The sequence below is a fragment of the Streptomyces sp. NBC_01176 genome (genome assembly GCF_045039825.1).
Lineage (GTDB): Bacteria > Actinomycetota > Actinomycetes > Streptomycetales > Streptomycetaceae > Streptomyces.
In genome coordinates this window covers 9,250,576-9,308,246 of the sequence record NZ_CP108600.1, presented here as the reverse complement: position 1 = coordinate 9,308,246, position 57,671 = coordinate 9,250,576, and the positions used below count along the sequence as shown (strand labels likewise).

The window sequence follows — 57,671 nt, the reverse complement described above, 5'->3', positions numbered from 1 at the left end:
ACGCCGTCGATCAACGCCCCCATCGTCGAGGTCTGGTAGATCTCCCGTGCGCGCCGCGCGTCGTGGTGACCGTCGTGCATGCCGCGCACGTGAGCCACCGTGGCTCTCGCCCATCGGCGGAACGCAGCGTGCGGGTCTTCCGGTGCGCGCATGGCGAAAAGCCTTCCCGGGGACGACGGTCGGCCACGGATACGCGCGGCGCCGCCGGCCGTGAGGATCGCGGGGATCGCGGGCCGACCGCACGGCCGAATTCCCCGCGCGCCGGACCCGAATATTGTGTCCGCATCACGAGCCGGACGCATCTTGGCCCGTGCCCCCGCTCCCAGTCGCCGTGGCTTCCACCGCGCTCCTGCCGCGCACGGCGCGACTCCTCGGCCGGGCCACCGCACCTGTTCTCGTGACCGGTTCTCCGGCCCTGCCCGCCGGACATCCGCAGACCTGGTCGGGCATGCGTGTATGCGGACATTGTGCCTAAATTTACGGAACGGGTACTTTCGTGCTGCCGATCCGTCGTGCGTCACGGCTGCCCCCGACAGGTCGCCCGGCTCCCCCCGACAAGTCGCCGCGGCGGGGGGATCCGCGGCGGTCCCCTCCCCACTCGAATCAGCAAGGGGTGCAGTTGTGACGCATCAGTGGACACGGCGCGAGGACGAAAGGCTGCTCACGGGAAAGGGCCGCTACGTCGCCGACATCGAGGTCCCGGACTGTCTCGATGCCGTGTTCGTCAGGAGCAGGTCCGTCGCTCACGGTCTGCTGCGCTCGGTCGACTGCCGTGCGGCTCGTGAGGTGCCCGGTGTGGTGGGTGCCTGGTCCGCCGCCGACCTGACGGACATGCCCTCGTGCGCGCACGCGGCGGCCGAGCTCCAGGATCTGCCTCCGGTACCGCACACCGTGCTGGCCGAGCTGTCGTCGGACGAGGTGGTCGCAGGCCGTGAGTGGCCGGCCCTGGTCAAGGAGCGTGTGCGCTACGCGGGCGAGGCCGTCGCCGTCGTCCTGGGCGAGGACCGCTACCGGGCCGAGGACGGGGCGGCCGAGGTCACCTTCCACGTCGACCCGTTGCCCGCGATGGTCACACCGTCCGCCGCGGCCTCGGACGAGACCCTGCTCTTCGAGGGCCTGAGCAACATCGCCCTGCGGGGAGAGACCGGCACGCCCGTCGAGGACGAGGTGTGGCAGGAGGCGGCCGCCGTGGTGGAGGGCCGCTACCGGCAGAACCTGCTGATGCCCACACCGATGGAGTGCAGGACGATCCTCGCCGTGCCCGAGGAGGACCGGCTGACGATCTGGTCGGGGCACCAGATGCCGCACCGCCTGCGCCGTGAGATGGCCGCGCTGCTGGGCTGGTCGCAGGATCAGATCCGCGTGGTGGTGCCGGACACCGGTGGGGCGTTCGGTGGCAAGAGCGCCTCGTTCCCGGAGTTCGTCGTGGTCGCCTTCCTCGCGGTCAAGCTCCGGCGACCGGTCCGGTGGATCGAGGACCGTCTGGAGTCGATGCTGGTCGCCACGCGCGGCCGAGGACAGGACCAGCGGGCACGGCTGGCCGCCGACGCCGACGGACGGCTTCTCGCCTACGAGTTGCACATCGACGCGGACGTCGGCGCCTACCCGCACCTCGGAGTCGGGCTGCCGATGCAGACCGCCTGGATGGCGACCGGCGCCTACCGGACTCCCCAGGTGCATTCGACGGTGCGCTCGGTCCTCACCAACACCATGATCACGTACCCCTATCGGGGGGCCGGCCGGCCCGAGGCGGTCATCGCGCTCGAACGCTGTATGGACATGATGGCAAGGAAGTTGGGGATCGACCCGGCGGAACTGCGCCGCCGCAACTTCATCCCGCCCGAGGCCTTCCCGTACCCGACCCCCACCGGCCGGACCTACGACAGCGGCGAATACGCCCGCGCGCTGGACCTGGCGCTGGAGACCGTCGAGTACGGCGCATGGCGCGCCGAGCAGGCCCGGCGCCGGAACGATCCGACCGCCAAGCCACTGGGAATCGGCCTCTCCTGCTATGTCGAGCGATCCGGCGGAGAACCGGGTGGGCTGCACGAGTTCGGCAGCATCGAGGTCGGCACGGACGGCATCATCACCGCGCGGTGCGGGGCCGCTTCCAGTGGCCAGAGCCACGAGACCGTGTTCCCCGCACTGGTCGCCAAGACCCTGGGGGTGGACGAGCAGCGTGTCCGGCTGATCGAGGGCGACACCGACCAACAGCCCGAGGGCCTGGGCTCCTTCGCCAGCCGGACCGCACAGGTCGCCGGCGCGATGCTGCAGCACGCCTCCCGACTGGTCATCGCGGAGGCCCGGCAGAGGGCCGCGACCCTGTGGGATCTGCCCCTGGCGGAGGTGGAGTGGGCCGACGGCACCGTCCACGCCGCCCACGACGGCTCGGCCGCCATGGACGTCAGCGAACTGGTCAAGGCCACCGGGCCGCTGCGCGTGGAGGACCGCTTCGAGACGGGGATGGCGTTCCCCTTCGGCTCCCATGTGGCGGTGGCCGAGGTGGACCCGGAACTCGGCACCGTGGAGCTGCTGAAGGTGGTGACGGTCGACGACTGCGGGGTGGTCCTCGACCCGGCCGTCGTCCGCGCTCAGGCCTTCGGGTCCGCGATACAGGGCATCGGCCAGGCGCTCTACGAGGCCATCCCCTACGCCGACGACGGCACACCCCTGCTGGCGAACGGCCTGCTCGACTACCTGCTGCCGACCTACACCGAGGTACCGCCCATCGAGGTCAAGGACACCTGCACGCCGAGCCCCAGCTCGCCCCTCGGTGCCAAGGGCGCCGGCGAGTCGGGCTGCATCGGCCTGCCGGCCGCGATCGTCAACGCCGTGGTCGACGCGCTCCGTCCGGCCGACGCCGACCTGTTGCAGATGCCGCTCACCCCGGACGTGGTCTGGCGCGCGGCCCGAGCCCCGAAGCTGGAGGAGGACCGGTGAAACCCGCCGCCTTCGACTACGTCGCACCCCGTACGGTGCCCGAGGCCGTCGATGCCCTGGGCAGCACAGGCCGCGACGCCCAGGTCCTGGCCGGAGGCCAGAGCCTGCTCCTGGAGATGCACCTGGAGCGCGTCCGTCCCGACCTGGTCGTCGACATCAACCGCATCCCGGAACTCGACACCCTGCGGGTCGTCGACGGCTCGCTGCGGGTCGGCGCCCTGGTCAGGCATCACGTCTTCGAATCGGCGCAGGCCGTACCGGGTCCCCTCGGCTCGTTGTTCTCACTCGCCGTGGTCAACATCGCGCACCCGCCGATCCGATCCCGGGGGACGATGGTGGGCAGCTTCGGCTGGGGTCACCCCGCATCCGAGTGGTGCGCCATCGCCATGGCCCTCGACGCCGACATCCACCTGCGAGGACCCCAGGGCGCCCGTACCGTCCCGGCCCGCGACTACTTCCACGGTCCCCTCAGGACGGACCGCCGCCCCGGCGAACTGATCACCTCCGTGCGGTACCCGCTGCTGGCCGAGCACACCGGCGTCGGCTTCGTCGAGCACCGGCGCACGCACTTCTGCTTCGCCCAGGTCGCCGTCGCGGCCGTCCTCACCGTGGACGACGGGGTGATCAGAGAAGCACGCATCGGACTGGTCAACTGCGCCGACCGTCCGCTGCGGGCGCACGCCGCGGAGCAGGCCCTGACCGGCGTCGAGATCGGACCCCAGAAGGACGGATACCTGCTGCCCGAGGACCATCCGTTCGCCCGCGCGGGCCGCATCGCGGCGGAGCGCGACGCCGCACCCCTCGCGGAGCCGTACGCCGACCTCGAATACCGCCGGCACGCCATCGCCGTCGTGGCCGCCAGGACCCTGTGCCAGGCAGCCGCCGACCACCGGTCCCGCATCGGCGGGACCAAGGGAGACAACCGATGAAGATCACACTCACCGTGAACGGCGAGGAGTTCCCGCTCGATGTGGAGCCCCGGCGGATCCTGGCGGACGTACTGCGGGAGGACTGCCGGCTGACCGGCACCCACCTGGGCTGCGAGCACGGCGTGTGCGGCGCCTGCACCGTGCTCGTGGACGGTGAGGCGGTGCGCTCCTGTCTGATGCTCGCCGTGCAGTGCGACGGCGGGTCGGTCCGGACCGTGGAGGGGCTGGCCGGTCCGGACGGTGAGCCCAGCGCGCTGCAGCGCGCCTTCTCCGCGGAACACGCGTTGCAGTGCGGCTTCTGCACCCCCGGATTCCTGATGGTGGCCGCCGGGGCACTGGAAGCCGATCCCGCCCTCGCCGATCACCCCGAGCGCGTGGATCACATCGTCGGGTCCAACGTCTGCCGGTGCACCGGCTACGAACCCATCCGTCGCGCGATCACGCGGGCGGCGCGGGAACGGCAGGAGCCCGTGACCTGACCCCGTCCCGCGCTCGTCCCGGCGGTGTTGAGGAGTGGAGATGGCTGCGAGGGGAGAGTCGAGATGGCCGTAAGGGGAGATGTCCGCGCCGGAGTCGTCGACGTCCACGCGCACTGGCTGCCCAGGGAACTGCTCTCCCTGCCGCCGGGCTTCCCCCTGGGCGGCATGAGCGACCGCGACGGGGAGCTGTACCTGGGGGACAGTCCGCTGTTCTTCGCCAGCACGGCGATGACCGACATCGACGTGGTGATCGCCGACACCGTGAAGGCGGGTCTCGGGGCACGCGCCGTCTCGGCGCCGCCCTTCGCCTTCCCCGTCTTCTCGCCTTCGGAGGCGGACGACTACGTCTCGGCCTTCAACGACCGGCTCGAGCGGGCCGTCTCCTCCTCCGACGGCACACTGGTCGGACTCGGGCTGGTCCGGGTGGACGACGTGGCGGCCGCCCGGCGCGAGATGACACGCCTGACGGACATGCGGGGCATCGCGGGTGTCGCCGTCCCGCCTCTGGTGCAGGGCCGGTCCTACGGCGACGGTGCGATGCGGGAGGTGCTGGCCGCCGCCGTCGACGCGGACCTGGCCGTCCTCGTCCACCCGATGCAGTTGCCACGGCCGGAGTGGAAGGACCACTACCTGGCGAACCTGATCGGCAACCCGGTGGAGACCACGACCGCAGTGGCATCGGTGCTCCTGAGCGGCGTCATGGAGGAACTGCCGGACCTGCGCATCTGCTTCGTCCACGGCGGGGGGTGCGCGCCGGCCCTGCTCGGGCGGTGGGGACACGGGTGGCGGTCGCGCGAGGACGTACGACACGGCGGAAGCCGCCCGCCGGCCGAACCGTTCACCCGGCTGTACTTCGACACGGTCACCCACGATCCCGAAGTGCTGAGTCTGCTGTCGGCCCACGCCGCACCGGAGCGGATCGTGTGCGGGAGCGACTACCCCTTCGACATGGCGCAGCCGGAACCCGTCCGGTTCCTGTTGGACCACGGCCTCGACGCCAGGACCCTCGAGGCGAACGGCCGGGCGTTCCTCGGCATCCACGGCCCCGACTGACTCCCGCCCGGACCCGCCGGGCACTCGGTTGCTCCGGCGGGTGCCGCGTCCGAGGCGCCCGCGTCCGAGGCGCCCCCGCATCCGCGACTGCAGAGGTGTGCGATGTCCGAGACGAACGACTTCACGGCACTGGTCATCGGTGGATCGGTGGGCGGTCTGGCCGCCGCGCACGAACTGCGGGCCGTGGGCGCCGGGGTCGCCGTCTACGAACGGTCGGTGGGGCAGACGTCGGCGCGCGGCGCCGGCATCGTCATGCAGCCGGAGGTCGACGCGCTGCTGAACCGCCTCGGCAGACCGGCGTCCTCGGTCTGCGTCGAACTGCACGAACGCCAGCAACTGGACGCGCACGGCAGGAGGGCGCGTCACGGGGCTCCGCAGCTCATGACCGCGTGGGACACCCTCTACCGCGCGCTGCGAGAACCGCTCTCCGGAGTCTGCTACCGCCTGGACAGCACTCTCAGGCGGGTCCAGGTGAGCGGCCACGACGTCACGGCCGAGTTCTCGGACGGGTACACCGCGAGCGGCAACTTCCTGGTGGGCGCCGACGGAATCGGGTCGGCCACCCGCATGCTGCTCGACTCCGTCTCCCGCCCCGAGTACGCCGGGTACGTGGCCTGGCGCGGCCTGGAACCCGAGTCCGCGCTGCCGAGTGAGCTGCTGGACCTTCTCGCGGGCCGCTTCACGTTCTTCACGTCGAGCGGCATGCAGATGCTGTGCTACCTGGTTCCGGGGGCCGACGGCGAACGGGAGGAGGGTTCGCGGCGCGTCAACTGGGTCTGGTACGTGAACGTCGCCGAGCCGGATCTGCCGAGGCTGCTCACCGGCCGCTCCGGGAAACGCTTCGCACACTTCGTACCGCCGGGCGAGTTGCCGCCCGAGATCCTCGAACAGGTCGCCCGGCAGGCCGACGTCTCGCTTCCGCCGCCCTTCGCCGAACTGGTGCACCTGTCGGACGTCTTCATGCAACCGGTGTTCGATCTCGCGCCCGGGCGCATGGTGGCCGACCACGCGGCTCTCATCGGCGACGCGGCCGGCACGGTCAGGCCCCACACCGCCTCGGGAACCTCCAAGGCGTTCGGTGACGCCGCGGGCCTGGCGGCCGCCCTGCGCGGGTGGACCCCGACGCGGCCGCTGCCCGCCTCCGAGCTCGAGCACTGGGAGATACGGCGGCTCGACCGCTTCCTCACGTTGTCCGAGGCCGGGTTCGACCTGGCGGTGCGATCCACGTTGGGTGCCGAGAGAGGGAGCCGGTTCTTCGGTTCGGAGTGACCGTGGTGACGTTCGCCCCGCCGGGCGGCGGGGCCTCGCGAAGGGCCGGGCTTGACGCGACTGATTGAAACTTTTACGGTTACACCCAGAGTCGTAACAGACATTGTTACGACGAATCAGTGGAGGATGTCATGGCTCAGCTCACCGGCAAGGTCGCGATCGTCACGGGAGGCACCACGGGCATCGGCCTCGCCACCGCCAAGCGTTTCGCCGCCGAGGGCGCACAGGTGTACGTCACCGGCCGTCGCAAGGCGGAGCTGGACGCGGCCGTCCAGGACATCGGCTCGGGCGCCGTGGGAATCCAGGGGGACATCGCCGACCTCGCCGACCTGGACCGGCTCTACGCGGCCGTCGAGCAGGACGGCCGCCGGATCGACGTCCTGTTCGCCAACGCGGGCGGCGGCGAGTTCGCCCGGCTGGAGGAGGTCACGGAGGAGCACTTCGACCAGACCTTCGGCATCAACGTCCGTGGTCTCCTGTTCACCGTCCAGAAGGCCCTGCCGCTGCTCAACGAAGGCGCCTCGGTGATCGTCCCGGGTTCCACGGCCGCGGCGTCCGGCGCGGAGGCGTTCGGCGTGTACGCAGCCACCAAGGCCGCCATCCGCTCCCTCGCCCGTACCTGGGCCAACGAGCTCAAGGGCCGGGGAATCCGGGTCAACGTCATCGTGCCCGGCCCGATCGACACCCCCGGAATCACCGGCCTCGCCCCCGACGCGGAGCAGGCCGGACAGCTCAAGGGCCACCTGGCGGGCCAGGTGCCGCTGGGCCGCTTGGGCCGCACCGAGGAGGTCGCCAGCGCCGTGCTGTTCCTCGCCTCCGACCAGAGCAGCTTCACCACGGGTTCCGAGCTGTACGTCGACGGCGGCCAGAACCAGGTCTGAGTTCCACGACGACGGTGGACACCGGCACGGAGTCCGCACCACGACACAGACGACCGGCACCGGAGACGGCGCGTGGACCGGCCGCCCCGGCGCCGGCCCGCGCGCCCCGCTTCCCGCGTCACCCCATACGCGTGACAGCGCGACTCGTGTGCACGGGTCAGCGCGGATCGTGACAACCCGAGAAGGAGGTTCGGCGATGCCCGCCGATCCAACGGTCCGTTCCCTGCTCGGCGGCGTCGGGGTCTGGAGCATGGAACTCCGCCCGGCCGCCCGTCCCGAAGTCCGGGAGGCGGCGGCCGAGCTCGACGCACTCGGCTTCCCGGCGCTGTGGATCCCCGGGCTCGACGGTGGCGGCGCACTCGACGACGCCGGACACCTGCTGGCCGCCGCGCCACGCGCCGCCGTCGCGGTGGGGGTGCTCGCCCTCTGGGGTCAGGACCCGGCGGCCGTCGGAGCGCACGTCCACGACCTGGACCGGGCACACGGGCGGCGGCTCGTGATGGGCTTCGGCGTGAGCAGCCCGCACTCGGCACAGGCCGCGGGACAGACGTACGGGAAGCCCCTCCAGGCCGTCGCGGACTACCTGGACCGGCTCGACGGCGTGCCGCATCCCGTTCCCGCCGAACGCCGCATGCTCGGCGCGCTCGGTCCGAAGATGGTCGACCTCGCCGCCCGTCGCACCGCCGGCCTGCACCCCTTCCTGGTGACGCCGGAGTTCAGCGCGATCCACCGGCGCCGTATCGGCCCGGCCCCGGTGATCGCCCCGCACCAGGCCGTGGTCCTCGACACCGACCCGGCCAGGGCACGTGCCGCCGCCCGTCGGGGCATCGGCATGTTCATCGGATTCCCGGCCTACCAGAACAACCTGCGGCGGCTCGGCTTCACCGACGAGGATCTGATCCCCGGCGGCAGCGACCGTCTCATCGACGCCGTCGTCGCGCACGGCTCGCTCGACGTGGTGGCACGCCGCGTCCACGAACACCTCGACGCGGGCGCCGATCACGTCGCCCTCCACGTCCTGGGCGGCGACCCCGGCCTTCCCCTCACGCAGTGGCGAGAGCTGGCCGGCCTCCTGCCCGTACCCATGCCCGTACGGGACGTCGTACCGGACGAAGCACCGGCGTCCGGAACCGCCGGCGGCGATCCGGCGGGCCAATACATCTAGGGCGCAACACGCCCCAGTGTCCTCGGACCGCCGAGACGTCGGAGCCCGGCCCGGTGAGGGGCCGGGCTCCGGCGTCCGGCGCGCCGCCGTGGCCCGCACCGGGGGGTGCCGGGGCACGTGCCGAAGGGGTGAGGAGCGCTACGCCCGCTCCTGGGCCAGTACGTCCCGCAGTACGTCGGCGATGGTGGTGGCGGCCAGTTGCTTCCGCATGGTCTCCTCCACGTCGTCGTAGACGTGCCGCAGGGTGGGCCGGATCCCGAAACCGACCGGGCAGGACTGGTTCGGCTCGCTGTTGTGCATCCCGAAGACACCGCCCTCGTCCAGGGCCTCGTACACATCCAACAGGGTGACCGTCTCCGGCTCCCGCGTGACGACCCAGCCGGCACCGGTGCCCCGCCGCGCCTCCACCAGCCCCGCCTTCCGCAGATCGCCCAGGCAGCGCCGGATCACGACGGGATTGGTGTTGACGCTGCTCGCGATGCGCTCGGACGTGGCTACCTCGTTCCCGCCCCGGCGGTCGAGCACCATCCACGTCAGTACGTGCACCGCGACCGTCAGTCTGCTGTTCGCACTCACCCTCGGATCACTCCTCCATCCATGTAACCCACAATGTTACATCGCCTCGGGGGCTGAACCCCCGACCGGGTCGGCACTCCCCCGGCCACACCGCGCCCTCCTCGCCCGACGTGACCGGCATCACGTGACGGACGTGCATAGTGAGGCGCTCGCCGACGTCTTTCACCAGGTGTACGAAGCTGGCAAGGGCGGGGACGGTGCGGATGCAACAGGCTGGAGCCGAGGGTTTCGACGGGTTCGTCGCGGCCCGTTGGTCGGCGTTGTTCCACCTCGCACGCCTGCTCTGCGGCGGCGACCGGCATCGCGCCGAGGACCTGCTTCAGGAGGCCCTGGTCAAGCTCTGGTTCGTCTGGCCGCGGATCGCTGACGAGGCGCCCGAGGCGTACGTGCGCAAGATCCTGGCCCGCGCCGCCGCCCGCTCCGCCCGCAGGCGGTGGTGGGGCGAGCGCCCCGTGGACCAGCTGCCCGACCTGGCGCAGATCGGGGACGTGTCCGCCGTCGTGGCGGAACGGTCGCGGCTGGAGGCGGCCCTCGCCCAACTGCCGCCCCGGCAACGGGCCGCCGTGGTGCTGCGCTACTACCAGGACCTGCCGGAGAAACAGGTCGCGGAGGTCCTGGGATGCCCGCTGGGCACCGCCCGGTCCCACGCGTCACGCGGTGTGGCGCGCCTGCGTCAGATCCTGTCCGTCGTCATCGAACCGGTGGAGTGAGAGGAAGCATGGATCACTTCGAGCGGGAGTTGGCGCGGATGATGCGCGACACCGAGGAGCAGACCCCCTTCGAGCCGGCGCAGCAGGACCGCCTCAGGACCGGAGTCCGCGTCCGCCGCCGGGTCCGCTCGGCACAGAAGGCCGTGGGCTCCGTACTGGCGGTCGCCGGGCTCGGCGTCGGCCTGTTCCTGCTGCCGCACACCCCGAAGGGCGACCGGCCCCAGGCCCCGCTGCCGCAGCCCATGACCGGCCGTTCCTCCCCGGCCGTCTCGCCGACCCCCAGCCCGACCCCGACCCGGCCCTCCGGTGGAGCTTCCACCGGGTCGGCGACCACCACTCCCGACGACACGTCGAGCACCTCAAGCCCGCCCACGGCACCGTCCTCGACGGGCGGTTCGACCTCGGTCGGCACCGATCCCTCCGGGACCGCGACGACCAGCCCGCCGCCCCGGTCCTCGTCGACGCCGAGCGAGAGCATCACGCCGCCCCCGCCGACGACGACCGTCGAGTCGTCCTCGTTCGCCGACGCGACCGACACCGGGTAGCCACCACCCGCCCGCCCGCCGGGACGTACGCCGTCCCGACCCCCCTGCCGCGGAACCTTCCGCCCCGACCCCGCCGCCACGGAACCTTCCGTCCCGCGCCCCGTTCCCCCGCTCCGCCCGCAGCCGCGCCCCGTTCCCCGCTCCGCCCGCAGCCGTACTCCGTGACCACGGCTCCGCCGTGAGTGTCCTCGGGATGCCCTGCGCCGACGAACATACCTGGACGAATCATGACCAAGACCATGCGGCCCGGCCCGACCGGCCTCCCGACAGGACTGCCCGTGGACGGACTGCCGCTCCGACTGCCGCTGCCGGCGCACCATCCGGAACCCGTCCTGGACGTGGTCGTCCCCGTGTTCAACGAGGAGAGGGATCTGGAGCCGAGCGTGCGGCGGCTGCACGCGCACCTGCGGGAGACGTTCCCCTACCCGTTCCGCATCACCGTCGCCGACAACGCCAGCACCGACGCCACACCGCGGATCGCGGCCCGGCTGGCCGCCGAACTGCCGGAGGCCGAGTGGATACGACTGGCCGAGAAGGGGCGCGGACGGGCTCTGCGCGTCGCCTGGTCGCGGTCTCGGGCCCCGGTCCTGGCCTATCTGGACGTGGACCTGTCCACCGAGCTGACGGCGCTGCTCCCGCTGGTCGCTCCGCTGATCTCCGGCCACTCCGACATGGCCATCGGCACCCGGCTGGCCCGTGGTTCCCGCGTGGTGCGCGGTCCCAAACGGGAGATCATCTCCCGTTGCTACAACGTCCTGCTGCGGTCCACCCTCGCCGTCGGCTTCTCCGACGCGCAGTGCGGTTTCAAAGCGGTCCGACGCGATGTCGCCGAGCGGCTGCTTCCGCTGGTGGAGGACTCGGAGTGGTTCTTCGACACGGAACTGCTGGTGATCGCCGAGCGGGCCGGGCTGCGCATCCACGAGGTACCGGTCGACTGGGTCGACGACCCCGACAGCCGGGTCGACCTGATCCCCACGGCCGTGGCCGACCTGCGCGGCATCGCCAGGATGGGCGGGGCGCTGGCCCGCGGCACGCTCCCGACCGCGGGGCTGCGGCGCGCCACCGGGGGTGAGCCGCCGGGGTCGCTCGTCGCCCAGGTGCTGCGGTTCGGTGCCGTGGGCGTGGCGAGCACGGTCGGGTACGTCCTGCTCTACGTGGCCCTGCGTCCGGCCGCGGGTCCGCAGGGAGCCAACGCGTGGGCGCTCCTGTTCTGCGCCGTCGCGAACACGGCCGCGAACCGGCGGCTCACCTTCGGGCTGCGCGGGCGCGGCGGGGCGCTGCGCCAACAGGCCAAGGGGCTGGCGGTGTTCGGCCTCGGCCTGGCGCTCACCAGCGGGGCGCTCGCCGTGCTGCACCGCTGGGTCCCGGGTCCCGGACGGCCCACCGAGGTCGTGGTGCTCGTCGTCGCCAACCTGGTGGCGACGCTGCTGCGTTTCCTGCTTCTCCGGGCCTGGGTGTTCACCGCCGCCCCGAACGGCAGCCGAGCGGGAGTCGAGGTCCGATGATCGACCCGCACGTCGCGAACCCTCCGTCGTACGAGGACAACAGGCCGCACACCGGGGGCCGTTCGCCCGCGACGCCGCCGTCGTACGACACCTCCCCGGCCTTCGTCCCCTCCCCCACCGGTGTTGCGCACCGGTGGCCGCGGCTGCGCCGGGCGGCGGAGCGGCACGGTCCGGTGCTCGCGCTGTACGGGGCGCTCAAGCTCGTGGGCTTCTGCGTGTTCATGTACCTGCTCGACTCCTCCGGGGACTTCCGCCGCAAGAACCCGCGCTTCGGCGGCGGCGCCCACGTCTGGGACGTGCTGGCCACCTGGGACGGCTGGTGGTACCAGCAGATCGCCGCACACGGCTACCACCCCGCGCTCGTCCCGGTGCCCGGTGCCACCGGCCTGATCACCATCGAGGGCAATTCAGCGGCGTTCTTCCCTCTGTACCCGGCTCTGATGCGTCTGTTCTCCTCGTGCACCGGCCTGGGCCTGTTCGGCGCCGGTCTGCTGATCTCGGTCGTCGCCTCGTTCGCAGCCGCCCTGGCGATCCACGCCGTCACCGCGCGGATCGGCGGTCGCCGGGCCGGGCTCGCCGCCGCCGGCCTCTGGGCCGTGTGGCCCGGTTCCGGCATGGAGTGGTCGGCCTATTCGGAGTCGCTCTACGTGGCCCTCGCGGCCTGGGCCTGCTACGCCGTCATGCGACATCGCTGGCTCACCGCCGGCCTTCTGACCTGCGCCGCGGGTCTCACCCGCCCGACGGCGACCGCGCTGATCGCGGCGCTCGCCGTCGCCGCCCTGCTGGCCGTGCACCGGCGGTGGCGGGAGTCCCGCCGCTGGGGCGGCGCCACCGGTCCGCACGGGCAGGAACGCCGGGGCATCGTCCTGCGTCCGCTGGCCGCCGTGGCGATCGCCCCCCTCGGGCTGGTCGGCTACCTCGGCTGGGTGGGATACCGGATGGGTGACTACGGCGGGTACTTCAAGCTCCAGGAGGGCGCCTGGGCCCACACGTTCGACTACGGCAGACAGACCCTCGACGTGTTCACCTCCCTGCCGGTGGGTCACTTCGACTACCTCTTCGCCTCTCCCTACGAGGACCTCATCGCCGTCGGCACGGTCCTGCTGGCCCTGATCGTCCTCCCGCTGCTGCTGCGGCTCCGCCCGCCACCGGTCCTCGTCGTCCACACCCTCCTGACGATCGCACTCATCCTGGGAAGCCAGCAGATCTTCGGCAACGTCTCGCGCTACCTGCTCCCGGCCTTCCCCCTGTTCATCCCGTGCGCCGTCGGCATGCGCCGGCTCAGTACGCCGGTGCTGTGCGCCGTCCTCGGAATCGCCGCGCTCGCCTCCGGCTCGTACGCGGGATACGCCCTGTTCGAACTCGGCGTTCCGTAAAGGGCGTTGCGGGGACGACGTCTCCGGGCCGGGCATCGCCGGACCGGCCGTGGGCGCGCGCGACGACCACGGGCATGCCGCGGAGTCCCGTGCGCCCGGTCGGGAACCGGGAGTGAGATGCTGGACGGATGGATACCTCCCCCGCGGCCTCGGATGAGCTGGTGGTGATCACCACCCGGTACGAGTCGCCGAGGGCGTTCGTGATGCTCCTGCGGGGATGTGCCGACCTGACGAACTCCGGGGAACTGGAGGAGATATTCGGTGAGGCCGCCGGTTCCGGCTGTCCGGTGATCGTGGACCTGGCCGGCCTCGCCTTCGGCGACGAACATCTGCTGGGGCATCTGCTGGCCGCCCGCGAGAAGGGCGACCTGACGCTTGTCGGCCCTTTGAGCAGGCAGTTCCACCAGCGCATGGACGTCACGGGTACGGTCGAGTGCTTCGATGTCCAGCCCGACCTGACCACCGCCCTGGCGCATCTGCCGGGCTGACCGCACGCGGAAGGCGGGTCTCCCGGTCGAAATGACCGGCCCGGCAACCACCGCACGGACGACGACCGCTATGTTTGCGGCAGGCCATGGGAAATCTGGAGGCGCGCGGGGATGCCGGGTGTGACGTTCCCGGGCGGAGTGCGCGCCGACGGACTGCCGGCGGCGTTGTCGGATCCGGCTCGGCTGGCGGCGGTGGCCGCGACGGGATTGATGGACACCGGTCCGGAGCCCGAGTTCGAGAGCCTGGCGCGGCTGGCGGCGACCGTGACCGGCTGCGGCCGCGCTTTCATCACCCTGGTCGACGACCGGCGCTCGTTCTGGAAGGCGTGCGTCGGCGTCGACGCCACGAAGACCGACGAGCGGCAGAACCGCGTAGGGGAAAGCCTCTGCTACTTCCTGGTCGGCCTGGAGGGCGACTCCTTCGCGGTGGAGGACGCGGCCCTGGACCCGCGCACCCGCGACCATCCCTCAGTGGCCCCGATGAAGATCGGCGCCTGGGCCGGCCACCCGATCCTGGGGCCCGGCGGGGAAGTCCTGGGCAGCATGTGCGTGATCGACGAGAACCCGCGCGTCTGGCAGCCGCAGGAACTCGCCACGATCGAGACGATGGCCCACTCCGTCAGCAACGAGATGAACCTGCGTCTGTCCCTGGCCACCGCCCAGCAGGCGCTGGCCGCTTCCAGCGAACTGGCCCGCAGCCTCCAGGACAGCCTGCTGCCACCCGTGCTCCGGCCCGTTCCCGGCCTGGACACCGCCGCGTCCTACCTGCCCGCCGCCGGCGGCACGGAGGTCGTCGGCGACTTCTACGACCTGTTCCGCGCCAAGGGTTCCTGGTGGTCCACCGTCATGGGAGACGTCTGCGGGAAGGGCACCGAGGCGGCCAAGGTCACCGCCCTGGCCCGCTACACCCTGCGCGCGGAGGCCACCCAGCAGCTCTCCCCCGCCACGGTGCTCACCCACCTGAACTCCGCGCTGCTCGACCAGCGGGTCGGCGGCGGCCGGTTCCTCACCGCCGTGTACGCCACCTTCCGCCTCACCGCCGGCGGCCTCGCCGGACGCCTGTGCACGGCCGGGCATCCCCCCGCCCTCGTCCGCCGCGGCGACGGCCGCATCCAGTCGGTCGGCCGGCCGGGAACACTCCTGGGCATCCTGCCCGAGGTCCGTCTCACCGACGTCCGTTTCCGCCTCGCCGCCGGTGACACCCTGCTGCTCTACACCGACGGCGCCACCGAAGCCCGTCCGCGCGCCGCCGCCCACGGTGGGACGCGCCCCCTCTTCGACGAGACGGACCTCGCCGCCGCCCTGGCCGCCACCCACGGTGCCGACGCCACCGAGACCGTCCGCCATCTCGGCCAGGTCCTCGCCGACCACACGGGCGGCTGGGCCAGCGACGACACCGCGCTGCTCGCCCTCCGGGTCCCACCCACCCCCTGAACGCCGGTCGCCTGCGGCAGCCGATCCCGGTCCGGGCCGAGGTCTGCCGGTGGGCGGCGAGCACGGCGGAGCCGGCCCGCGCCCGAGATGTTCAATTTCCCCCCTCGTGGGCATGGGTGGGGCAGCACCACATGCCGGAGAACCCGGCCCGATTGCAGCGGGCCGGGTTCTCCATGCGGTGCGGATGGTGCGGTGACGCCGTTACTACCAGCGGTGGTGGTCCTCGACGACGCGGAAGCTGCCCACGACGCCGTTCTTGACCTTCACGCCACCGTGGACGCGGAAGGGCATGACACCGTTGCTGGTGCTCCACGGGCCGACCGTGGCGACGGGCGAACCGTTGTCACAGGTGGCGCCGCGGAAGACCTCGACGGTCTTGTGGCTGTCGTTGCGGACGTTGAAGCTACGGGAGCCGAGGCCGCTGATCACGGTGATGCAGCCCCAGCTCTGGGCGGAGTACGTACGCTCGTTGAAGTCGATGTGGCCCTCGTAGTGGCCCCGGCCACCACGGTCGCCGCCGCCACCTCCTCCTTCGTTGCCCTTCGACTGCCCGCTGTCGCCACCCATGGGAGCAACCTGCTTGACGACGGGGGCGGCCTCAGGAGCCGCGGCGGCCGAGGCGTAGGTGACGCCCGTGGCGACGAGGGCCGTAGCAGCCGCAGCAGCGGCCGTCACGGCAATGTTGCGCGTGGTCATGTCACTTTCCCAATCTCTGAGACGTCGGCCAAGCAGCCGATCTATGAGAGAACGTACCGATAATCCCTTTATCTGCCATATCGGACACGCGGGAGTTTTCCAGCACCACCCGAATGGACGCAGGTACCCGGTCCGCCCGCCGCCCCGAGCGCACCTGACGCCCACCCAAAGGGCCCGCTGACGTGGGAATCTGACGCTTCGTGGCGCCCCGCCGGGACACCGGTGGCGCCTGCCGCGGCAGCACCCGGGCCGTCGTCGACACGGCCGGTGAGACGGCCCGGGGCAGAGTGGGGGGCGGCGGTGGACGGGGAGCTGAGCCGGTCGGCTCCCGTGGGGAGCACCTCCGAAGCCACCTCCGGCCTCGGCGGCATCACGGGCTTCGATGACCCAACTCGCCTTGACGGCACAGAGGTTGATCCCCGACAGGGCGAGTCCGCGCATGCGTCGGTGCCGTCGATGCCGCCCAACTCCGAGCGGGCGCCGCGTTTCCCGTCCGGCTCGCCGGGACCCGGCCGGGTGTCGACCGGCTCTCCGGCACCTTCTACGAGAGCCGCGAGCCGGCGAAGCGCCTGCGCCGAACGTCCCCGCGCCCGGACGCGGGTGCCGTCACAACTTGGCGCCGAAGTCCTGGGTCCACCACGGGCCGCCGGTCCCCTTGTGGACACCCACGCCGATGTTCTTGAACGAGCAGTTGAGGATGTTGGCGCGGTGGCCGGGGCTGTTCATCCACGACTCCATCACCGCCTGCGGCGTCTGCTGCCCCTGGGCGATGTTCTCTCCGTACGTGGACCAGCGGTATCCCGCGGCCGTGATGCGCTGCCCGGGGTCGGCACCGTCCGGGTTGGTGTGTTCGAAGAAGTTGCGGGCGGCCATGTCGTCGGAGTGCGCCTGCGCGGCCTTCTCCAGCTGCGCGTCCTCGGTGAGCGCTCCGCAGCCGGCCGCCGCGCGCTCCTTGTTCACCAGCGCGACCACCTGCGCGACGGTGCTCGCCGGCGCCGGCGCCGCCGCCACCTCCGCCGGCGCACTGGCCGAAGTCCTGGCCGGCGCCGCGGACCTGCGGGGCGTCGGCACACTCTTCTTCGTGGCGCGCGGGGCCTTGGACGGGCTCGCCTTCTTCGATGCCGACGCGGACGGTGACCCGGACGGCGAAGCCGACGGGGACACCGACGGCGTGCCCTCGGAGGCGCTGGGCGCCGAGAGACCCACCACGTGGTCGTCGGTGGTCTGCGCGGCGTTCCCTCCCCCGCCCCCGTTCCCGGGGTCCGAACCGAAGTACCAGAGACCGCCGCCGGCCACACAGGCCGCCACGACGGCACCGCCGACCGCACGGCGCCGGACACGCCGCCGGCGACGGGCCTCGCCACGGGAGGTACCCGCGCGGCCGCCGGCACGGTGGCGGGCCCTCGTTCCCGGTCCGGCGGTGGCACCGGAAGCGTCGAGTTCCGAAGCCGAGCCGGCCGGAGCCATACCACCGTGGGCCGAGCGCACCCTCTCCAGCAGTGCGGGCGATACCGACACGAGTGCCAGGCCGGCCAGCAGCCCCTCCGCGGGCATCAGTCCGCTCCACAGGCCGGAGCAGCGGGCGCATCCGCGGGCGTGCCGGGCTATTCGCTTGCGCCACAGCGCCGAGGGGCGAGCGTCCCAGGAGGCCAGTACGCCGCGCAGTTCCCCGCACGGCGGCCGCGCGTCGAGCGCCCGTACGACCACACGCGCCGCCTCCAGTTGTGCCTTCATCCGCTGCACCCGGACCGCCGCGTGCTGGGGTGACACCTCCAGGGCGGTGGCGACCTCGGTCCGGGTGAGTTCGCCGGCGCACTCCAGCCACCACAGCGACAGCAGCGCCCGGTCGTCCGGCTCCAGCCAGCGGGTGGCGCGCGCGGTCTCCTGGCGCTGGCCGGACAACTGCAGTCGCATTATCGTCAGGTCCACGAAGTCGGCGCCCGGATCGGCAACGTCCTTGGTGTCCTCCACGGTTCCCGGGGCGAACTCCCGGTCCTGCCAGTGCCTCCGGACCTGGTTCATCGCGATCGCCACGAGCCAGGAGCGGAAGCTTTCGGGAGTACGCAGACTTCCCAGCGCGTCCAGCGCACGGAGCATGGTCTCCTGCACCACGTCGTCGACGTCGACGGAGCCGTTCAGCGCCCGGCCCACGACGTTGTAGACCAGCGGGAGGTACGCGCCGACCAGGGCGTCCTGAGCCTGTGGGTCGCCGCTCCGGGCAGCGGTCACCAGTGCCGCCTCGTCCACCGTGTGCCGTGTGCTCATCAAACGCTTCCCTGTCCTCGACGCCGAACGATGCTGTCCGATACCTGGGAGACCGCTCGGTGAGCCTCGAATAACAGTTCTTCGGAGAATCGTTCGGGGAGAGACTCACCGCTGCGCCCGGGAAACGCAATGGAGGACGTCACATCGGGGAGGGGCGGAACGCACGAGTGCCGAGCCCGACCGGGTCGGGCTCGGCACCTCGGGAAACAGGCGGACGGGTGGGTGGGAGTGAGGGTGGGGCGGGCGGCTCAGCCGTTCTTGCGCCCCACACCACCATAGAAACCGATCTCGCCGGACCTCGCCGGAGGCGGGCCGTCCGGGCGCCAGAACGGAACCTGGGCCAGGCCCGGTTCGACCAGTTCGAACCCGTCGAAGAACCGCTCGACCTCGGCGCGACCACGCAGGTTCAGGGTGGCGCTGGCCTTGTTGTAGACGGCCTGCGCGTCACGGCGGTCGGCGAAATCGCCCGTGGCGTGCGAGAGCACCAGGAAGCTGCCCGCGGGCAGCGCGTCGCGCAGTGCGGCGACCACTTGCTGTGGATTGTCCGCATTGGTGAGGAAGTGGACGACGGCGACGAGGAGAAGGGCGACGGGTTCGTCGAAGTCGATGACACGGCGCACGTCGGGATGGTTCACGATGGCCTGCGGGTCGCGCAGGTCGGCGAGCACGACACTGGTCGGAGCGGAGCGGCTGACCATCGCGCGGGCGTGGGCGTTCACGATCGGGTCGTTGTCGACGTACGCGATGCGCACGTCGGGTGCCACCGCCTCGGCCGTCTCGTGCACGTTCGGCGAGGTGGGCAGCCCGGTGCCGATGTCGAGGATCTGGCGGACGCCGCTGCCCACGACGTGGTGGACGGCGCGCTGCAGGAACGCGCGGTTGGCTCGCAGGCCGATCCGCGCCTCGGGGGCCGCGGCGGCGAGTTCGTCGCCGGCCTGCTGGTCCACCTCGTAGTTGTCCTTGCCGCCCAGGAGGTAGTCGTAGATCCGCGCCGGGTGCGGCCTGCTGGTGTCGATCTCCTCGGCACGGAATCCGTCCTGCTTCACGCTGCGCTCCTCTCGACGACCGCTCCGGCTCCCCGCACGCGAACGGCTCAGGACAGCCTGCCACATCAACTTGCCTGCACATGACCACAGTTCGCCCCCATGGGCCGGCTGTGGGAAACGGCGGTGGGCCACTGACCGTCGTACGGATGAAAATGCCGACCGCGGCCGGACACCGGCACGCTCGGCGACCCGGACCGGGGTCCGCACCACTGCCTCGGCGGGACCGTCCGAGCAGGACCGGGCAGGACCGGGCAGGACCGGGCAGGACCGGGCACGACCGGGCAGGCCGAACGCCGCCGGCGGGACACCGGCAGCCCTCAGGGCATGTCCGTGGGAGGGAGGGGCTGTTCCGTCCAGATGGTCTTGCCGGCCGCCGAATAGCGCGTGCCCCACCGCTGGACCATGTGCGCGACGATGAACAGGCCGCGCCCGCCTTCGTCGTCACTGGCGGCCCTCCGGAGGTGGGGCGTGGTGTGCCCCGTGTCCGAGACCTCGCACAGCAGGCTGCGGTCGCGGATCAGCCTGAGCTGGATCGGACCGGAGGCGTAGTGGATCGCGTTGGTGACCAGCTCGCTGACGACCAGCTCGGTGGTGAAGGACAGTTCCGCCAGCCCCCAGCTCCCCAGCTGCCGACTGGCGAGGTTGCGGGCGCGTCCGACCGCCGCGGGGTCCAGGGGCAGCTCCCACGCGGCCACCTCGTGCGAGTCCAGCACCCGGGTGCGTACCAGCAGCAGGGCCGCGTCGTCGGCGGCCGGGCCCTCGGGGAGGAGTTCGGCGATGATCTGATCGCACAACTCCTCGAGAGGCTTCTCGTGTTCGGACAGCACACGGCCCAGCCGCTCGAGTCCGCACTCGATGTCGTGATCCTGGCCCCTGACCAGACCGTCGGTGAAGAGGGCCACGAGGCTGCCCTGGGGCAGCTCGAGTTCCGCGCTCTCGAAGGGCAGACCGCCCAGACCCAGCGGTGGCCCGGAGGGGAGCTCGGGGAAGGTGAGGACTCCGTCGGGGGTGACGACCGCGGGCGGCAGGTGCCCCGCGCGAGCCATGGCGCACCGCCCGATGACCGGGTCGTACACGGCGTAGAGACAGGTCACACCGAGGGCCGGGTCGTCGTGCGACCCGGCGTCGGCGGGCTGACCGCTCACCCGATGTGCCGCCGTCTGTTCCTCGGAGGTCTGCTCGGCCAGGTCGTCGAGGCGAGTGAGCAGTTCGTCGGGGGTGTAGTCCAGCCGTGCCAGGGCGCGCACACTCGTCCGCAGGCGTCCCATCGTGGCGGCGGCGCGCAGACCGTGGCCCACCACGTCGCCGACGACCAGCCCGACCCGTGCTCCGGACAGCGGCACGACGTCGAACCAGTCGCCGCCGACACCGGCCAGGTGAGCGGGGAGATAACGGTGGGCCACCTCGACGGCCGTCTGCGGCGGGATGTGGCGGGGCAGCAGGTCGCGCTGGAGCGCGAGGGCGGCCGTGCGCTCCCGGGTGTAACGGCGTGCGTTGTCGATGCAGACGGCGGTGCGGGTGGCCAGTTCCTCGGCCAGCGACAGGTCGTCGCTGTCGAAGCGGGCACAGGTCCGGCCGCGCAGGAACGTGACGAGCCCCAACGTCGTGCCGCGGGCGCGAAGAGGTACGACGAGCAGGGAATGGGCCCACGGTTCGGCGCCGGGCGGGGGCCCGGTGTCGCCCGGTCCGGTCTCTTCCAGGACCTGCCGGCCGGAGGACAGGCTGCGGGCCTGGGGCGAATCCGCGGCGTAGGTGACGTGCCGCTCGGCCGACGGTGTCTCCGCGGGGTCTCCCTCGGAAACACCGTCGGCCGAGCGGCGGGCCATGCGCACCAGCGGCCCCGGGCACACCTGCCTGGGTGAGGGTTCCTCCCCCTCCGTGACTCCCTCCACGAGGTCCACCACGACGGCGTCGGCGAATTCCGGGACGCTGACCTCGGCGCACTCCGTGACCGTGCGCGAGACGTCGAGGGTGCGGCCGATGTGGGCTCCGGCCCGTACCAGGAGCGCCAGCCGCCGCTGGGCCAGATAGCGGTCGGTCACGTCGAAGGCGTCCTCGCACACGCCCAGCGTCTGCCCGCGGGCGTCCTGCAGGCGGTAGTAGGAGCACGACCAGACGTGGTCCTGCTCCCGGTCGGCCGGCGGCCGCCCGCGATAGCGCAGATCGACGACCGGCTCGCCGGTGGTCAGCACGTTCCGCATGACCTGTTCCAGCGTCGACGGTGCCCCCTCGGTCAGCACCGCGCCCCCCGGGTACAGGTCCTGCGACAGTGTCCCGATGACGTTCTCGACCGGTTCGGTGAACTCCCGGCCCGACGCGGTGTTGGCCCACGTCAGCCGGAGGTCGGTGTCGTAGATGGTCAGGCTGATGGGCGACTGGGTGGCCAGGCCGCGCAGCATGGCCAGGCCCGCCTCCCACTCGTGGACCTCCTCCAGCTCCGCCGCGACCACGACCCAGGCGGGCCCCTCGCTCTCGTGGGACAGGCGGGACATCATCGTCGCCGACCGGACGATGTGGCCGTCCCGGTGTTTCAGGTCGACCGCGTTGCTGCGCACGTTCGGGGCGTCATGCCACGCGGCCAGGCCGGGCTGCCAGGAACGCCCGCCCGCGAACAGCGTGTCCACGGGGTGCCCCACGATCTCGTCCGACCGGTAGCCGAGCATCTCCTCGGCCGCCGGACTCCATCCCACGACCCAGCCCTGGGCATCCAGGACCGCCGTGGCGGCCCGCGTGACGTCGAGGGGACCACGGAAGTAGACGCTGTCGTTCGCATTCCAGACATTCATGGCACCACCCCAACCCGTGGCGATGTCTACAGCATCTGTCCGCAGCCCGGGGTGTACAACCGCGGCCCCGCCGTGATCGCCGCCCGCCGGCGTCCGCGCGCGTCGGTCCACGGGCCCGCCGGAGCCGTCACGCGCAGGTGACCGGGTGGCCGCGGTCGGTGGCCGCATCGTCTCCGCGCCCATGACCCCGCGCTGTCACCGGCGCCGCGGACGACCGTGACACCTTCGATGGCGTCATGGGCCTTACGGGTGGCCCCGGAGGAAACACGACTGCGCGTGCACGTGCCGCAGGGCGGACCGACCCCGGCAGGATCCCTCCGACCTGTCCCGACCGGGCGCCGTGGCGGCGTGGGCACGCGTATTTTGAGCGGTAGCCGCCCGCGTCCGGCACGAAACTCCTGTTCCGGGGTTTGCGGCGGGTATAGCTGCGGGACTCGGCGTGGAGGGAGACGATGAGGAGGAGAATGACGTCTGCCGCCGAGCCATGGGGTACCTCGGCGTCCTGAAGCCACCCGGTGGCCGCGTGCAGTGAGGAGGGATGGGATGGGTGCAGCCGAGTCGTTGGAGCGCGACTACGACGCGGCGGACGTCGCCCCGACCGCGTCCGGTGGTCTCCTCGACCTGCTGAGCGTGGCAGCCATCCTCCTCGACGACCACGGCAGGATCGTTCTGTGGAGCCCCCAGGGCGAGGATCTCTTCGGCTACAGCGCCGAGGAGGCGCTCGGCGAGTTCGCCGGCCGCCTCCTGATCCACGAGGAGCACCGGGACATCGTCCTCGGCCTGTTCGCGCAGGTCATGGAGGGCGGCGGCAGCTGGGCCGGAGTCTTCCCGATCCGGCACAAGGACGGCAGCACGCGGCGTGTGGAGTTCCGCAACATGCGGCTCCAGGACGAACAGGGTGACCACTACGCCCTGGGGCTCGCCGCGGACCAGGCGACGCTGCGGCAGGTCGAACGCGAGCTGGCACTGGCCGCACGACTGGTCTCCCAGTCACCCATCGGGCTCGGTGTACTGGACACCGACCTCCGGTACGTCTCGGTCAACGCGGCAGAGGAACGGATGAGCGGCGTCCCCGCCGACGAACACCTGGGCCGGCACGTGCACGAGGTGCTTCCCCTCCTGGACGAGTCCTTCGAAACGACCATCCACGAGGTACTGGCCACCGGCACCCCGGTCCTGGATCAGTACACCTCGGGCCGCACTCCGGCCGACCCGGACAACGAGCACGCCTGGTCGATCTCGTTCCACCGCCTCGAAGCACCCAACGGAAAGGCGCTGGGCGTGGTGACCTCCAGCGTGGACGTCACCGAACGTTACCGTGCCTTCGAAGAACAACGACGCACCGTCCTCACCCTTCAGCGCAGCCTGCTCCCCCACCCTCCGCCGCAGCGGCCGGGCCTGGCCGTCGCCTCCCGGTACCAGCCCGCCAGGGCGGCCAGCGGGATCGGTGGTGACTGGTTCGACGTCATCGCTCTCGGCGGCGACAAGACCGCCCTGGTCGTCGGGGACGTCATGGGCAGCGGCGTCAGCGCCGCCGCCACCATGGGCCAGCTCCGCACCGCCACCCGCACCCTGGCCGGCCTCGATCTCGACCCCGCCCAGGTCCTCCAGCACCTCGACCGCATCACCGAGGACCTGGAGCAGGACATCATCGCCACCTGCGTCTACGCCGTCTACGACCCGTACAGCGCGCGATGCCTCATCTCGCTGGCCGGCCATCTGCCGCCCGCGCTCCTCCGGCTGGACGGGAAGCACGAACTGCTCGACCTGCCCACCGGAACCCCGCTGGGCGTGGGCAACGGCGGCTTCCACACCAGCGTGCTCTCGCTGGGCCGTGGCGATCAACTCGTCCTGTACACCGACGGCCTGGTCGAGAAACGCGGCTTCCCGATCGACGCGTGCATGGACAGTCTGCTCACCCTCCTGGACGACCCGCACCGCTCCCTCGACGAGACCTGCGAGGTGCTCCTGCACGCCCTGCGCGATCCGGGCGGCCACGACGACGTGGCACTGCTCATCGTCCGGGTCCTGCAGGCCTGCGCCTCCGAGCCGACGCCCCTGTCCTGAACGGCAGCACACCACCACCGTCGGCGCCGATAAAGCGGGCTGCATTTCGCCACCGGAGTCGCGGAGCGAGCGCCTCACCGTTCAGTCGGTCGGCACCGGACGTCGTACCACCAGGCTCTCCACCTCGTACGACATCGCACCGGTCCCACGGGTGGGAGCCGGGTGGTAACGCCCGGCGCACACCGAGAGGTTGACGATGAGGTAGGCGTGCCAGGCGCGCCCCACCCCCCGCCGGTCAGCGAACACCTGGGTGTCGTTCACCCACCACACCACCGAGCGGACGCCGAACTCGACGCGCAGATCGACCCACGCGCCCGGACTCACCGACTCGTCCGTGCAGTAGTGGCCGCCGCCGCGGACATGGTTGGAGAACTCCAGCAGATCCGGGTTGTCGGGATGGTACTCGAAGACGTCGATCTCCTGGCCGCCGTCCCGCCAGGTCCAGATCGCCGGCCAGGCCCCCATTTCCCGGGGCAACCGCACACGCGCTTCCAGTACGTCGCCCGCGCGGACGACGAACTCGTCTTCACTGCCTTCGGTCGTGAGCAGTCCCGTGTTCCACCAGCCGTCCCGTCTCCGGGTGGCCCGGAAGACGCCGGTGCGGCAATAAGTGTCGTCCTGAACCAGGTAATCGAGCTTGTCGTCGCCCGGATTGACCGGACCGCCGTCGGGATAGGCCCAGGAACGGCCGGCCACCCACTGCCGTGCGGAAGCGAAGTCCGCCGTGAAGACCACCTCGGTCGCGGGCTGGATTCCGGGGGCGGGGAGCGGTTGGTCGGACACCGGTTCGTGCATGCTCCGGTTCTCTCCGGTACGCGCCCCCGCCATGCCTGCACGCACCCGCACCGCCGCGCAAACAACACGTCCGGGTGAGATGCCTTCTCCGCCTTCGCCGGCTCCGGTCCTCGCCGCCCGGTGCCACCGCACGGTGCCGCTGCGCGACCGGGCGTCACCGTGCGGGACCAGGCACGCGCCTCCCCACCGGCCAGCCGACCACGAAGGGCGAAGCGGAGTAAGGATGGAAGCACACAGCCACAGACGCACACCGAAGACACCGGCGGCCTGCCCCGGACGGACGCCAGACAGTGATCACTGTGCGGGGCGTGTGCGTGGCAGTGGCGCGGTCTCGCACGCCCCTTCAAGGCGTCCTCGACGACCCGACAACAAGCTCCGCTGTTCCTCGAAGGTCAAGCCGCCCCCGCCATGGAACGCGGAGCGGAGAAGAGCCCCCGTGAACTCCATCCCTCAGCGACTACGCGCTTCCCCCGACCCCGCGGCCGACGCTCCGAACCGGCCGGCGGTCTCGGCCGGTGACTGGGGTCTGCTGCTCATCAGGCTCACGTTCGGCCTGTTGATGGCAGGGCACGGCGCCCAGAAACTCTTCGGGTTCTTCGGCGGCGACGGCTTGACCACCACCGCGAAGGAGCTCGCCGCGCTGGACTACCGGCCGGGCCGGGTCTACGCCGTGATCGGCGGGGCGTCCGAACTCCTCGGAGGCCTCGGCTTCGCGGTGGGACTGTTCACTCCGCTGGCAGCGGGCGCCCTGATCGGCGTGATGATCAACGCCATGGCGACCGTCACCGCGGCCCACGGAGTGTGGATGACCAACGGCGGCCTGGAATACAACCTGAGCATCGTGGTCGTCGCACTCGGCGTCGCCGCCACCGGTCCGGGAAAGCTGGCTCTGGACCACCCGTTCCGCTGGGGCCGGGGCGGCTGGCCCGAAGCCGTCCTCGCCCTGCTCCTCGGAGGCATCGGTGCCGCCGTCGTGCTGTTGCTCTAGCGGACCGGACCCGACGGGCGTGCCGCCGGCACCGCCGCGAAGAAGCGAGACGGGCGAGCCCTCCGCCCCACGGCGTGGCACCCCGGACAAAGGTGCCCGGGGCGCCCATCGCCGCGGCGGCCGCTTTCCTACACCGCGGCGATGCCCTCCATGCCGGACTCGGCGAAGGAGGGAAGTCCGGTGACGGTGGTGACCTTCGTCAGGGAGCCGTTCCCGCCCACACGGAACCCTTCGACCGTGCCGGAGGTGGCGTTCTGTACGTAGAGGAAGCTCTCGTCCTTCGTCACCGCGAGGTCGATGACACCCCGGGCCGTGGCCGACGGCGGGGTGGCGACGCCGTCACCGGTGATGAGCGCAAGCCTGCCGTGGCGGTCGGTGCGGTAACCGGTGACGGTCGAGCTGCCGGTGTTGCCCCCGTAGAAGAAGTCACCCGCGCGTTCCAGCCAGCACAGCGTCTTCTGGCCGTTCGGCAGGGGCTTCTGAACGACGTCCAAAGTGCCGTCGGTACGCACCTTGTAGGTGCTGACCGTGGAGTCCTTGGCCTCGGCCACGAGCATGCGGCCGGCCCGGTCGAAGGTGATGGCGAACGGCACGCCTCCGGCCGAGTGGTTGACCACCGCACGGCGCGAGGGGCGCCCGTCCTGCCGTACCGGGAAGACCTCGATGGTGTTCGCGGACTTGGTGGTGACGACCAACTGCCCACCACCCGGCGTGAACGCGAGCTGGCCCGGCGAACTGGAGAACAGCGGCACCTTCCTGTTGTCCAGCCCGAGTGAGCGGTGCGAACCACGCAGCGGCGCAAGGCCCTCGGCCGTGATCCGGAACCCCTGAACGCTGCCCGCGCCCCCGGCGTTCATGACGTAGGCGAGCCGGCCCGACACCGCGATCGAGGAGGGGAAGTCCCCGCCCGAGCGCACCACCTGGCGGTCGGTCAGCCTCTGGCCGCGCACCCGGAACGACGTCACGGTGCCGCTTCCCGCGTTGACCGCCAGGAGCCTCCCCGACCGGTCGTCGTAGACGAGCGAACCCTGGGAGGCGAGAGAGTCGGTGGGAGCATCGAGCTGGTCGCCTCCCCTGCCCCCGGTCGCGTAGCGGCCCACGGCCGTCAACTCGCCGCCCCCGCCTCGCTTGAAGACGTGGATGGTGTTGCCGTCGAGTTCGTCGCCCTGGACGAACACGGCATGGTCGGCCTTGGCCGTGTCCCCCCGTGGATGGGTCTCCCGCGCCGAGGCGACGGTCACCGACGTGGCGGCCGCCGCGGCGGCGAGGACTCCGGCTGCGCCGATCGTCAGCCGACGCCTCCGCGACGACCTGCGCCTGTTGTGCCTGCTCATGTGCTGCTCCTCGGACTCGCCGCCACCACCGTCGGAAGCGGGCAGAGCCAGAGTTGCCCATGCGAAGGGTGGGACAGGAGAGGTTCAGCTTCCGCGTCAGCCTCTCGTAAGAACTCCGGACCGGCGTTCTCCGCACAGCGGTCACCCGCCAACTGTCCCGCTCTCGCCGGACCGTGGAGAACGTATCCGGCGCCCACACGAAACTCGCGTTCACTCGGGCACGCGCAGGACGACGGCGGTGCCTTTCCCAGGAACGCTGCGGATCGTGAGCTGCGCGTCGATGAGGTCCGCGCGCTCGTGCATGGCGGAGAGGCCCACTCCCCGCACGGTGGAGGCCGGGCGCGCGGCCGCACGCAGACCCGGCCAGCGCCTCGAGTCCGCGGCCTGGGGCATTCCGGTCCCGTCGTCGGTGACGGTCAGCGTCATCACATGGCCGTCGGACTCCACACCGACCGTGATCCGAGTGGGCTGGGCGTGTTTCACCGCGTTGGTCAACGCCTCCTGCGCGATGCGGTACACATGGGCCTGCACTTTTGAGGCCAGCCGGTCGCTGATGTCGGCATGCTGCGGATCGATCCGGAGATCGACGCGGATACCGAAGGTCTCCGAGGTGCGACGGCACAGCGCCTCCAGGGCCGCGCGCAGTCCCAGCTCGTCCAGGACCAGGGGACGCAGATCCGTGATCAGGTGGCGCAGCGAAGTGATCTGGTTGCCGACCAGGGCGCGTGCCTGCTCGATCGCGCCGCGCATGGCCTCGGGCCGGCCGTCGGCGGCGGCGGAGGAGAGCACCACCTGCACGGCGCCGAGTTCCTGGAGGGTGTCGTCGTGCAGTTCACGGGCCCAGCGGCGGCGTTCGCGCTCCGCTCCGTCGTGGCGGGACCGGACACGTTCACGCTGGAGGCCCCGGTCGCGGTGGGTGGCGCTGCGCATGGTGGAAGCCGTGTACACGACCAGGAGAAGCGGCAGCACGTGCAGGGCGTTCAACAGGGGCTGCTCGGTGATCCGGACCAGGCTGGCGACGGCGAGCATGAGCGCGATGGCGCCGGCCACCACCATCCAGGTACGGCGTCCGGCGGTGTAGAGCGGCGCTGCCCCGAGAAACGGGGTCGCCGCGGCAAGGGAGAGGGCCAGCTCGGAGGGCAGCGGCTGGTCGGTGACCTCCAGGACCACCGCAGCCGCGAGCAGACAGGTTCCCACCGCCTGCAGGACAAGGCCCCATCGGGCCGGACGCGGTCCGCTCATGCCACCAGGCCGCGCTCGCGGGCCGCGGCGATCAGCTCGGCCCGGGAGTCCTTGCCGAGCTTGTCCCGGATGCGGGCACGATGGGTCTCCACTGTGCGGACCGAGACGTAGAGGCGCTGCGCGATCTCCTGGTTGGTGTGGCCCAGCGCCAGCAGCGACAGAACCTCGGCCTCACGTGCGGTCAACGACTCCTGATCGGCGGGTCCCGGCATCTCGACGGCAAGCCTGGCGCCCAGCACCGGCTGGACGTACGTCGCGCCTTCGGCGACCTGGTGCGCGGCAGCCCGCAGCTCCTCGGCGGCGGCCTCCTTGAGCAGGTATCCGGCCGCGCCGGTGCGCAGCGCCTCCCGGGCGAACGCCGGATCCTCCTGCATCGTGAGGACCAGGATCCGCGTGCCGGGCGAAGCGGTGAGCAGCGCGGGAATCACGGGCAGACTCGACTTGCCGGCCATGGTCAGGTCCAGGACCAGCACCCGCGGACGGGTCCGGCGCACCGCATCGAGGGTATCGGGGACGGTGGCGCTCTCGGCGACGATCCGGAATGCCGGATCCTGGGCCAGCAGAAGCCGCATTCCGGCCCGGACCACCAGATGATCGTCGGCCAGTACGACGGTCACCTCCCGGGTCGCCTGCCGGGACGGGAGAGAGCTGGGGTCGTCCATAGCTGCAACGGTAGATCCCCCGTGGCCGTCAGGCAGCCGCTGCCGGCGCGTGTGCGGGAAACCCGCAGGAGGCGCGCGGGGAGGGTGCAGCCGGGGGCCGTAAGACCTCCGCCGAGGCGCTGGGACTTACGGATGCGCGGTACGGACCCGCACCGATGTGCCCGCCGGCGTGCGGGCGGATGCTCGAAGTGATCGGACGTATCACCCCTCTCCTGAGGCGGCCCCCCATGACCCGTTCCTCGCTCCCCTTCCCCCGAGTCGGCGCGGGCAGGCCGAGGCGCCCGGTCGCCGAGCGGGGTGTCCGCGGCGGCCGCGCGCGGAATCCATGGCACATCTTCCTCAAGCGCGGTGGCCCGCGGGTGGGCGGCGGCGTCCTCACCCTGTCGGCGGTCCCGGTCGCGCTGATCACCGTCATCACGCTGGCCGCGACCTTCGCTCCCATGGCTGTCCACCTGTCTCCGCTCCTGGTCGCCGCCCCCACTTCCACGGCGGCGTTCGCCAGCTCCCGATTCACCGCGGGCACCGCCCTGGCGGCCAGCGCGGCCGTGTTCGTCATCGACCGCCATGACGGCCTGCTGCATTCGCCGGTCCTGCCGATCCACATCGCGGCCCTGCTGGTGGTGTCGGTCTTCGTCGTCACCGCCCGGACCCTGCACGATCGCGACCTGCGGGAGCTGACCCAGGTACGCGCGGTGGCCGAGGTGGCCCAGCGGGTCGTGCTGCGCCCCCTGCCCCGGCGGCTCGGTCCGCTGCGGGTCGCCTGTACCTACCGGGCGGCCGCGGCGCACGCCCTGGTGGGTGGCGACCTGTACGCCGCCGCCCGGACCGAGCGCGCGACCCGTTTCCTCATCGGCGACGTCCGCGGCAAGGGCCTGCCCGCCGTCGAGGACGCCTCCGCCCTTCTCGGCGCCTTCCGAGAGGCCGCTCACCAGCACGCCGCCCTTCCCGAACTGGCCGCCGCCCTGGAGAGCAGTGTCCGCAGGCATCTGGCGCAGCTCACCGACAGCGACCCCGAGCGCAGCGAACGCTTCATCACCGCACTGCTGGTCGAAATCCCCGACGAGGCGGCTCTCGTCCAGGTCATCAGCTGCGGGCACCCCTCTCCCCTGCGGGGCCGCCGCGGCGAGGTGGCCGCCCTGCCGATACCCCGGCCCGCACCGCCCCTCGGGCTGGCCGGCATCTCTCCCGACACCTACCACGTCGACACCTTCGCGTTCGGGCCCGCGGACACCCTGTTGCTCTACACCGACGGCGTCGTCGAGGCCCGCAACACCACCGGCGGTTTCTATCCGATCCTCGAACGGGCCTCCAGCTGGCCGTGGAACTGCCCGCACCGCCTGCTGAGTCGCGTCAACGACGACGTGGACATCCATGCCGGCGGACATCTGGAGGACGACCTCGCCCTGGTGGCCATCCAGCGCACGCCCGCTCCGGGCGACGGTCAGGTTCCAGGCCCGTCCCGGCCACCCCATCCGACGGAGGTCGACCCGTGACTTGTCCGGTGCTCCCGTACCGACGCACCCTCAACGGAAAGGCGATGACGACGATGACTGCCGCGCGAGTGAACAGGTGGCTCTGTGTGCTGCTCATCGCCTACATCGCCGGGTCCTGCGCCGTGCAGCTCGAGAATTCCACAGGCGGCCTCGTCCGCTGGTCGGGATTCTCCGTGCTCGTCCCCGTCACCGCCGCCGCGCTCCTGCCCATGCGGCGCTCCCTGCTCATCGGCGCGGCCACGCTGGCTGCCACCGTCGTCACCTACGGCTTCGCCATCCACGGCGTGTCGGCCGGCGGCCGGACGGTCGTCATCACCGCGGTCGCCCTGTCCTTCGCTCTGAGCATCGTCGTCTCCCGGGTGCGGTCGCATCGGCTGAACGCGCCCGCCACAGCCACCCGGAACCGGTCCTGCCCGCCCGATCCAGCCGACAGCGATCCCTGTAACACCCCCGAGGCACCGCACCCCGTTGCGGTCTCACCCCCCGGCATCCTGCCCGCCGCGCTGCCGCAACCCGCGGTGGTGGAGTTGGCCGGCCACTGCCGAACCGGGTCCGGCCGGCTCGGTGTCCGCGCCCAGTGGCTCGACGCCATCCCGCTGTCCGGCGCCCGGGTCGGACTCGTCGCCGGCGCGGTGACCGGACCGAACGCCGACGCCACCGCCTCCGAACTCCGCGCCGCGGTACGCACATTGGCCGACGTCGACCTGCAGCCGGAGGAACTGCTTGCCCATCTCGCGGACGTCCTCGCCCGGCTACGGCCCGACGTCCGCGCCGGTCACGACACCCAGACCACCACCAGCAGCGTCAGCGCCCAGTGCCTGTACGCGGTCTACGATCCCGCGTCCTGCCGCTGCACGATCGCCTGCGCCGGGAGCCCTCCACCCGCCGTCATCGCACCCGACGGCACGGTCGCATCCCTCGACCTGCCCGAAGGCCCGCCGCTGGGACAGACGGACCTGCCCTTCGGAGCCACGGAGATCGACCTCCCTGAAGGCAGCACGCTCCTGCTGTACACCCATGGTGACGCAGACGCGCGGGACTCCGGCAGGGACGAGCTGCTCAGCGCTCTCGCCCGGCCCCAGCGCTGCCTGGACGCCACCTGCCTCTCCGCCGTCAAGGCCCTGCTCCAGGCGCCCCACACCCAGGTCGCCGTCCTGGCCGTCCGCACTCACGCGCTGGACACCCGTACCGTCGCCACCTGGGACCTGCCGGCCGACCCGGCCGCCGTCTCCTACGCCCGCTCCCACATCGCGGAGAAACTGGCTGCCTGGGGTCTCACCGACGCCATCCCCACCACCGAACTCATCGTCAGCGAACTCGTCACCAACGCCATCCGCCACGCCCAACCACCCATCCAGCTACGCCTGATCCATCACGCCGGCAGCCTGGTCTGCGAGGTCGCCGACGGCAGTAGCACCTCGCCGCATCTGCGCCGGGCCCGCACCTTCGACGAGAACGGGCGCGGACTGTTCATCGTCGCTCAACTCGCCGAACGCTGGGGAACCCGCCACAGCCACTACGGCAAGATCATCTGGGCCGAACACACACACGCCCCCGACCGAGCCGTTACCACGGTATGAACCCGTCCGTTTCATAAATTAGGATGGCCTGAAGACATTTCCGACCAAAGATGCCGATCTTTCGAAGGGCCGGACCATTCCGAAGGCCACGCGGCCGGGGAGAACGGCCGTACGGGTACGGAAGCCTCGGCCTCGGCCGGGTACGTGGTCCAGCCGGTCCTCTGTCGGAGCATCGGCGCCTCTTCCTGCGGAGGTGCACAGCGGCTCCCGCGAGCGCTCGCCGACGTGCTCACCGACTGCGGGGGCGAGGTCCGCACCGGCTTCGAGGTGGACCGCGTGGTCTGCCGGAACGGACGGGCCGTGGGCGTGCGCGGCACCGACGGGAGCACCCTGAAAGCGCGCCGCGCGGTGATCGCGAACGTAGGACCTGCCCTCCTGTACCGACGGCTCCTGGAGTCCGAGCAGGTACCCGCGCAGGTGCGCGGCAAGGCGTCCCGCTACCAGTACGGACCGGGCACCCTGATGCTGCATCTCGCCCTCGACGGGCCGCTGCCCTGGGCGGCAGGAGACGAGCTGGCGCGTTTCGCGTACGTTCATGTGGCCCCGTACGTCGACGACCTCGCTCGCACGTACGCGGAGTCGCAGGCCGGGCTCCTGCCCGTGGAACCCCTCCTGATCGTGGGACAGACCTCCGCGGTGGACCCGACTCGGGCTCCTGCGGGCCGCCACGTCGTATGGATCCAGGTCCGCACGCTGCCTTCGGTCGTACGGGGCGACGCGGCGGGAACGATTCGAGGCACCGCGTGGCCCGACGTCGTCGACGCCATGACCGACCGGGTCCTCACCAAGCTGGAGCGGTACGCACCCGGCAGCCGGACACGGATCGCCCGCGTCACCGCGTACTCCCCGGAGGACCTCGAAGCGGCTGACCCGAACCTCGTCGGCGGCGACAGCATCGCGGGGAGCCACCACCTGGCCCAGAACTTCGTCTTCCGGCCCATGTGCGGGCACAGCGGGTACCGCACGGCGATACCCGGCCTGTACCTGACCGGTGCGTCGACCTGGCCCGGCGCGGGCAACAACGCCACGTCGGGCCGGCTCGCGGCCCGGCGCGTACTGAGGGATGCTCGTCGGCGAGTCACCCGCTGAACGGTCGGCAGCCGCTCAACCGGCCGCATGACAACGACCCGGGCCTCCCCCGTCGGGACGAACCGAGCGCCTTCACCCGGGCCTCGCTTCAGCGGGTTGACGGTCTGCCCGAGTTCTGGACGACACCCTGCGCCCCGCGCCCTCACACCCTCTCACCAGACGCGCCCCTGTGTGTCCCGGCCAAGTGGTCGGGACACACAGGGGCGTTGCGCTGGAATTGCCTGGAGGTGCCGGAGGCTGTCGGTTCCGTTGGCTCAGGTCGGCAGCTTCCAGTTCTGCGCGCTCGAGGCGTTGCAGCTGTAGAGCTGGAGCTGGGTGCCGGCGGTGGTGGTGGAGTTGGGGTCGTCCAGGCACAGCTTGGACTGGGGGTTGATCAGTGATCCGTTGGCCCCCGCGGTCCATTGCTGGGCCCCACTGCCGTTGCACGTCCACAGCTGGACCAGTGTGCCGTTGGTGGTTCCGCTGTGGTCGGCGTCCAGGCATTTGCCGAGGGTCCGGATCGTTCCGTCGCCGGCGACGATCCAGTCCTGGGCGTAGGTGTTGTTGCAGGCCCAGATCTGGACGTGGGTGCCGTCGGTGGTGGAGGAACTCGCGTCGTCCACGCACAGGTTCGCCGCCACCGCGGAGGCGATGGGGCCGATGCGGGGCGAGGCCGGGGCCGCGGTGTCACCGGCGTAGGAGGGCGGGGCGGCGGAGGCGGCCGTCGCCCAGGAGGTGTTGGCGCTGGTGCCGAGCGTGTAGTTCAGCGTGCCGCCGGCGGTGATGGCCGTGGTGGGGGCGAAGGCGTTGTTCCAGGCCGTTCCGTTCCATGTCGCGGACTGCACGTACGGGGCGTTGTCGGCGGCGCCGTTGCCGTTGACCGTCAGTGTCCCGCCCGACGGGAGGGTGACCACGGCTTGCGTGAACAGGGGGGAGCCCAGGGCGAGATCGGAGGTGCCCGGTGTCTCGGGGTACATGCCGAGCGCCGACCACACGTACCAGGCGCTCATCGCGCCGAGGTCGTCGTTGCCGTCGGCCAGGCCACCGGGGGTGTTCGCCCAGATCTGGTCCTGGATCGCCCGGACGGTGCCCTGGGTCTTGTAGGGCTGTCCCGTGTAGTCGTACTCCCACGGCAGTTCGATGCTGGGTTCGTTGCCGACCCATGCGTAGCCCTTGTCGCCGGTGTAGCTGCGCAGCACGGTGTCCAGGTAGTGGTTCATCGCCGTGTTGCCGCCCTTGGCGCGGGCCAGGCCGCCGATGTTGAACGGGACCATCCCGGTGTAGATCCAGGAGTCGGCCTCGACCATGTCGGTGCCGCTGGTGGGGTCGAAGCCGCCGGTCCAGGAACCGCCGGCGTTGCGGGGTTCGACGAAACCGGAGGCGGGGTTGAGCACGTTGCGCCAGCCCTGGGCGCGGTTGGCGTACGTCTTCTGGTTGCCGGTGTCGCCGAGTGCCCCGGCCATCGCGGAGATCGCGAAGTCGGCGGTGTTGTACTCCAGCGTGGTGGCCACCGGGCCGTAGAAGTTGCAGCAGCCGTAGCTGCCGTCGTGCGGCATGTACCCGGGTGCGTTCAGGTAGTTCAGACCCGGCCGGTCATTGTTGGCCGTGCTCGCCTGCTTGACCATGTCGGCCAGGGCGGTCGTGGTGTCGAAGTCCCTGGCGCCGAAGGCGTAGTAGTCGGCGAGGATCGCGTCCGCCGGGTCGCCCACCATGACGTAGGACTCGCCGTTGTTCTCCGACCACTTGGGGAAGACTCCGGTCTGGGCGTAGTCGTCGACCATCGACTGCGCGGTGTCCGAGGCGACCTGGGGAGCGACCAGGGCTTCGAGTTGGGCCTGCGAGCGGTAGATGTCCCAGCCGGAGTAGTTGGCGTACGCCGCTCGGTGGCCGGTGTCCACGGTGTGCGTTCTGCCGTCGAAGCCGTAGTACTGGCCGTTGGTGTCGCTGATGACGTTCGGGTGCAGCAGTGAGTGGTAGAGCGCGGTGTAGAAGCTCTGTTGCTGTGCGGCGGTCCCGCCGGCGATCTGTATCTTGCCGAGTGCGCTGTTCCAGGCGTTCTGCGCGGCGGTGCGGGTCGCGTTGAAGTCCCACCCGGTGTTCTCCGCGGTCCGGTTGGCCGTCGCGTTGGCGACCGAGACGTAGGAGATGCCGACCTTGGCCTGCACCACCGGGTTGGTGGTGGTGTTGAAGGTGACGTAGCCGTTGGAGGCGGCAGCGTTCGGGGAGGCGCTGCCCTTGGCCGTCTTCGGAGCCGTCGCGGTGGGGGTCTTGCCGTGGAGTACCGGCTTGTCGGGCTTCTCGGCGGCGTTCTTGGACGCGGTGCCCGGCTTCCCCGGGGTGGCGGCCGACGTCTTCGCGACGGAGGCGCCTTGCGAGGTGAACGGCTGGTCGAAGACCATGTCGAAGTACACGCTGTATGTGTTCCCCGCGCCGCAGAAGTGGCCGCTGGTGACCTGGCCGCTCACCTCGGTGTTCGAGACCTTGGTGAACTGCGTCGAGCTGGCGCCGTTCTGGCTTCCGGTGAGCTTGAAGATCAGGTTGGCCTGGCTGCTCGAGGGGAAGGTGAAGCGCGCCATGCCGCTGCGTGTCGTGGTGGTCAGCTCCGTGGTCACCTGGTTGTTGAGGGCGACCTTGTAGGAGCCGGCCGACGCCGACTCGTTGGCGTGGGAGAACGCGTCCGTGGCGCCGGTGTTCACGGTGCCGACCGTGGGCAGCACCGGTATGTCGCCGGCCGCACCGCAGCCGGGCCCGGCGATGTGGGTGAGGCTGAAGCCGGTGATGGACGAGTCGTTGTACTCGTATCCGCCCCCGGAGGGACGCGACGGCGTGTCCGGGCTCCACTGCACCATGCCGAAGGGCATGTCGGCCCCGGGGAAGTCGTCGGCCTGGTTCGACGTCCCGATGAACGGGTTGACCACGGTGGCGGGCGACGTGACGAGCGCGGCCTTCTCGGCCGCTGACGCGGGTGCGCACAAACCGGCGGCGGCCAGCGCGGCAGCCGCGAACAAGCCGATCGCGACGGTTCCGGGAGGTCTCGGCAGTCGTTTCATCACGTGTTTCTCCTCTACTCGGAAGCAGGAAGCGGCACTTGACAACGTTGCCTTCCGGTCGAAAGCGCGACGCCCGAGCCATGGCCGGGGTTGACAACGTTGTCTCATCACCGGGACGGGGCGCCTGGCGATGCGAACGCGATGGCGGAGCCCCGGGGCCACGAGCACCTCGGGGCGCAGACGGGAACTCTTCGTGAAGTTAGCCACGCGGCAGGGGCATGTCAACGACTCGCACAGAACGGAACTGACGTCCTTTCAGATCACCCGAAGGCCTCCGGCCGCCCAAGGCCCCGACGGCCGTGTGCGCCGACCTGGCTGCCGACCCAAGGGTCCGGCACGGCTGCAACCCCGCCGTCGTCTGCCGGACCGACCTCCGGTATCGAACGGGCCGCACGCCTCGCCGCAGCCCAGCTCGACACCACCCGAGTCCCCCTGGAGGCACGGAGCGGACCCGCCCGCCGACTCGCCCGCGCGGAAGCCGATATGTCGACACCGATGGAGGAATCCAGCACTGAGACGCTCGCGGCCGACGGGGTGCGGCAGGGACCAGGGGGTCTCCGCCGGCCCCGTCAGGGTGTCAACTGATGCCTACGGCGCGGACGATGGTCTGTGTGACGCCGTTGCCACGGTCATCCGGGGCGTGGACTCGCCGCGTCAGGCAGGACGCGCCGGCCGGGGCGTGCAGCCGGGCGGTGGCCCCTGCCGTCGAGTGACCGAGTGCGGCACGGTGCCGCGTCTTCCCGTCGTAGGACAGGTCGACCGAGTCCGTACGATCGCCTGCGACCGACACGCCCGGGATGTGCGAGGCCGTGGCCTTCCTGCCCTGCGGGTCGGCAGGTTCACCGGCCGGCGGCGGCCTCACCGCCGGCCGTGGCGAGGCGCACCAGAGCGACCGATGGATGGATGTCTACTCAGGCCACGAGCCGAACTCGGTGACGACGGGGCTCCCTTGGCGGCCGCCCTCGCCGGCACTCCCCGTGGCCGTCGCGGCCCGGCGGCGCACCGCGACCATGGCCACGTCGTCCTCCACCTCCCCGCCCGCATGGACGGTCAGGTCACTCATGAGGCGTTCGATCAGGCAATGCGGTTCGTCCTCGGCGAGGAGCGCGAATCGGTCCAGCGCCGGGTAGAACGCACCCGCGCCGTCGCGGGTCTCCAGGAGGCCGTCGGTGTGCAGGAGCAGCGTGTCCTCCGGCTCGAACCGGAAGGTGTTCACCTGATAGGCCGCCCGGTCGCCGCCCAGGCCGAGCGGTGGTGCCGGCTGCGGCACTTCGAGGAAGTCCACATCCGCGCTGTGGGAGCGCATCGAGTCGGGGTGGCCACAGCTGATCACGCGGACCACGGGCAAGTCGTCGGGTATCTCCAGGACGAGAGCGGTGATGAACCGCTCCACCGCATCGCTGTCCGTCTCGCCGACCTGGTCGACACGGCGGCGCACGCCGGCGTCCAAGGAGAGGGCGACATGCTCCAGTTGCACATCGCGGTGCGCGGCTTCACGGAAAGCACCGATGACCGCTGCGGCGTCGTCGACTGCCGCCAGGCCGTTGCCCCGTACGTCGCCGATCAACATGCGGACCGTACGGCCGACGCGTTCGGCGGCGTACACGTCACCGCCGATGTGTGCGTGGGCCGCTGCCGAGCGGTAGGCCGTGGCGATCTCCAGCCCCGCCATACGACAGGGCAACGGCGGGAGCAGCGCCTTCTGCGCTGTCTCCGAGACGGAGCGCACCGCACAGAGCGTTCGATGGTCCACGTCGCGCATGCGCCGGACCACGAGGACCAGGACGCAGACGACCAGCAGGCCCAGGACGTCGATCGGGAGGATCGGTGAGCTGGGCAGACCGTCGTCGGCGTCGACCGCCACCACGCCGAGACAGGCGAGGGCGGTCATGCTGACGGTGGTGCGGGTGTTGTCCGCCGCGGCGGTGAGCGCCGGCACCGCCACCAACAACACTTCCAGGTGGACGTCCGCGGGGACGATCACGCCCCACAGGGTGACTCCGAGCAGTACGGCCGAGGCGACCACGACCGCGATGAGTGTTCGTGGCCGTACCGCCGGGAAGCCGACGGCAAGTCCCCCGGCGGTCGCGACGCGATGCGTGCCTGTCACGATGTGTGTCTGCTTCGTCATGAGAACCTCCTGCCACGTACGACATCTGGCTGGTCCGGCCGGCATGACAGGTGTCCGCCGGCGCCGGTGGGAAGCCTCGGCCGTGCGTCGTGTCATGCGCGTCGCCGCACCGTGGCTGATCGGGCAACGCGAGTGCGGACCGGTCCGGTTGGCCCGCTGGTCGACAGGCACGTCCGTGGACCGCGAGCCCACGGTCGGGCCGAGAGTCGGCTGCTCTCCGCCGTGTGACGGCACTGGCCGGAGGCCTCGGGGTGCCGGCGGGAGGTCGCGCCGCGCCGGAGCCGCGGTCGTCGGCGCGTCATCGCGGAACGCCGTCCTGGAGTTGTGCGAAGAGTTCCGCGTCGTGCGTGCAGTCGACCGGGACGTCGATGACCGTGATGCCGGGGTCGCAGAGCCCGACCGGGTCGAGAGACCCGCGCAGTTCGGTCTCGAAGTCGTCCATCGTCTCGGTCCGAATCCCTCTGGCGCCGAACGCGCAGGCGTACAGGGTGATGTCGCAGGCGCCGGACCGGACGCCGGAGGCTCTGCCGTATCTCCGATGCTCCTGGAAGGCCACAGAGTCGTAGGCGTTGTCCCGCATGATCACATGCGTGGCGTGGAGGCCCAGACGGGTGGCGGTCTCCATTTCCGGCGCGCCGGCCAGAAACCCGCCGTCCCCGGAGACCGACACCACCTGTGTCCCCGGCCGCAGCAGCGCGGCGGTCATCGCCCTTGGCAGGCCGACTCCCGGTGTCTGCGGGCCGTTGGAGAGGAGGACGCGGCGCGGCTGGTGTCCACGGAAGTGACGGGCCAGGTAGATGTGCGAGCCGGTGTCCGACACCACGGTGGCATCGTCGTCCACGACCTCGGAGATCTTCTGGATCACCGCGGCCGGATCGAGGCCGGCAGCTGTGGCCGGTGCCGCTCTGGCCTCCTCCTCGATGCGGGCCAGAACGGTGTGCTGTTCGGCCAGGGCGGCTCGGGTACGGTCGCTGATCGACAGCCCGGAGAGCTCCCCCGACAGCTCATCGACGGTCGCGGCCACATCGCCCCGCAGTTCCAGAGCGGGCTGGTAGTGGCTGCCGATCTCGGCGGGCAGCGTGTCGATGTGGACGATCGTTCGGGCCGGGTCGGTGTTCCAGAGGCCCGGGTCGTACTCCACGGGATCGTAGCCGACGGTGATCAGCGCGTCGGCGTGCGTCACCATGGCGTCCCCCGGCTGGTCACGGAAGAGGCCGACCCGGCCGGCGTACTGCTCCTCCAGTGCGCGCGGGACGATGCCCACGGCCTGGAAGGTCTCCACCACGGGCAGGCCGGTGACACGGATCAGTTCACGCAGCGCGGTGCAGGCCTCGGTGTCCGCGCCCCGCGACCCGACGAGGAGGACGGGCTGCCGCGCGGCGCGGACGATCTGTGCGGCGCGGTGGATGTACTCGGCGGGAGCGGGACCGTGAGAGGGGTGCCTGTGCGGCTGGACGACGCTTGCGGCGGTGGGGGCTCCCGCGACGTCTTCCGGTATCACCACCGCGGCCGCGCCGCGGGGTGGGGTGACCGCTGCGCGCAGGGCGTTGGCGATGGCTTCGGGGACATGGTCGGGGTCGCGGACCTCGCAGGTGTAGGTGGTGACCAGTCTCAGTGCGGCGAGGGCGTCCATCGACCGCTGGGTTCGCCTGAACCGGTTCCGGCCGGTCAGCGCCGCGCACACCGCAATCACGGGGTGCTGCTCACTCGTCGCCAGGAGCAGGCCGGTCATCAGATTGGCGGTGCCGGCTCCTGAGGTGGCCAGGACCGCTCCGGGGGTGCCGGTCAGCAGCCCGACTGCGGAGGCCATCACGGCCGCGTTCTGTTCGTGGTGGCACATCACAAGTTCGGGGCCCGCGAGGGCCAGGGCATCGTGAACGGCGTCGCTCGCGCTTCCCGGGACACCGAAGACGTACGGCACGCCGTACTGGGAAAGGGTCTCGACCATGCGCCGGGCCGCGCCGATGGGTGGGGTGGGCATGCGCCCGCCGCCTTTCTTGGTCCTTGTGTTTGCGCAACGGTGGTGGCCATCGCCGCACAGGGGGGGGTGCTGTCGCAGGACCGGCTTCGCGCTGTCGAGGCGTCTGAAGGCGTCCGAGCCGAAGTCGCCGCCGTTTCCAGGGAGTTCGCGCACCGTCACCTCGCCGCCTCATGCCGTCGGGCGATGTGGCGATCGTGTGGGAGGGGCGCTGGGTCGGAGTCAACTCGGGGCGATGTCCGGGCGGTGCGCGGGCAAGCGGCGGGCCTGCGCATGGGCTCAATGCGCCGTGCCGGGACAAAGGGGAATCAGATGTGGTCATGGGCGTGATCATGGCGGTCCGCTCGCATTCCGCGGTGCGGCACGCGGGGCGCGCCCGACGGTGTACCGCCGGCGCGCTCCGGTGCCGCATCACTGGTAGCCGCGTCACTGGCAACGGTAGGCGCACGCCCCCGCCCGGGGGCATCACGTGAATGCGTAGTCGTGTCCGGTAGTGGCGTCAGGGACGCTCTGTGACTCCGGGAACCAGCCGGCCGTCTCGCAGCAACCCGGCCAGCTGTGTACGCGTGGTGACCTTGAGCTTGCGGAAGACCTTGCGCAGATGGTAGTCGACCGTGCTGGCGCTGATGAACAGCCGCGACGCGATCTCGGGGTTGGTGGCTCCCTCGGCCGCCAGCATCGCGACGCGTCTCTCCTGGGGGGTGAGCTGGTCACCGAACCGGGACCGGCGCTTGAGGGTGGGCTCGCCGGCCGCCGACAGTTCGCTGCGGGCCCGTTCGGCGAAACCGTCCATGCCGAACCGCACGAACATCTCGTGTGCCCGCCGTAGTTGGTCCCGTGCCTCCAGATGGCGGCGCTCGCGCCGCAGCCACTCCCCGTAGAGAAGATGGACACGGGCCACCACGGCCCGCAGGCCGGTGCGCTCGAGCCGTCCCAAGGCCGTGCGGTACAGGTCCTCGGCGTCCGGACCGACGGCGAGCAGAGCCCGGCAGTGTGCCTCGACGCCCGCCGCCCAGTGGCTGGAGCAGGGCCCGGTCGTCCGGCACAGCTCCCCCAGGGCCTCGTCGGCCAGGTCCTGGCGTCCGGTACGTACGGCCGCCTCGACGAGCTCGGCCAGCGCCCAGTTGCGGATGCGCTGGACGCTGGAATCGGCGCCGGCCAGGCGCGCGGATTCCAGCGCCTGCTCGTACCGGCATGCGCCGTTGTGGAGGACGGCGCCGGCCCACTGGAGGTAGGTCAGCGCCATGCCTTCGCCCCGCGCCATCGAGTCCCGGGTCGCGGTGCGGATCGCGGCAAGGGCCTCGTCGTCGCGTCCGCGGAAGACGGCGAGCCCCACCTCGGCGTAGGCGACGGGGCCGGCCCCGGTCATGAAGGTGACGTCGGCAGCCGTCTCGGCCAACGAAGCGGCCTGCAGGAGTTCCCCGGCCAGCAAGTGCAGTCCCGCACGGGTGGCCGCGGCGACGGGGAGGATGCTGATCGCCCCTCGTACCTCGCACGATCGCAGCAGCCGCGTGGCCAGCAGTCCCCAGGCCTCGTCGTCCCACAACAGCCCGGCGCCATGGCCGGCCAGCCACAGCCAGTACAGCTCCTCCTCCGGGGCCAGTTGCTCGGTGGTGAACGCCGATACCGCCCTGCGCAATACCGGAACGGCGGCACCGCGGCCTTCGACGATCAGGAGCGTCAGTCCGTCCAGCAGGAGATCCGAGGCGCGTGGCACCGACGCCGCGGGCAGTCGGCGAGCGCTGTGGGCGATCTCCGCGATCCGGCACTCGTCGCCGAGCCGTCCGGCGAGCAGCGCCGCGGCCAGCGCCTGCAGATAGACATCCCTCGCACGGGAGACGTCGATGGACTCGAATCGGCGGGCCGCGCGCAGCAGCACGGGGGCGGCGCCACCGCCGAAACTGCGGGCGAAGGCGATCTGCCCTCGCAGCAGCTCACTGTTGGCGGCGCGCAGCTCGTTCTCGGGCCCCCGGTCGGCCAGCGTGAGGAGGCCCAGAGCGCTGTCGTACGCGCCGGCCTGCTGTTTGGCGCGTGCCGCACGCAGCGCCCGCTCCGCTCTGGCGGTGGGGTCGGCGGTGAGCGCGACCGACCGCTCCAGGAATGCCCCGGCGGCAGCGATACCACCACGTGCCAGGGCTCGTCGTGCCGACCCCTCGAGCTCCGCTGCGGCTTCCTCGTCGAAGCCGACGGCCGCGTGTGCGCGGTGCCAGGCACGCCGGTCCGGTTCCGAGGGGCCGGTGACGTCCGCCAGAGCACGGTGCGCGGCCCGGCGCTGCGACGGCGGCACCGCCTGATAGACAGCCGACCGCACCAGGGGATGGCGGAAGACCACCCGCGTGCCGATGGAGAGCAGCCCGTCGGCCTCGGCCGCCGCCGCGGCCGAGACCCCGATTCCCAGAAGGGCGGCCGCGCGCCACAGCAGTGCGGAGTCGCCCGTCGGTTCCGCGGCGGCCACCAGGAGCAGCATGCGGGTGGCCGCCGGAAGGCGGAGGACCCTGCTACGGAAACTGTCCTCGATGCGCCCCGGCACGGCCGCGGTGTCGGTCGGACCGAAGCCGCCCGCGAACCCCGCGGCCGTCATGGTCCGGGGCAGTTCGAGCAGGGCCAGCGGACTGCCCCGGGCCTCCGCGGCGATCCGCTCCACGACCACCTCGTCCAACGGCACGTGCAGGGCCGAGTGCAGCAGGGCGCGGGCGTCCCCGGGGCCGAGACCGGTCAGCACCACCTCCTGCAACCCGCGTAGACCGCCACCGGCGCGGCGAGTGGCGAACACGAGACCGAGGGGCTCCGCACCGACGCGGTGCGCCACGAACGTGAGTGCCTGTGCCGAACCGGGATCGAGCCACTGGGCGTCGTCGATCACACAGATCAGCGGTTGGCGGGCCGCCGCCTCGGACAACAACCCCAGTACGGCCAGGCTCAGCATGAGGCGGTCCGGCGCGGCTCCGGTCCGCAGCCCGAAGGCCGCGGCCAGCGCGTCCTGCTGCGGTCCGGGCAGGTGCTCCAGCGTGGCCAGGAACGGCGCGCAGACCTGATGCAACACCCCGAAGGGCAGTTCCGCCTCCGCTTCCACACCGGCGGCGCGCACCACGTGGAAGCCGTCCGCGGTCGAGGCCATGTGGTCGAGCAGCGCGGACTTGCCGATACCGGGCTCACCGACGACCACGAGAGCGCCACCCCGTCCGGCCTTGACAGCGTCCTGCCAGCGGTCGAACAGCGCGCGTTCGGCACGCCGGCCCAGCAGATCCGTGGGACACCCCGGCACCACCATGCTCCCAATCTACCCGCGGCATCCAGTCCGCTCCCCTCCTACCTGGGCTCATGCCCGTCCGACAGCGTCGAAGAGGTCGGCTCCGTCAACCCGATCACCTCGTGATCCGCACCCAGGCGTCCACCACGGAGGGCGACAGCGCCAGGGGTGCGCGACGGCATCGCGGAGGCAACGGGACCGCGGTCACGAACGGGCCGCGGGCCGTTGAGCTCGTGCGTGAACCCCGCCGCCGGGAGCACCGGCACGAGACGGAACCTCATCCGTCACACCGAACCGGTGGCTCCCCGCGCCGACCGTGAAGCGGGCGTATCCGTCCCCGCGTTCGCCGGCCGTCGCGCCCGCGGGTGCGTGGACCTTCTGGCGGCCGCCGACCGGCACGAGGACATCGGCGGTCGACCCCACCGGCACGTCGACGCGCAGTGTGAAGTGGCCCGGCGTCCGCGTCCACGACGAGGTGATCCGGCCGAGCGGTGACTCGACATGGGCGGAGGCGTGGGTCAGATCGCCGACTGCACGGGGCTGGATCGTCACCCTCGTGTAGCCGGGTGCGGCGGCCTCGATGCCGGCGACATCCTGGTAGAGCCAGTCGTCCACCGTTCCCAGGAACGCGTGGTCGTGCGAGCGCGAGTTCGCGTTCCACTCCTCCCACATGGTCGTGGCTCCGAGGCCCTCGAACCAGTAACCCCAGCCGGGGTAGGTCGGGTTGGTGGCCACCGTGTAGGCCAGATCGGCGTGCCCGGCGTCGGTGAGGACCGGAAGGAGCACTTTGGTGCCGAGCGCGCCGGTGTCCAGGTGGTCGGCGCGGGCCCGGATGTCGGCGACGAGGTTGTCGATCACGGCCTGGCGGTGCTCCTTCGGCACCAGGCCGAAGCTCAGCGGGAGCAGGTTGGACGTCTGCCGGTAGCCGGCGGCCTGGTCGTCGTAGTAGGCCTCCTTGTCCCGGCTGTAGAAGGTGGCGTTGAAGGTGTCCTTGACCTTGGTGGCGAACGCGTCGAAGTGCCGCGCGTCGGCGTCGTGGCCCAGCGCCCTCGCCATGGTGGCGAGCCGTGTCGCGGTGAGGTAGATGTATGCGGTTCCCGAGAGCCGGGTGCCCTCCGGCGCGTTGGCGCCTTCCGGGGAGAGCCAGTCGCCGTAGCTGAAGCCGGTGTAGATGCCCCCGGTGCCGGCGATGTCGTGCTCGTAGTACGCCAGCCAGGCCTTCATCCCGTCGTAGTTCTCGGCCACCGCCCGGGTGTCGCCGTAGTACCAGTACAGGTCCCAGGTGCCGAGGACGAAGCTGGCCGACCAGACCGGGTCCTTGACCTGTTTGCCCGACTCGGTGGTGGGCACGGTGGGGCCGATCGATCCGTCGTCGTTCTGGTCGTCGCGGTGCGAGCGCATCCAGCTCTCGTAGAAGTTCCGCATGTCGAAGTTCGCGATCGCCGAGTCCGCGTACAGGAAGCCGTCCGCCGTGTAGGGGCGCTTCTCGTACATGGGTGTGTCGGTCGGGATCGAGTGCAGGTTGTTGAGGATCGTGTCGGCCTGCGCGTCCTGGTAGCGGTTCAGCAGGTCGCTCGAGCTGGTGAAGTCGCCGGTGGACGCCACCGCCGTGTGGACCCTCGCCCCGTCGACCGACCGGAGGGTGACCCCCTGGGGTACGACGACCTGGGCATAGCGGAAACCGGCGTAGCTGTAGCTCGGCCGGTATCGCTCCACACCGTCGCCCTTGAGGGTGTACGAGTAGGTCTGCAGACCCATACCGAAGGCTCCGGTGTTGTCGACGGTGCCGTCCGCGCGCAGCTTCTCGCCGTAGGTGACGGTGACCGTCGCCCCGGCGGGTCCCTGGACCCCGATGCTCGCCCAGCCGGCCGTGGGGCTGCCGTAGTCGTAGACGTGCGTGCCCTCGGCCGGAGTGGTGTGCTCGGCCTTCAGATGATCGGTCACCTTGACGGGCGGGAAGCTTTCCGAGCGGAGCGTGCCCTTCGGTCCGTCGACGCCCAGCGCGGGGCGCCAGGTGCCGTCGTCGAAGCCGGGGCGGTTCCAGCCGGACTGCTCCGCGCGGGCGTCGTAGGTCTCCCCGAACCAGAGCGACTGCGTGGTGGTCGGCCCGTCGGACACCTTCCACCCGCTGTCGCTGACCACTTGACGGTGCGTGCCGTCGGTGTACGTGATGTCGAGTTCCAGCTTGAGCTTGGGCTCGCCCCACCAGGACGACGCCTTCCACTCGTCCGGGTCGGTCATCGCGTAGAACCCGCGGCCCAGGCTGACCCCGATGGCGTTGCCGCCGGTGCGCAGCGCGTCGGTGACGTCGTACGTCGAGTACAGGACGGTCTTGTCGTACACCGTGAATCCGGGTTCGAGTTCGCGGTCGCCGATGCGTCGCCCGTTCAGGTAGAGCTTGTTGTAGCCGAGGCCCGCGACATGGGCCCGTGCCGAGGCTATGGGCTTGCCTGCGGTGAACTCGTCCCGCAGCAGCGTCTCCGGGGGAGGCGGAGCCGACACCGACCGGCCCCAGGGGCCCGAGCCGTAGGGAGCGGTCTCGAGGGCGTTCGGCCACGCCGCGTCGTCGTACCCGGGTTGTTCCCAGCCGTCGTCCGGGGAGTTCGAGGTCTTCCAACTGCGGTCGGTGACGAGGTCGGGCGGTGCTCCCGCCCCCTCGAAGCGCAGGCTCCCGAGCACACCGGCCGGCCCCTGACCGGTGTTCGTCGCCTCCACAGCGAGCACGTTGGTGCCCGTGTGCAGGTACGGGGCGATGTCGATGACGCTCGCGGTCCGCCAGGAGTCCGCGACGCGCGCGGAGCTCGTCACCTCGGCGCCGTTGACGAACAGCGTGAAGCGGTCGTCAGCGGTCAACTGCGTCTCTGCCGTGCTGAGCCGCGCCCCGGCGGGCAGATCGAAGCTCCGGCGCAGACAGCGCGTCCCGGCGGGGGCGGAGTCGGACGGGTTGCCTTCGGGGTACCAGATCCAGTGCGCGTCGTCGAGCCGCAGTGCGGGCGCCTTCGCGTGCGCTCCGATCCACGCCCCGTGGAAGTCGCCGGGGTCGACGAAAGCCGTCTCGAACCGCGCCTCGCCACTCCACGGCGACGCCTTCCCGGCGCGGTCCCAGGACCGTACGCGCCAGTAGTAGCGCGTACGGGACCTGAGAGCGGGACCGCCGTACGTCACGTCGAAGGACCGGGAGGAGCGCACGCGCCCGCTGTCCCACACCTCTCCCCGGCCGCCGTGCGACGTCGACACCTCGACCTCGTAGGCCACTTGCCCGACCGCGGTGCGACCGGCCGTGCCGAGGCCCGAGGTCACCTGCCAGCTCAGCCTCGGCCGGGGGACGTCGACACCCAGCGGCTGGACCTGATGCTCGACTTCGAGCCCGCTCACCACGAGCGCCGACGCGCCTGCCGCCAGGCCCCGTTGGAGATCCGGGTCGGACACCGCCGCCGCACCCGGCGTGGACCCGAGCCCTGACGCGGCCGCCACGAACGCCAGCATCAGCCCGACAGCCAACCTGCGCTTCCTCACGCTTGCCTCCATCGACGGCGGACGGTTCGGCGGGCGCGTGAACGCCGTCCCCCCGAGCGAGTGAAACGTTTCAATCCTCTGGTATGTCACTCAACCACAGGCGTCACGACGGAGACAAGACGTCGTCGGCGGACCTGTCCGTCCGGCGGCCGAACCACGTCTCGGACGGGACCGACTCCGGCACCACGCACCGCTTCCCGGCCACCTGCGCCGGCGCTGTCTCCGTCGTCCTCGCCCACCGCGAACAGTTCCTTCAGCGGCCGCCGACCGAACCGGTCTCCGTCTCGCCCTCGCGTTCGGACCGACCGCTCGACGCGCGCTCTCGCCTCAGCCCCCGGCGCGGTCGCCCTCCCCATGTCCTGTGCCGGACGGGACGTGGTGCAGGCCACATCGCACGTTCGGGGCGCCCTGTAAGAAAGGGGCTGCCGCGCGCATTGCTTGGTGAGACAACCAATACGAGGGGACGGCGCGTGACAGCGCAACATTTCCGGGACGTCTACGAGGAGTGCTGTCCGCGCGTCCTCGCCTACGCCACGAGCCTGGTGGGACGGCAGGTCGGGGAGGACATCACCAGCGAGACCTTCACCATCGCCTGGAGACGGGTACGCGACCTTCCGGACCCCGCGCTGCCCTGGCTCCTGGGTGTGGCCCGCAATTTGGTGCGCGAGCTCCGACGCCGGGACAGCCGTCAGTACGCCCTCGCCGCCGCGGAGGCCCAGCGCATCATCAGCGGAGCCCGGGCGGACGTCGGCGACGACGTGGCCGCGGTCGTGACCGAACGGGAAGCCGCGCTGCAGGCCCTGGCGAGTCTGTCCGACGCCGACCGGGAACTGCTGACACTGATCGCCTGGCACGGGCTGAGCGCCAGACAAGCCGCGCAGGTCCTGGGCTGCACCACCGCGACGCTGACCGTCCGGCTGTACCGGGCGCGCCGTCGTCTGGAGAACTCCCTTGAGCCGTCCGCCGTCCTGGGCGGGGCACCCGTACCGGTCGCGGTGTCCCGACCGGAGCCGCCGTCCGCGCACAGGACGGCGGTTTCCACGCCGACCGTCCAGCCCCGCACCCCATTGATCGCGAAGGAGCACTGACGTGAAGAACGGCAACGAACGGTCCGGGCGGCCCGACGTCATGCAGGTGCTCGCGGGGGCCCGGCCCGACGAACTGGATCCGGCCCGCCTCGCCGACTCCCCGCGTCAACGCGAAGACCTGGACCGCATCCTGGCCGGAGTGGCGGAGAGCGGCGCGTCACGCTCTCGGGTACCGGGACCGGTGCGTCTGCGCGGCAGGATCAGGCCGCTCGCTGCCGCCACGGCTCTCGCGGCCGTCGCGGCGTCCGTCGTGGTCGTGAGCACGGTCGACCAGCGCGAGCCGTCCGGACCTCCGGACGCACATCCGCAGTCCTCCACCGCCACGGCAGGGTCGAGTGCGTCAGCGCCGGACCTCCACGTCGACGGCCGCCTGGAACTGCTCAGCGCGGCGAGGAAGGCCGAGACGTCCGCCACCGGGGGAACGTACTGGCAGACCACCACGCGGTCGGAGAACGTCGAGGTCGCCGGTGAGAAGGGAGGATTCTTCGCCGTGCGCACCACGTCGACCGAACAGTGGTCCGTGGGGGTGCGCGCGGGGGCCCAGAGCCTCATGGTCTCCGGTCTCGACTCGGTGACCGAGCCGCTCACCCGGGCGGACGAGGCGCGCTGGCGTGCCGCGGGCTCACCTCACACGGTGAGGTTCGAGGTCGAGAACTCGGTCGGAACGAACACGCTGGGCCTCACGATGGGCACCAGGCCGCCGATGGTCATGCGGACGAACCTCGACGACAGGATCTACGCACTGGGCCCACGCAACGTCTCGTATCAGGACCTCGGTGAACTGCCCTCCAAGAGCGGAGAGTTGCTTCATTACCTGGAGCGGCTCCACGCCGCGGACAGCGGCGCCGAGACCGCCGGGCGCACTGCCTGGATACTGCGCCAGACGGCCGACCTGATCACGATGCCGGTGAAGCCCGCTGTCCGGGCGGCCGCGTATCGGGTGATGGCGGATCTGCCCGGCGTCCGACTGCGCGGACGCGTGTCCGATCCGCTGGGTCGTGAAGGCGTCGGTGTGGTGTTCCCCGGGACGGACCGGACCCCCCTGGGGATCACGGAACAGCGGCTGGTCGTGGACCCCGCCACCGGCGCGATGCTCAGCGAGCAGCAGGTGCTGGTCGAACCGTCCGCCCGGGCCCGGGAAGCAGGTCTCAAGGCGGGCGCGACGCTGAACTACCAGGCGACGACCCGAATGAGCTGGGGCGAGCACCAGATCACGGTGCCGAAGAACGCCCACCACTGAGCCGCGAGCCTGACGGCGGCCTGTCTCCGCAGGGGTCCCCTCCGGAGGCAGGCTCAGAGCGACAACCCCACAACAGCCCTTCGGGGCAGCCCTGGCAGGACTCCTGATGCACGGCTGCCGATGCGTGTCGGTGCCGCTGAAGGACGACCCGGCCGAGGGCGGCCTCCCGCGCGGCCACGTCGCTACGACCTCGCGGCCGGGCCGGCGGGGTGCGCTCCCGCGCCAGAAGATCCGCGCGGGTCTCTCGCCAAGTCCTGATGGACAGCAACCACGTTGGGAACCATGACTACAGAAGAGCGCCGCACGTTCTCGGCGGCCGAGCGTCCGAAGCCGCACCCTGGAGGAGGTCACGGAGCCTCACTCCGCCCGAAGCGGATCGTGGCCGCAACCGTTGTCCTCGCCGCCCTGGTGAGCGGGTGTGCGGGGTTCGACGCACGAACCGACCGCGGTGAGCGGATGTCGGTACGGGAGGACGGCGCGAACGCCGGACAGACGACCCGTACGCAGGTGCCGTCCGCGTCCACCACCACCGGTCCACCGGCGACGCCGGTCCCGAGGAGGCTCCCCGGCGTGGGGCCCGGCACGCTGGCCCGCATACCCCCTCGGACCCGCCAGGTCCTGCTGGTCACGGGCGCGGGCAGGAACTCCTCGAAGTCCGGTGTGGTGCTGTACCGCCGCACCGACGCGGGCTGGGAGCCCGGTCCTGTCTGGCCGGCTCACAACGCCCTCAAGGGCTGGACGCACGATCACCACGCCGGCGATCTCCGCTCTCCCGTGGGCGTTTTCACGCTCACGGACGCGGGCGGCCGACTCGCCGACCCGGGGAGCAGGCTGCCCTACGACCGCTCCGCGGGTTTCACCGTGCACGGCACGGGATTCGAGGGCGAGCCACTCGCGGGATCCTTCGACTACGTCATTGCGATCGGCTACAACCACGAGCCCGGTACCTCCCCCCTGGACTGGACCCGCCCGATGGGTGCCGGCAAGGGGGGCGGCATCTGGCTGCACGTCGACCACGGTGGCCCCACGCACGGATGCGTCAGCCTCGCCGAGGGCCACATGAGAGAACTGCTGCGCACCCTCGACCCTGCCCAGCACCCGTTGATCGTCATGGGGGACGCGGCCTCGCTCACTGCCTGAAGGAAGGGGCGAGTTCGTGTCCCTGTAGGTGACGCTCATCGACGAAGGCGCGCCGCCTGTGGGCCGTGACCTCTCGGTCAGACGGTGCTGACCACCTGCTCGTACGCCAGACGTGGGGAGCGAGTGAACCACGCGTTCTCGCCCGGCCTGCCGATGTTGACGACGGCGAGAACCGAGTGTTCGCCGTCGCTGAAGAACTCCTTGTCGATGCCGTCGGCGTCGAAGCCCGTCATCGGTCCCGCGGCCAGGCCGGCGGCGCGGACGCCGATGATGAAGTAACCGACCTGCAGGGACGCGTTGAGCCTCGCGGACCGCTCGCGTACCGCGCGCTCGGCGAAGAGACTCTTGGCCTGTGGGAAGTGCGGGAACTGGCTGGGCAGTTCCTCGTGGAACTCCAGGTCCGCGGCGAGTACGGCGACGAGCGGGGCGGCCGCGGTCTTCTTGCGGTTCCCCTCGGACATGTGCTCGCCCAGACGCTCGCGCGCCTCGGCGGAACGGACCAGCACGATACGCAGCGGCTGCTGGTTCATCGAGGTGGGGCCGTACTTGACCAGGTCGTAGACGGCCTCGACCTGGTCGTCCGTCACCGGCTCGTCGGTGAAGGTGTTGGCGGTCCGTGCCTCCCGGAACAGAAGGTCCTGGGCAGCGGGATCGAGCGCGAGGGACATGATGGACCCCTTACGGTTGAGTGTCTGTGGTTTCTCGGTGCCGGCGTACCCGTGCGGGGCCGCGCTCGCGGTCACGGTGTCCCTGAGGTGGCGGCGGTATCCGTACTGCCGGCCCGTTCGGGCACCGGGCCCGAACGCCCTGGGCCGCGGCCGGCTGTCCGCCCGTCCGTCCGTGACGTGGATGACGGCCCTGACGCGCGGGCGCTCCTTCGGGCCTCGGCGCCGGTGGGCGCGTACCGCGCGCGTGGTGTTCACGGAGCACGTCGTCTTCATGAGGCGGTCACCTCCTGATGAGTGACGGTGCCGTCCTGGAGGCCACGCCGTTCCTGCCAGCATCACGGGTGGTGCCACGGTCGGGCGTCACCCATTCAAGGGATCCTTGCCGTCGTGTCCGACGGCCGGCGCACCGCTCAGTCGGCTCCGTCGGCGCCGATGGCCCGCTCGATCGCCAGTCGGGTCAGCTCGACCCGCGAGTTGATGCCGAGCTTGGTGAAGATGTGCTTCATATGCGTGTTGACGGTGTGCACCGACACGTAGAGCTGGTCGGCCATCGCCCGGTTGGTGAGTCCCTCGACGACGAGCGGGATCAGTTTCCGCTCGGACTCGGTCAGGCGTCCCGGCCCCGAGGTGCCCGCTGTGTGGTTCCGCACGGGGGCGGTGCGCACACCGAGCCGGCGCAGGCGGCGCCTGATGCGTTCCTGGTCCCGCCCCGCTCCCGAGGCGGATGCCAGCCGGCCGGCTTCCTCGAAGTACGGGATCGCCGGGGTCGTGTCGGCCGATTCCGCCATGAGCTCGCCGAGGTCCTCGCAGGCCGCTGCCAGGGCCAGTGGCCTGCCGGTGCTCCGGTAGCCGGTGACGGCGGACTCCAGGGCACGGGGGTCACGGTCGACCAGACCGTCCACATGGGCGCGGACCGCCCCGACGATCTGCCGGCACCCGTCCTCCGCGGCCAGGCCCCGCAGCGCGCCGGACACGGCCCGCGCGAGCGACGGGTCCTCGTCGCGGAGCGCGATGCGCACGATCCCGGGCCAGTGGGACGGAGGCACCGCCAGCAGTCGCGCCGGCTCACGGCTCTGGAACCCTGCCGTGAGTGCCGCCGCCGCTTCGCCGTCCTCGCCCTCCGCGTCCGCCAGTGCGGCCCGCGCGAGGGACACCCAAGGGCCGTACCGCTGCGTCATGTTCGTGCCGGATCCGGTTTCGGCCGCGCGGAGGTGGTCTCTGGCCTTGGCGAGGTCACCGCGTCTGATCTCCACCAACGCCAGCACGGAGCGGGCCTGCGGGTTCTGCAGGGTGATCTCGAGCTCGCCCGCCACCATCAGGCTGGCCTCGGCCTCCACGGCCGCGTCGTCCAGCGCCCCCTGTTCGAGGAGCGCGCAGGCACGGGCGGCATGCCAGTGGGGTAGGGACCAGCCCAGGCCCAACGCCTCCGCTTCGCGCTGTCCCTCCCGCAGTACGCGCTCCGTGTCCGCGAGCCGGTCGCTGGTGGTCAGCACGGTGGCCAGCCACAACGCCGGGATCCGCGGGGGCCGCAGGTAGCGCGCGGCGGACTGGGTGCCGGCGCGTCGGGTGGCTCCCTCGGCGAGCTCGAGGGAGCGGGCCAGGCGCCCCCGGTAGAAGGACGTCTGCGACTGGAACACCATGGCGCTGACGATGACGGCCGGGTCATGGCTGCGGTAGGAGGCCTCGACCAGCCAGGGTCCGGTCTGCTCGGCGGCGGTGATGTCTCCGAGGTACACATGGCCCGTCGCCTTGGTCTTCAGCAGCCGGACGCGCAGGTCGGACGGCAGCGCGGGAAGGTCCAGGGCCTGCTGGAGGTGTGTCATCGCGGCGGCGTCGTCGCCGGCGGCCTGGTGGATCTCGGCGGCCACCAGGCGCAGGTTCGCCTCCTGGAGCGGCTCGAGACCTTCCGGCAGAGTGGCGTCGACCAGGTCGAGCGCCTCGTGCACCCGCCGGGTCCGGCCCAGGTACTCGGCGGCGTCCGTCAGGAGCGTGATGCGACGGCCGTCGTGCGGGGGCAGCAGTCCGGCGACCCGCTGGGCCAGGTCCGCGGCCGCGTCGGGGGCCGACGACGACAGCTCGCGTACGGCGGTGGTCAGCGTGGTCACGGCATCGTCGTCGACGGGGCCGCCCGACATGACGACGTGCCAGGCCACCTCGGCCGATCGCGCTCCGCGCAGACTGTCGGCCGCCTCCCGGTGCAGAGCCATGCGTACGGCCGGCGGCAGGTTCTCGTGAACGGCCTGCCGGATGAGGTCGTGGCGGAAGGCGAGTCGCGGACCGTCGGCCGAGAGCAGACCGGCGTGCAGGGCCGCCTCGATGCCCGACAGCAGGCTTCCGACCTGCCTGCCGAGCATGCGGGCGGCCGTGCCGAGGTCGAATTCGCGGCCGAGGACGGACCCGATCTGGAGCAGGCGTACGGCATCCTCCGGGAGCCGGTCCAGGCGCGCGGCGATACTCCGCCGGAAACTGACGGGTATGCCGTCGTGCAGGAGGCTCGCCTCGCCCGCCTCCATTTTGGCGGCATCCGTGTCGGCGAACGCGCGTACCAGTTCAATGGCCAGGAAGGGATTGCCCGCGACGGCGCGCAGCAGCCTGGCCAGACCGGGTGACGGCCTCACTCCGAGGACGTCCGCCGCGATGTCCTGCAGTTCCTGCTGGGGCAGGGGGCCGAGGGTCAGCCACCGGGCTCCGAGGCGTTCGAGGTCGTCCCGCACCCTGGCCACGGTCGGTCGCTCGGTGTCCGACCGCACAGCCAGAACCCAGAGGATCCGGGAAGCGGCCAGGCGTCCGGGCAGGGTGCGAAGGACGAAGAGCGTGGCCGGGTCCGCCCATTGCGCGTCGTCCACGAGGACGGCCACCGGGGCGTGCTGTGCCCGGTCCTCCAGCGCGTCCGTGATGCTGTCCAGCAGCCAGAGCCGCTGGTCGTCGGTGGCCGCGGCGGCTCGGTCGGAACCGTGGGCGGACTGCAGGGCGGACTGCAGGGCGGCTCCCGCCGCGTACTGGTCGAGTTCGTCGGCCCGTACCGACACCACGTCGAACCCGGACCGCCGCCCCATCTCGTCCAGTTCCCCGAGCAGCCGGCTCTTGCCGACGCCGGGCGCGCCTTCCACGACGACGCAGGCACCCCGTCCGCCACGCACCGTGTCCAGGGCCTCGCGGACAGCCGTGATCTCGCGGTCCCGTCCTCGCAGGCGCAGACCGGTCGCGGCCTGGTCCCCACGCCCGCCTGCCGGGTCGCCGGCGGCGTCTGTGCTGCTCATGGGGCAAGCATCGCTCACGGCCGTGTCCGTACTCAACGCCGGTTTCGCGGTGATCGCCGGTTTCACCCGGGTGATGTTCGGCTGCGCGCCGTCCCGTCACCCCGGCGCGACGCATGCTCCGTGCCATCCGGATCTCTTGCCCCTGGAAAGGAGCACGACGTGCGTACAGGCAAGGAATACCTGGCAGCGCTGAACGACGGCCGCAAGGTGTGGGTGGGTGACGAACTCGTCGACAACGTGGCCACGCACCCGAAGACCAGGGCGTACGCCCAGAGCCTCGCCGCCTTCTACGACCTGCACCACCGCCCGGACCTCCAGGACGCCATGACGTTCGTCGACGAAGGTGGCGTCCGGCGGTCCATGACGTGGTTCGAGCACCGTTCCAAGGAGGACCTGCGGCGTAAGCGGCACTACCTGGAGACGGTGCAGCGGGAGCTCGGCGGCGGGGCGATCCCGCGTACACCGGACGTCAACAACTACGTCCTGCTGACCTACGTCGACGACCCGGAGCCCTGGAGCAGCCAGTCCGTCGGGACCGGCGGGAGGGACCTCACCGAGGGGATCCTCGACTTCTGGAACGTGGTGCGGGACGGCGATCTCAACGCGACACCGGCCTTCGTCGACCCGCAGGCGGACCGCTCGCGCGATTCCGCCCAGGCCGAGTCGCCCGCCCTGCGGGTGGTCGCCACCTCGGACGAGGGCATCACCGTACGGGGTGTGAAGGCGATCAGCACCGGCGCGGCCTTCGGCGACTGGATCCACATCGGCGTCTTCTACCGCCCCGGGATCGTCGCGGAACAGATCATCTACGGGGCGGTGAAGCCCGACACCCCCGGCGTCACCATCGTCTGCCGGGAGAGCAACGTCCACGACGGCGAGGAGGTCGAGCACCCGCTCGCCTCGCAGGGTGACGAGCTGGACAGCGTCATCGTGTTCGAGGACGTGCTCATCCCCTGGAACCGCGTCTTCCACATCGGTAACCCCCAGCACGCGTCGCTGTACCCGCAGCGTGTCTTCGACTGGCTGCACTACCACTCGCTGGTGCGCGCGATGGTGAAGGCGGAGCTGATGCTCGGCCTGGCCCTGCTGATCACCGAGCACATCGGCACGTACCAGCTGCCGCCGGTCCAGGCCCGGGTCGCCCGGTTCGCCGGCTTCCACCAGACGCTCAAGGCGCATACGGTCGGCTCGGAGGACGAGGGGTTCTTCACTCCTGGCGGCATCTTCAAGCCGAACGTCCTGATGTTCGACTTCGGGCGGGCGTACTACATCGAGCACATCACCGACCTGGTCCACGAGCTCCTCGACCTGGCCGGCCGCTCCGCGCTCATCTATCCGACCGAGGGGCAGTGGCAGCAGCCTGAACTGCGGCCGTGGCTGGAGGCGTTGCAGACCGGGCCGGTCGGCAGGCCCTATGACCGGCTGAAGATCAGCCGGGTGATCCGCGACATGTTCCTGTCCGACTGGGGCGGCCGCATCAGCACCTTCGAGAACTTCAACGGCACGCCTCTGCTCGCCATCCGCAGTCTCACCATGAAGCGCGCCGAGATGTCCCCGAGCGGCAGCATGGCGGACCTCGCGCGCAAGGTCTGCGGCATCGAGAGCGTGAACGACGAGCAGGAGACCGTGTACACGGCTCAGGCGAACTACGCCCGCCGCCAGGACGCCTCACGTCAGGACGCCTCCTAGGCGTGTTGCGAACGTCCCGCCGTCCGCCCGGAGGGCGGGCCTCACGGGACTTTCGCCACACGCCCCGACGGAAGGCCAGGGCCCGGATCAGAGCACGCCACTCTCCCGGGCCCTGGCGACCGCTCCGCCTCGGTCGTGCGCGTCGAGTTTGCGGAAGATCGCGCGTACCTGTGTCTTGACGGTGTTGTGGGACACGTAGAGCTCGGACGCGATCTCACGCAGCGTCAGCGGGCCGCACAGGGCACGGAGCACCCGCCGCTCCCCCACCGACAGGTCCTGGGGGCGGGGGGCGGTGGGGGCCACCGCCGTCTCCCGGCCCGCCCGGCCGAGCAGAACCGTCAGTACCCCGGGTGCCTCGCACCGGGCCGCCGCCCGCTCGGCCGCCTCCCGGGCCTCTCGCGCCGCGTCGGTGTTGCGCCGCGCGCTCTCGAGCCGCGACCGCGTGAAGTGGCACAGGGCGCGCACGTGGGGTTCGCCTCCCGTCCCGGGCGATCCCGCCAGTACCGCTTCCGCGCCGGCCAGAGCCACCTCGGCCTCCTCGGTCCGTCCCTCCTCCAGGAGCAGGGCCGCTCGGCCGATGTAGGCGGCCACGGAGACGAAGTGCCGGCTCAGGCCGACCGCCTCGACCGCCTCGAGGGCCTCGTCGCTGAGCACGCGCGCCAGTTCGTGCCGTCCGGCCAGGAGCGCGCACAGCGTCCGCAGCCCCAGCGCGCGGACGAGCGCCAGCCCGTGCCCGGCGGCATGCGCGTCACGGGTCGCCTCGCCGAGCAGTGTCTCCGCCTCCTCGTACCGGCAGGTCCACAGCAGGGCGGCGCCGCGGGCCGTGCAGGCCAGGGCACGCCACGCGGTCAGCGGCAGGGTGCCGGCGACGGCGGCCTCGCCGAGACGGCCGGCGGTCAGCACCTCCCCCTTCAGACAGCAGGCCACGATCTGAGCGACGGCTGCGGCGTCGGACACCGTGCCGCCTTCGCCGACCGTCTCCGATCCCGTCTGCCTCAGCCGGGCCACGTCGAGCCAGCGCCGGGCCGTTTCCGGGGCGCCTCCTGAGAGAGCCGCCATCGCCGCCACGACGCACAGTCTCGCGTCGGCGGCGACCGTGCGGGGCGGCAGGAGGTCAAGCCACTGCGAGACCCGCGCACCACGGCCTGCCGCGATCGCCTTCTCCCAGCCGTCGAGGACCGACGCGACGGCCGCGGTCTCCTCGCCGCCCAGCGTCCAGTGCCGTACGGCCGCGGTCGTCTCGCCCTGCCGGGAGTACCACTGGGCCGCCGACCGGTGCAGGGACACGA

At 71.4% G+C, this 57,671-nt stretch carries 40 protein-coding genes (2 of these 40 only partly in view); 22 read left to right on the top strand and 18 right to left on the bottom strand.

The window, feature by feature from the left end:
- On the bottom strand, nt 1–80 hold the 5' end (the start) of the coding sequence (gene budA, locus OG199_RS40440) for an acetolactate decarboxylase (protein WP_405834826.1). 658 nt of this gene lie to the left of the window's left edge; only the first 80 of its 738 coding nucleotides appear in the window; its start codon is at nt 78–80; its stop codon lies off the left edge, out of view.
- Nucleotides 81–621: 541 nt separating this feature from the next.
- Between budA and OG199_RS40435 the strand changes: the two genes are divergently transcribed.
- The 7 genes from OG199_RS40435 (at nt 622) to OG199_RS40405 (ending at nt 8,716) form a co-directional block, all read left to right on the top strand.
- Nucleotides 622–2,940 carry a xanthine dehydrogenase family protein molybdopterin-binding subunit gene (locus OG199_RS40435; RefSeq protein ID WP_405833881.1) on the top strand — a complete coding sequence of 773 codons (2,319 nt, stop codon included), beginning with the start codon at nt 622–624 and terminating at the stop codon, nt 2,938–2,940.
- Nucleotides 2,937–3,869 carry an FAD binding domain-containing protein gene (locus OG199_RS40430; RefSeq protein WP_405833879.1) on the top strand — a complete coding sequence of 311 codons (933 nt, stop codon included), beginning with the start codon at nt 2,937–2,939 and terminating at the stop codon, nt 3,867–3,869. The genes OG199_RS40435 and OG199_RS40430 overlap by 4 nt, the downstream gene beginning before the upstream one ends.
- Complete coding sequence (locus OG199_RS40425; protein WP_356809227.1) at nt 3,866–4,348, top strand: (2Fe-2S)-binding protein; 483 nt, start codon at nt 3,866–3,868, stop codon at nt 4,346–4,348. Before OG199_RS40430 ends, OG199_RS40425 begins: the two co-directional genes overlap by 4 nt.
- Nucleotides 4,349–4,411: 63 nt before the next feature.
- Nucleotides 4,412–5,401, top strand: coding sequence for an amidohydrolase family protein (locus tag OG199_RS40420; RefSeq protein ID WP_405833877.1), 990 nt, complete (start codon nt 4,412–4,414; stop codon nt 5,399–5,401).
- 102 nt (nt 5,402–5,503) lie between these two features.
- The gene (locus OG199_RS40415) at nt 5,504–6,670 is read left to right on the top strand and encodes a monooxygenase (RefSeq protein WP_405833875.1); all 1,167 of its coding nucleotides are present in this window, start codon (nt 5,504–5,506) and stop codon (nt 6,668–6,670) included.
- 131 nt (nt 6,671–6,801) lie between these two features.
- Entirely contained in the window at nt 6,802–7,551 is a 750-nt protein-coding gene (locus OG199_RS40410) for an SDR family oxidoreductase (protein WP_405833874.1), read from the top strand.
- A 196-nt stretch (nt 7,552–7,747) separates the two neighbouring features.
- Entirely contained in the window at nt 7,748–8,716 is a 969-nt protein-coding gene (locus OG199_RS40405) for a TIGR03620 family F420-dependent LLM class oxidoreductase (protein ID WP_405833872.1), read from the top strand.
- A gap of 138 nt (nt 8,717–8,854) precedes the next feature.
- Here the strand turns inward: OG199_RS40405 and OG199_RS40400 are convergent, their stop codons facing one another.
- On the bottom strand, nt 8,855–9,292 hold the full coding sequence (locus OG199_RS40400) for an Rrf2 family transcriptional regulator (protein WP_356809010.1): 438 nt from the start codon (nt 9,290–9,292) through the stop codon (nt 8,855–8,857).
- A gap of 203 nt (nt 9,293–9,495) precedes the next feature.
- Here OG199_RS40400 and OG199_RS40395 point away from each other — a divergent pair, with 203 nt between their 5' ends.
- The 6 genes from OG199_RS40395 to OG199_RS40370 all read left to right on the top strand — a co-directional run bounded on the left by OG199_RS40395 (nt 9,496) and on the right by OG199_RS40370 (nt 15,350).
- A complete protein-coding gene (locus OG199_RS40395; protein ID WP_356809009.1) occupies nt 9,496–10,002 on the top strand; it encodes a SigE family RNA polymerase sigma factor in 507 nt (168 codons plus the stop codon).
- Between the two features lie 8 nt (nt 10,003–10,010).
- Nucleotides 10,011–10,547: a hypothetical protein gene (locus tag OG199_RS40390; RefSeq protein WP_356809008.1), complete on the top strand. Its 537-nt coding sequence runs from the start codon at nt 10,011–10,013 to the stop codon at nt 10,545–10,547.
- Between the two features lie 227 nt (nt 10,548–10,774).
- Nucleotides 10,775–12,052, top strand: coding sequence for a glycosyltransferase (locus tag OG199_RS40385; protein ID WP_405833869.1), 1,278 nt, complete (start codon nt 10,775–10,777; stop codon nt 12,050–12,052).
- Entirely contained in the window at nt 12,049–13,428 is a 1,380-nt protein-coding gene (locus tag OG199_RS40380; protein WP_405833867.1) for a hypothetical protein, read from the top strand. Before OG199_RS40385 ends, OG199_RS40380 begins: the two co-directional genes overlap by 4 nt.
- Before the next feature lie 128 nt (nt 13,429–13,556).
- Nucleotides 13,557–13,916: an anti-sigma factor antagonist gene (locus tag OG199_RS40375; protein ID WP_356809005.1), complete on the top strand. Its 360-nt coding sequence runs from the start codon at nt 13,557–13,559 to the stop codon at nt 13,914–13,916.
- A gap of 111 nt (nt 13,917–14,027) precedes the next feature.
- Entirely contained in the window at nt 14,028–15,350 is a 1,323-nt protein-coding gene (locus tag OG199_RS40370) for a SpoIIE family protein phosphatase (protein ID WP_405833865.1), read from the top strand.
- Nucleotides 15,351–15,554: 204 nt separating this feature from the next.
- On the opposite strand, the gene OG199_RS40365 is transcribed toward OG199_RS40370, so the two are convergent.
- The 4 genes from OG199_RS40365 to OG199_RS40350 all read right to left on the bottom strand — a co-directional run bounded on the left by OG199_RS40365 (nt 15,555) and on the right by OG199_RS40350 (nt 22,143).
- Entirely contained in the window at nt 15,555–16,046 is a 492-nt protein-coding gene (locus tag OG199_RS40365) for a hypothetical protein (RefSeq protein ID WP_356288389.1), read from the bottom strand.
- 606 nt (nt 16,047–16,652) lie between these two features.
- Nucleotides 16,653–18,311, bottom strand: a complete 1,659-nt coding sequence (locus OG199_RS40360) for a sigma-70 family RNA polymerase sigma factor (protein WP_405833863.1) — start codon at nt 18,309–18,311, stop codon at nt 16,653–16,655.
- Between the two features lie 248 nt (nt 18,312–18,559).
- Entirely contained in the window at nt 18,560–19,357 is a 798-nt protein-coding gene (locus OG199_RS40355) for an SAM-dependent methyltransferase (protein WP_401803404.1), read from the bottom strand.
- Between the two features lie 317 nt (nt 19,358–19,674).
- Nucleotides 19,675–22,143 carry a SpoIIE family protein phosphatase gene (locus OG199_RS40350; protein ID WP_405833861.1) on the bottom strand — a complete coding sequence of 823 codons (2,469 nt, stop codon included), beginning with the start codon at nt 22,141–22,143 and terminating at the stop codon, nt 19,675–19,677.
- Nucleotides 22,144–22,686: 543 nt separating this feature from the next.
- Here OG199_RS40350 and OG199_RS40345 point away from each other — a divergent pair.
- Entirely contained in the window at nt 22,687–24,210 is a 1,524-nt protein-coding gene (locus OG199_RS40345) for a SpoIIE family protein phosphatase (protein WP_356805864.1), read from the top strand.
- Nucleotides 24,211–24,291: 81 nt separating this feature from the next.
- Here the strand turns inward: OG199_RS40345 and OG199_RS40340 are convergent, their stop codons facing one another.
- The gene (locus tag OG199_RS40340) at nt 24,292–25,005 is read right to left on the bottom strand and encodes a beta-glucanase (protein ID WP_405833859.1); all 714 of its coding nucleotides are present in this window, start codon (nt 25,003–25,005) and stop codon (nt 24,292–24,294) included.
- 445 nt (nt 25,006–25,450) lie between these two features.
- Between OG199_RS40340 and OG199_RS40335 the strand changes: the two genes are divergently transcribed.
- Complete coding sequence (locus OG199_RS40335) at nt 25,451–25,993, top strand: DoxX family protein (RefSeq protein ID WP_401803784.1); 543 nt, start codon at nt 25,451–25,453, stop codon at nt 25,991–25,993.
- A 128-nt stretch (nt 25,994–26,121) separates the two neighbouring features.
- Here OG199_RS40335 and OG199_RS40330 read toward each other — a convergent pair whose 3' ends face one another.
- The 3 genes from OG199_RS40330 to OG199_RS40320 all read right to left on the bottom strand — a co-directional run bounded on the left by OG199_RS40330 (nt 26,122) and on the right by OG199_RS40320 (nt 29,231).
- Nucleotides 26,122–27,327 (bottom strand): lactonase family protein, encoded by a 1,206-nt coding sequence (locus OG199_RS40330; RefSeq protein ID WP_405833857.1) that lies wholly within the window; start codon nt 27,325–27,327, stop codon nt 26,122–26,124.
- A gap of 210 nt (nt 27,328–27,537) precedes the next feature.
- Nucleotides 27,538–28,569: a sensor histidine kinase gene (locus tag OG199_RS40325; protein ID WP_405833855.1), complete on the bottom strand. Its 1,032-nt coding sequence runs from the start codon at nt 28,567–28,569 to the stop codon at nt 27,538–27,540.
- Entirely contained in the window at nt 28,566–29,231 is a 666-nt protein-coding gene (locus OG199_RS40320; RefSeq protein WP_356805874.1) for a response regulator transcription factor, read from the bottom strand. The genes OG199_RS40325 and OG199_RS40320 overlap by 4 nt, the downstream gene beginning before the upstream one ends.
- 227 nt (nt 29,232–29,458) lie before the next feature.
- Here OG199_RS40320 and OG199_RS40315 point away from each other — a divergent pair, with 227 nt between their 5' ends.
- The 3 genes from OG199_RS40315 (at nt 29,459) to OG199_RS40305 (ending at nt 33,393) form a co-directional block, all read left to right on the top strand.
- Nucleotides 29,459–30,724, top strand: coding sequence for a PP2C family protein-serine/threonine phosphatase (locus tag OG199_RS40315; RefSeq protein WP_356805876.1), 1,266 nt, complete (start codon nt 29,459–29,461; stop codon nt 30,722–30,724).
- 44 nt (nt 30,725–30,768) lie between these two features.
- Nucleotides 30,769–32,304 carry a SpoIIE family protein phosphatase gene (locus OG199_RS40310; RefSeq protein WP_405833853.1) on the top strand — a complete coding sequence of 512 codons (1,536 nt, stop codon included), beginning with the start codon at nt 30,769–30,771 and terminating at the stop codon, nt 32,302–32,304.
- Between the two features lie 144 nt (nt 32,305–32,448).
- Nucleotides 32,449–33,393 carry a phytoene desaturase family protein gene (locus OG199_RS40305; protein ID WP_405833851.1) on the top strand — a complete coding sequence of 315 codons (945 nt, stop codon included), beginning with the start codon at nt 32,449–32,451 and terminating at the stop codon, nt 33,391–33,393.
- 254 nt (nt 33,394–33,647) lie between these two features.
- On the opposite strand, the gene OG199_RS40300 is transcribed toward OG199_RS40305, so the two are convergent.
- The 5 genes from OG199_RS40300 to OG199_RS40280 all read right to left on the bottom strand — a co-directional run bounded on the left by OG199_RS40300 (nt 33,648) and on the right by OG199_RS40280 (nt 47,297).
- The gene (locus tag OG199_RS40300; protein ID WP_405833849.1) at nt 33,648–36,422 is read right to left on the bottom strand and encodes a lectin; all 2,775 of its coding nucleotides are present in this window, start codon (nt 36,420–36,422) and stop codon (nt 33,648–33,650) included.
- A 907-nt stretch (nt 36,423–37,329) separates the two neighbouring features.
- A complete protein-coding gene (locus OG199_RS40295) occupies nt 37,330–38,553 on the bottom strand; it encodes a PP2C family protein-serine/threonine phosphatase (RefSeq protein WP_405833847.1) in 1,224 nt (407 codons plus the stop codon).
- A 298-nt stretch (nt 38,554–38,851) separates the two neighbouring features.
- On the bottom strand, nt 38,852–40,534 hold the full coding sequence (alsS, locus tag OG199_RS40290; RefSeq protein WP_405833845.1) for an acetolactate synthase AlsS: 1,683 nt from the start codon (nt 40,532–40,534) through the stop codon (nt 38,852–38,854).
- Between the two features lie 496 nt (nt 40,535–41,030).
- Entirely contained in the window at nt 41,031–43,802 is a 2,772-nt protein-coding gene (locus tag OG199_RS40285) for an AAA family ATPase (protein ID WP_405833844.1), read from the bottom strand.
- Nucleotides 43,803–43,985: 183 nt separating this feature from the next.
- Nucleotides 43,986–47,297: a family 78 glycoside hydrolase catalytic domain gene (locus OG199_RS40280; RefSeq protein ID WP_405833842.1), complete on the bottom strand. Its 3,312-nt coding sequence runs from the start codon at nt 47,295–47,297 to the stop codon at nt 43,986–43,988.
- Nucleotides 47,298–47,767: 470 nt separating this feature from the next.
- Between OG199_RS40280 and OG199_RS40275 the strand changes: the two genes are divergently transcribed.
- From OG199_RS40275 to OG199_RS40265, 3 genes are all read left to right on the top strand, one after another.
- The gene (locus OG199_RS40275; RefSeq protein WP_405833840.1) at nt 47,768–48,385 is read left to right on the top strand and encodes an RNA polymerase sigma factor; all 618 of its coding nucleotides are present in this window, start codon (nt 47,768–47,770) and stop codon (nt 48,383–48,385) included.
- A gap of 1 nt (nt 48,386) precedes the next feature.
- Nucleotides 48,387–49,625 carry a CU044_5270 family protein gene (locus tag OG199_RS40270; protein WP_405833838.1) on the top strand — a complete coding sequence of 413 codons (1,239 nt, stop codon included), beginning with the start codon at nt 48,387–48,389 and terminating at the stop codon, nt 49,623–49,625.
- Nucleotides 49,626–49,907: 282 nt separating this feature from the next.
- A complete protein-coding gene (locus OG199_RS40265) occupies nt 49,908–50,765 on the top strand; it encodes a L,D-transpeptidase family protein (protein WP_405833837.1) in 858 nt (285 codons plus the stop codon).
- A gap of 77 nt (nt 50,766–50,842) precedes the next feature.
- On the opposite strand, the gene OG199_RS40260 is transcribed toward OG199_RS40265, so the two are convergent.
- Both OG199_RS40260 and OG199_RS40255 read right to left on the bottom strand, forming a co-directional pair.
- Nucleotides 50,843–51,433 (bottom strand): malonic semialdehyde reductase, encoded by a 591-nt coding sequence (locus OG199_RS40260; protein ID WP_401803787.1) that lies wholly within the window; start codon nt 51,431–51,433, stop codon nt 50,843–50,845.
- Nucleotides 51,434–51,843: 410 nt separating this feature from the next.
- Nucleotides 51,844–54,693, bottom strand: a complete 2,850-nt coding sequence (locus OG199_RS40255; protein ID WP_405833835.1) for an AAA family ATPase — start codon at nt 54,691–54,693, stop codon at nt 51,844–51,846.
- Nucleotides 54,694–54,852: 159 nt separating this feature from the next.
- Between OG199_RS40255 and OG199_RS40250 the strand changes: the two genes are divergently transcribed.
- A complete protein-coding gene (locus OG199_RS40250; RefSeq protein WP_405833833.1) occupies nt 54,853–56,382 on the top strand; it encodes a 4-hydroxyphenylacetate 3-hydroxylase family protein in 1,530 nt (509 codons plus the stop codon).
- Between the two features lie 87 nt (nt 56,383–56,469).
- Here the strand turns inward: OG199_RS40250 and OG199_RS40245 are convergent, their stop codons facing one another.
- Nucleotides 56,470–57,671 carry the 3' portion of a LuxR C-terminal-related transcriptional regulator gene (locus OG199_RS40245; RefSeq protein WP_405833832.1) on the bottom strand. It continues 1,018 nt past the right edge of the window, so 1,202 of the gene's 2,220 nt are visible here — the last part of the coding sequence; its start codon lies off the right edge, out of view — the gene reads right to left on this strand; its stop codon occupies nt 56,470–56,472.

Coding starts and splice junctions, on each gene's coding strand:
- OG199_RS40425 (WP_356809227.1), top strand. CDS start 3,866: ATGAAGATCACACTCACCGTGAACGGCGAGGAGTTCCCGCTCGATGTG.
- OG199_RS40420 (WP_405833877.1), top strand. CDS start 4,412: ATGGCCGTAAGGGGAGATGTCCGCGCCGGAGTCGTCGACGTCCACGCG.
- OG199_RS40415 (WP_405833875.1), top strand. CDS start 5,504: ATGTCCGAGACGAACGACTTCACGGCACTGGTCATCGGTGGATCGGTG.
- OG199_RS40410 (WP_405833874.1), top strand. CDS start 6,802: ATGGCTCAGCTCACCGGCAAGGTCGCGATCGTCACGGGAGGCACCACG.
- OG199_RS40405 (WP_405833872.1), top strand. CDS start 7,748: ATGCCCGCCGATCCAACGGTCCGTTCCCTGCTCGGCGGCGTCGGGGTC.
- OG199_RS40395 (WP_356809009.1), top strand. CDS start 9,496: ATGCAACAGGCTGGAGCCGAGGGTTTCGACGGGTTCGTCGCGGCCCGT.
- OG199_RS40390 (WP_356809008.1), top strand. CDS start 10,011: ATGGATCACTTCGAGCGGGAGTTGGCGCGGATGATGCGCGACACCGAG.
- OG199_RS40385 (WP_405833869.1), top strand. CDS start 10,775: ATGACCAAGACCATGCGGCCCGGCCCGACCGGCCTCCCGACAGGACTG.
- OG199_RS40380 (WP_405833867.1), top strand. CDS start 12,049: ATGATCGACCCGCACGTCGCGAACCCTCCGTCGTACGAGGACAACAGG.
- OG199_RS40375 (WP_356809005.1), top strand. CDS start 13,557: ATGGATACCTCCCCCGCGGCCTCGGATGAGCTGGTGGTGATCACCACC.
- OG199_RS40370 (WP_405833865.1), top strand. CDS start 14,028: ATGCCGGGTGTGACGTTCCCGGGCGGAGTGCGCGCCGACGGACTGCCG.
- OG199_RS40365 (WP_356288389.1), bottom strand. CDS start 16,046: ATGACCACGCGCAACATTGCCGTGACGGCCGCTGCTGCGGCTGCTACG.
- OG199_RS40360 (WP_405833863.1), bottom strand. CDS start 18,311: ATGAGCACACGGCACACGGTGGACGAGGCGGCACTGGTGACCGCTGCC.
- OG199_RS40350 (WP_405833861.1), bottom strand. CDS start 22,143: ATGAATGTCTGGAATGCGAACGACAGCGTCTACTTCCGTGGTCCCCTC.
- OG199_RS40345 (WP_356805864.1), top strand. CDS start 22,687: ATGGGTGCAGCCGAGTCGTTGGAGCGCGACTACGACGCGGCGGACGTC.
- OG199_RS40340 (WP_405833859.1), bottom strand. CDS start 25,005: ATGCACGAACCGGTGTCCGACCAACCGCTCCCCGCCCCCGGAATCCAG.
- OG199_RS40330 (WP_405833857.1), bottom strand. CDS start 27,327: ATGAGCAGGCACAACAGGCGCAGGTCGTCGCGGAGGCGTCGGCTGACG.
- OG199_RS40325 (WP_405833855.1), bottom strand. CDS start 28,569: ATGAGCGGACCGCGTCCGGCCCGATGGGGCCTTGTCCTGCAGGCGGTG.
- OG199_RS40320 (WP_356805874.1), bottom strand. CDS start 29,231: ATGGACGACCCCAGCTCTCTCCCGTCCCGGCAGGCGACCCGGGAGGTG.
- OG199_RS40315 (WP_356805876.1), top strand. CDS start 29,459: ATGACCCGTTCCTCGCTCCCCTTCCCCCGAGTCGGCGCGGGCAGGCCG.
- OG199_RS40310 (WP_405833853.1), top strand. CDS start 30,769: ATGACGACGATGACTGCCGCGCGAGTGAACAGGTGGCTCTGTGTGCTG.
- OG199_RS40300 (WP_405833849.1), bottom strand. CDS start 36,422: ATGAAACGACTGCCGAGACCTCCCGGAACCGTCGCGATCGGCTTGTTC.
- OG199_RS40295 (WP_405833847.1), bottom strand. CDS start 38,553: ATGACGAAGCAGACACACATCGTGACAGGCACGCATCGCGTCGCGACC.
- alsS (WP_405833845.1), bottom strand. CDS start 40,534: ATGCCCACCCCACCCATCGGCGCGGCCCGGCGCATGGTCGAGACCCTT.
- OG199_RS40285 (WP_405833844.1), bottom strand. CDS start 43,802: ATGGTGGTGCCGGGGTGTCCCACGGATCTGCTGGGCCGGCGTGCCGAA.
- OG199_RS40265 (WP_405833837.1), top strand. CDS start 49,908: ATGACTACAGAAGAGCGCCGCACGTTCTCGGCGGCCGAGCGTCCGAAG.
- OG199_RS40260 (WP_401803787.1), bottom strand. CDS start 51,433: ATGTCCCTCGCGCTCGATCCCGCTGCCCAGGACCTTCTGTTCCGGGAG.
- OG199_RS40255 (WP_405833835.1), bottom strand. CDS start 54,693: ATGAGCAGCACAGACGCCGCCGGCGACCCGGCAGGCGGGCGTGGGGAC.